Below are 57,671 nucleotides of genomic sequence, written 5' to 3'. Positions count from 1 at the left end.
TCGCTGTCCTTCGAAGATCTGACGCACTTGCTGCGTCAGATCTTCTTGCGTCATGGCACCTCTGCCGAGGTGGCCGACATTCTTGCTCACAACTGTGCAACTGCCCAACGAGACGGGGCCCACAGCCACGGCACATTCCGCATTCCCGGTTACCTTTCCACCCTGGCCAGCGGCTGGGTGGACGGCAAGGCGCGTCCGCAGGTCGAAGACGTTGCCAGTGGTTATGTGGCAGTGGATGCCGCCGGTGGCTTTGCCCAGCCAGCACTGGCCGCGGCGCGCGGGCTGTTGGTGAGCAAGGCACGCGAGGCAGGTATCGCCGTGCTGGCGATCCGCAATTCCCATCACTTTGCTGCGCTCTGGCCAGATGTCGAACCGTTCGCTGCCGAAGGCCTGGTGGCCCTGAGCGTGGTCAACAGCATGACCTGCGTCGTTCCCCATGGAGGCACCAAGCCATTGTTCGGCACCAATCCGATCGCCTTCGCAGCGCCGTGCGCAGGCAAGGATCCGCTGGTCTTCGACATGGCAACCAGCGCACTGGCCCACGGTGATGTGCAGATCGCGGCACGGGCCGGGCATCCCGTGCCTGTCGGTGCCGGTGTCGACAAGCACGGGCAGCCGACGACCGACCCGGCGGCAATTCTCGATGGCGGGGCGCTGCTGCCGTTTGGTGGCCACAAAGGCTCGGCGTTGTCGATGATGGTGGAGCTGCTTTCAGCGGCCCTCACCGGTGGAAATTTTTCCTTCGAGTTCGATTGGACACGTCATCCTGGTGCGCAGACGCCCTGGACCGGGCAGTTGATCATCGTCATCGACCCTGACAAGCGTGCTGGCCAGAACTTTGCCGAACGTAGCCGCGAGCTGGTCGAGCGCATGCATGAAGCCGGGCAATCGCGCCTCTCGGGCGACAGGCGCTATCGCCAGCGCGCACTGGCAAGGACTCAGGGCATTTCGATGCCTGTCGAAGAGTTGGAAAGATTGCGGGCTTTGGCTGGAGAATGATGCAGGAAGGGCCGCTGCGATCGACGGCCCGGAACAACGATGCGAGAACACGGGTGAAATCTGTGGGTGCAGTGCGGACTGATCAGTCGCGACGGCCCAGCAGCAGCCCCAGCAACAGGCCGCAGGTTGCCGAAGCAGCAACGGTCTGCCAAGGATGGCCACCGATGTAGGTTTGCGTGGCTTCGACCACTGGCTTGGCGCGCTCGCGCAGCCCGGCCAGGGAGTACGAAACATGCTCCAGCTTGGAATTGACTTGCGCGCGCAGGCTATTGGCGTCATCACCCACCAGGGAGGCGCCGTCCCTGAGCATTTTTTCCGATTCTTCGATCAACGCCAGCAGCTCGCTGAAAACTTGATCCTTGATTTGATCCTCGGCCGATTCAGCACTTGATCTACGGGCCATTTCACTCACTCCTGGTGTTTATTTAAGGCAGTGCAAGATTGAGTCCCGGCGCCCTGGAAAGTTGCATGCAGCGCTCAGGCGCAGCGTTTGCTCCTACAGGTTTTCATGTCCAGACGTGTAAGATGTCGCCTGTTTTTTCTGCTGGCAGGTACTCGCAATGAGCTTCAATCTCGCTAATCGTTCGCTGGCCGAGCGCGCCATGATCGAGGATGAAAAGGCCCGTCTCTACGAGCTGTGGCAAGCCAACCTGGGCAAGGCCAAGGCCGACGCTGCCCGACTCATCGGGGAAAAGGCCAAACGCAAGGGGCGTTGGGCCGAGTGGGTACGCGCCGAGCTGGACGGCATGTCTCCCCCTGAGTACGCCAACATGGTGCGTGCCGAAGTGAACAAGCTGATGGCTGCGGCACGCTGAGCCAGGGGCTGCCGGATTCGCCTGCACAAGCGTCGGGTTTCAATAGCCCGCTGCAGCCGGCAGGCTCAAGGTACCGCTGTCGCTGAAGCGCACCGTTCCGAACAGTCCGCCGGCAAGCTTGCCATGCAATCGGTAGGGCATGCCGTTCAGGCTCTGGGCGGGATTGAGGCCCATGGCCTGGCGCAACGCCGTGAACGCAGACACGCTCACAGGCACGGCCAGCACTTCCTCCGAATAACGTTCGATACGACCGTGCTGGCTGCTGACGCCACTGGCCAACGGCTGGCCGTTGACGTCCAGGTTCACCGCTATGCCGTCGTAGTCGATGGCGGTTTCGTTGGGGTTCTGCAGCCGCAGCTTGATGGCGAAGCGCAGCTCCAGCTCTTGCGCAGGCAAGGGCTCGATGCCCACCACACTGATGGAAACCGGATCCCTGGAGGGCAACAGCGAACATCCCGCTATGCCGGCCAGGAGTGCCAGGGTCAAGCAACTGCGCAATAAGCGAAACATGAGTGGGTAACTCCCGGACCGAGCACGTCGCTCCCTCAGTGCGACCATGAGTGTGGCTCTGGGTTCGCCATTCTGCGGGATGAGCGAACCAGGATGTGCCTGGCAGAGGCTTGGACTGGCTTGATGTGTGCAGATGTTTCAAAGAAATGGCGTTCCTGTGGGCCCAGCCCTGCGCCGCCTGGGAAGTGCGGGCATCGGTGCGTTGGATCGGGGCAGTCAATCGCGGCAAGCCCCAGACTGGCGCAGCGGTTCGACCATCGAGAGTAGGGCTGCTTTCACTTTCGAGGCGTCAAGTAGCCACTTGGCGCCTATGGTTACCCTTCAGGAACGTTCCTATGCGCACATCCGTCTCCGAGGGCACACCCCATGACCGTTTCGAAACTCAAACCTACGCTGGGCACGCTGCACCTTTGGGGTATCGCCGTTGGCCTGGTGATCTCCGGTGAATACTTTGGCTGGAGCTATGGCTGGGGCAGTGCCGGCACCCTGGGTTTCCTCTGCACCACGCTGATGGTCGCTGTGATGTACACCTGCTTCATCTTCAGCTTCACCGAACTGACCACGGCCATTCCCAATGCGGGTGGTCCATTTGCCTACAGCCTGCGCGCATTCGGCCCTGCAGGCGGCATGATTGCCGGGCTGGCGACCCTGATCGAATTCGTCTTCGCCCCGCCGGCCATCGCCATGGCCATCGGCGCCTACCTCAACGTGCAGTTTCCCGGACTCGATCCCAAATGGGCCGCGGTCGGTGCCTATGCCGTGTTCATGAGCCTCAACATTGTCGGCGTGAGCATTGCGGCCACCTTCGAACTGGTGGTGACCATCCTGGCGGTGTTCGAACTGCTGGTGTTCATGGGCGTGGTGGCGCCGGCGTTCAGTTTCAGCAACTTCGCCCTGGGCGGTTGGGCCGGGTCCGACACGTTCAGCCTCGGTGCATTGAGCGGGATGTTCGCGGCGATTCCTTTCGCCATCTGGTTCTTCCTGGCCATCGAAGGTGCGGCCATGGCCGCCGAGGAAGCCAAGGACCCCAAACGCACCATTCCCCGGGCCTACATCGCCGGGATCCTGACCCTGGTCACCTTGGCCATCAGCGTGATGATCTTCGCCGGCGGCGTCGGCGACTGGCGCGCCCTGGCGAACATCAACGACCCGCTGCCGCAAGCCATGAAAGGCGTGGTGGGCGAGAACTCCAACTGGATGCACATGCTGGTATGGATCGGCCTGTTCGGGCTGGTCGCCAGCTTTCACGGAATCATCCTGGGCTATTCACGGCAGTTCTTCGCGCTGGCACGGGCGGGTTTCCTGCCCAAGGGCCTGGCCAAGCTATCGCGCTTCCACACCCCGCACCGCGCCATCCTCGCCGGTGGGGTGGTGGGCATCGCGGCGATCTTCAGCGATGGGCTGGTCAACCTGCAGGGGCTGAGCCTGACCGCGGCAATGATCACCATGGCTGTGTTCGGTGCCATCGTCATGTACATCATGAGCATGCTCAGCCTGTTCAAGCTGCGCCACAGCGAACCTCAGCTCGAGCGTTCCTTCCGCGCGCCCGGCTATCCGCTGGTGCCGGCCATTGCGCTGGTGCTGGCGCTGGTGTGTCTGGTGGCGATGGTGTGGTTCAATGCGATGATCTGCGGGATCTTCATCGGTCTGATGTGCCTCGGCTCGCTGTTCTGCGTATTCGTGCGCAGCCGCGGCGACAGCCACCCCGTAATGGCCAGCGAGTGAGGAGGGCAGCATGAGTTTCGTGCACAGCATCGCCGGGCAGACCTGGCGCTTCGACAGTCTCCGGCAGTTGATGGCCAAGGCCAGTCCGGCACGCTCGGGGGACTACCTGGCCGAAATTGCTGCCGGCAGCGACGCCGAGCGGGCGGCGGCGCAGATGGCCCTGGCGGACGTGCCGCTCACGCGTTTTCTGCACGAGGCGCTGATCCCCTATGAAGAGGATGAAGTCACCCGCCTGATCGTCGATACCCACGATGCGCAGGCCTTCGCTGCGGTCAGCCATCTGACCGTGGGCGGCTTTCGTGACTGGCTGCTCGGCGACGAGGCCAACGAAGCCAACGAAGCCAGCCTGCGGGCCCTGGCGCCCGGCATCACGCCGGAGATGGCCGCTGCCGTGTCGAAGATCATGCGTGTGCAGGACCTAGTCCTGGTGGCGCAGAAGATTCGCGTGGTCACGCGTTTTCGCAACACGGTAGGGCTGCGTGGGCGGATGTCGACCCGGCTGCAGCCGAACCATCCCACGGACGATCCGGCCGGTATCGCTGCCAGTGTTCTGGATGGCCTGCTGTATGGCAACGGCGATGCCATGATCGGCATCAATCCGGCCAGCGATAGCCTCAGCGCCATCAGCGAGCTGCTGAAGATGCTCGACGGCGTGATCCAGCATTACGGCATACCGACCCAATCCTGCGTGCTGACCCATGTGACCTCTTCGATAGCCGCCATCGAGCGCGGCGTGCCGCTGGATCTGGTGTTCCAGTCCATCGCCGGCACCGAAGCGGCCAACAGCAGCTTCGGTGTCAGCCTGGCGGTGTTGCAGGAAGGCCATGAAGCAGGCCTGAGCCTGAAGCGCGGCACCCAGGGCAACAACCTGATGTACTTCGAAACCGGGCAGGGCAGTGCGTTGTCCGCCAACGCCCACCATGGGGTCGACCAGCAGACCTGCGAGGCGCGGGCCTATGCGGTAGCACGGCGGTTCGACCCATTCCTGGTCAATACCGTGGTCGGCTTCATCGGCCCTGAATACCTGTACAACGGCAAGCAGATCATCCGCGCAGGGCTCGAGGACCATTTCTGCGGCAAGCTGATGGGTGTGCCCATGGGTTGCGACATCTGCTACACCAATCATGCCGAGGCTGACCAGGATGACATGGACATGCTGCTGACCCTGCTGGGCGTGGCCGGTATCAATTTCATCATGGGCATTCCGGGGTCGGACGACGTCATGCTCAATTACCAGACCACCTCTTTTCACGATGCCTTGTATGCGCGCAAGACCCTGGGCCTGCGGCCGGCACCGGAGTTCGAAGATTGGCTGGCGCGCATGGACATACTGCAACAGCAGGACGGCCAGCTGCGGCTGGGTACGGGTGTTCCGCCGTTGTTCGGCACGGCCCTGGCCCGTCTGGGTTGACGGGCCAGGGTTTGGCTGACTCCATCCATCTGCTCGAAGGTGAGCCATGAACGACAACACTCCCACCCGAGGCGACCCCTGGAGCGCGCTGCGTGCACTGACACCTGCGCGCATAGCCCTGGGCCGGGCCGGCACCAGCTTGCCCAGCAGCGCACAGCTGGACTTCCAGTACGCCCATGCGCAAGCCCGCGATGCCGTGCACCTGCCGTTCGACAAGGCAGCGCTCGCCGAGGCTTGTCCCGGTAGTTTGAGCCTGCACAGCGCGGCGACTGACCGGCATGTCTATCTGCAGCGTCCTGACCTGGGTCGGCGCCTGGACGAGGCTTCGCTGCAGCAGCTGCTCACTCACGCCGGCGAGAGTTCGGCAGGGTTCGATCTGGCGGTGGTGATCGCCGACGGTCTTTCCGCGCTGGCTGTGCACCGGCATGCGCTGCCCATGCTGCAACGCATCGAGCAGATCGCGGGTGACGAGGGCTGGAGCCTGGCGCCGGTGTGCCTGGTCGAGCAAGGACGGGTGGCCGTGGCCGACGAGGTAGCGCAGGCACTGGGCGCGCGCATGGTGGTACTGCTGATCGGTGAGCGGCCGGGCCTGAGTTCGCCCGACAGCCTCGGGCTGTATTTCACCTATGCACCGCGAGTGGGGTTGAACGATGCCGCACGCAACTGCATTTCCAATGTGCGCCTGCAGGGCCTGAGCTATGCCACCGCTGCGCACAAGTTGCAGTACCTGATGCGCGAGGCCTGGCAACGCAAGCTGTCGGGCGTCCACCTCAAGGATGAAGCGTTGGTACCGGAAATCGAAAACGACGCCCCGCAGCGACCGGGGAATTTCTTGCTCGACAACCCCCTGTAGCAGCGGCGCAAGCCGCGTCGGCGGTATCCGCTGAGCATCTGGCCCAACGCGGTAAGCCCAGACGCGGCTTGCGCCGCTGCTACAGGGGATGGCGAGCCGCGTCGGCGGTATCCGCGGAGCATCTGGCCCAACGCGGTAAGTCCGGACGCGGCTTGCGCCGCTGCTACAGGGGATGGCGAGCCGCGTCGGCGGTTTCGCGGTTACAGGGGATTGCGCATCTTTTCGATATGAATCCAGAGGTTTTCATCCTCGAAGGATTCGATCACCAGGTTAGCCCCGGCGGACCGCAGGGTCTGCGCCGATTGGCTGGTCGACAGCGCCACGGTGAACAGCCCAGCCGCAACCGCAGCAGTTACTCCAGGTACCGAATCTTCGAAGGCAATGCCTGCCTCGGCGCGTGCGCCCAAGCGTTGCAGGCCGGTCAGGTAGGGCAGGGGATCGGGTTTGGCGCGTGCCAGCTCTTCGGCAACCACCACTGTCGGCAGGCGCTCGGCCAGACCCAGGGCATCGAGCATGTGTTCGGCATTGGCACGCGGTGCGTTGGTCACTACCACCATGCCAAGTTGCGCCTGTTCGGCATAGTCGAGCAAACGCAACAGCCCGGCAATCGGCGCAAGTTGCGGTGCAAGTTCGCGAAAGCGCGCTTCCTTGCGATCGGCGAACGCTTCGTGCTCCGCCACCGAGCGCTCTGGAAACAGGTACTGGCACATGTCGGCATTGGCCCGGCCGCTGGCATGCAACTGGAACTCTTCATGGGTGAATTCGCGACCTTCCTCGGCCAGCAATTGCTGCACGGCGAGAAGGTGCAAGGCGTCGGTTTCAGTCAGTGTGCCATCGAGGTCGAACAGCAGGGCTTCGAGCATGAATCGTCCATTCCATCCCAGGGTTTGCCGCAGTGTAGCAGTGTCGGATGGCAGTTCCGATGCTCGCGGACCGGCTATCGGGCAGATGACGCTTGGCAAGTATTTAGGGTGATGTTATTTTGCCATCAATTGAATTGCCCTCTCTCAAATTGCCCGGTCTCTCGCAGGAAGCTCGAGCCTGACATCTGCAGGAAAGTGTCATGTCCGATCCCGTTCATGCTTCTGCCCAGGCTCTAGTGTCCTGTGACCGGCTGACCCTGTTACCCGACCGGCGACAATTTCTCACCGACCTTGGCCATCTGTTGCTGCAGCATCCGGGAGCGTCCCGCCACCTGGTGCTGATCGATGCCGTGGATACCGCCTGGGCCCATGACATGACGCTGGCCCTGGGCATGGTCCCATTCGAGAACCTGTTGTGCTGCATAGCCCGTCGGCTGCTGCGCCTGCGCGCGGGGCAGGGCCCGGTCTACCACATCGGCCGCAAGCGTTTCGCCTTCGTGCTGGACGCTGAGCAAGCCGATGTCGGCGGCTATCTCGACATGCTGGTGCACGCCTTGCGCTGTCCCACGCAGATAGAAGGCATGCCGGTTAGACCCACCGTGCGCGCTGGCGTCACGCCATTTCTGATCAGCTTCGAAGCGGTCCGCGATGCACTGCGCAAAGCCATGTACGCGGCCGAACTGGCGTTGCTCGGCGGTCAGGCGTGGGCGTGGTACGACCCCGTGCGCGACAACGCCTATCGCAGGTCCTTCCGACTGGCGTCCGATGTGACCCAGGCGCTGCGCGACGGGCAACTGCGATTGGTGTTCCAGCCACGCTTCGCCTTGCCCGAGGGTGATCAGGTCAGTGCCGAAGCGTTGCTGCGCTGGGAGCATCCACGGCTGGGGCCGGTTTCGCCCGCCGAGTTCATTCCGGTGCTGGAAAAGAGTGCGTTGATCCATAGTGTGACGCGCTGGGTCATCGACGCAGCCTTGGCCAAGCTGGCCCAATGGCCTGCAACGGTGCTGACCAAACTGTCGCTGAATCTTTCCGCGCTGGATTTCGACGGCCACGACATCACTCAGGTCATCAGCGCGGCCTGTCGCACCTACGGCATCCACCCCGAGCGCCTCGAGGTCGAGATTACCGAAGGCGAGTGGCTGCGTTCCAACCCACTGGTGCTGACACAGCTGGCCGCCATCCGCGAATTGGGCGTGGATGTAGCGATCGATGATTTCGGCACCGGCTACAGCAATTTCTCCTACCTGCACGAAATACCCGCCAACGTGGTGAAACTCGACAAGTCGATGATCACCGGCATGGAGCACAGCCCGCGGCATCAATTGATCGTCCAGACGGTGCTGGAACTGGCGCGCAAGCTGGGCTACCGCACCGTGGCCGAAGGTGTCGAGACCTTCAAGTGCATGCAGATGATCCGCGCCCTGGGCTGTGATGAAGCCCAGGGCTACTTTTTCGCCCGGCCCATGCCGGAACAGGAATTTCTCGGTTGGAGCGGCGCATCGCGCTTCCCATTGCGCAAATTGCTGGTGGCAACGCCGGCCTGATCGGTACCGTTGGCGCCCTTGGTGGCGAGAACTGAAAATAGACGCTTTACTGTTCATGCATACAGTAGTAAAAATGCAGCCATGAACAGATTACTCCCACTCACCTATTTTCATTCTCCCAGCAACCTGGCCTCGAGGGCAGGGCAGTGATGGGCGCCGTGGTCAGCCTGGAAGGCCTGATCGACCAACGCCGTATCTGGCGCGGACGTCAGGAAACCGCTCCCAGCGGCTTGCAGCCCACCGGTCATGCTGCCCTCGATGCCGTGCTCCCCAACGGTGGGTGGCCTCCGGCGGCACTCAGTGAAATCCTGCTTGCCGCCAACGGCAGTGGCGAATTGCAGTTGCTCTGGCCGACCCTGGCGCGCTTGAGCCAGGCGGGCGAACGAATCGTATTGATAGCACCGCCGTTCATTCCCTATCCCCATGCCTGGATGGCGGCGGGTGTCCGTTTGCAGCATCTTTGCGTGCTCAAGGCCCAAGGCAAGGATGCCTTGTGGGCTGCCGAGCAATGCCTGCGTTCCGGCAGCTGCGCAGCGGTACTCTGCTGGCCGCAGAACCCTGATGACAAGGCCTTGCGACGCCTGCAGGTGGCGGCAGAAACCGGCGAGACCCTGGGCTTTGCCTTGCGCGAACAGCGGGCGGCGCTCAACCCGTCACCGGCAGCGCTGCGGCTGTCGCTGCATGCGCCTGCAGGGCAGGTGCAAGTACTCAAATGTCGCGGCGGGATGCCGCCCGCGATGCCCGTCACCTTCGTCAGTTACGTTTGAGATTGCCATGCTGTGGGCCTGCATTCTGCTGCCGCAACTGGCGCTCGACGCCGTGCTGCGCCAACGCGAAGACCCACAGCAACCGCTTGCCCTGGTCACCGGCCCGCTGCAGCGACGCGTGCTGCAAGCAGTCAATCCGGCGGCACGTGAACTGGGCATGAAACCGGGGCAGTCACTCACCGCCGCCTACATGCTCAGCCGTGATTTCGCCACCGCACCCTACGACCCGGCACAGATCGAACACTGGCAGCGTTTCCTGGCTGCGTGGGCCTATCGGTTCAGTTCCCAGGTCAGCGTGCATTACCCCCGGGTGCTGTTGCTCGAAGTGCAGTCGACCCTTGGACTGTTCGGGCCATGGCCTCAGTTCGAGGCGCGGTTGCGCAGCGAACTCGATGCCCTGGGCTTCCGCCATCGCATCACCCTGGCCCCCAACCCGGCTGCGGCACGCATGCTGGCCAACGCCTATGACGGTCTCAGCGTCGAGGATCAATCGACGCTGGCCGATGTTCTCCAGCGCCTGCCGGTGGAGCGGGTCGGGCTTGCCGCCGCCGATGCCATCGCGCTCAAGCGCATGGGTATGCGCCATCTGGGCCAGGTGTTGGCGCTGCCCAGGGCGCAACTTGCCAGGCGCTTTTCGGCCCAAGTGCTCAGTCATCTGGACACCCTGCTCGGGTACCGGCCCCTGGCCCTGGAATTCTTCATTCCTGCAGATGTATTCGATCAACACATCGAACTCAACTTCGATGTGGAATCCCATCAGGCGCTGCTGTTTCCCCTGCGGCGCCTGATCAACGACCTGGCGGTGTATCTGGCCGGGCGGGATGTTGGGGTGCAACGTTTCACCCTGCATCTCAAGCATGCCGAGGGCGAGGACACCCTGGTCGAAGTCGGCTTGCTCGCTGCCGAGCGCGACGCCGCGCTGTTGTTCGAACTGGCCCGCGGGCGCTTCGAGCATCTGCAGGTGCCCCGGCCTGTGCAGGTAGTACGGTTGAGCGCGCTCGATCTGCCGCGCTTCGTACCTGCCTGCAAGGAGCTGTTCGACCAGCGACCGCAACAGACCCAGCCCTGGGAGCAGTTGCGCGAACGCCTGCGAGCACGCCTCGGCGACGATGCTTTGCAGGATCTGCGCGCCCACGCTGACCATCGCCCCGAGCGGGCCTGGCGCAACGATGGTGCTTGGGTGCCGGCCTCTCCAGACCTGGGCGCAGCCCGTCCAGGCTGGTTGCTCGAACAGGCCGAGCCTTTGCCCGCCCATGGCCTGCGTGTGCTGGCAGGGCCTGAACGCATCGAATCGGGGTGGTGGGACGGTGGCGATGTGCGCCGCGACTACTATCTGGTCGAAACCTCAACAGGGCGAAGGGGGTGGGCCTACCGAGCAGTGGGCGATGACCCTCAGTTGCTGTTGCAGGGTTGGTTCGCATGAGCCAGGGCTACGCCGAGCTGCATTGCCTTTCCAACTTCAGCTTCCAGCGCGGCGCGTCCAGCGCTCAGGAACTGTTCGCCAAGGCTGCGGCGCTGGGCTATCGAGCGTTGGCGATCACCGATGAATGCACCATGGCCGGTATCGTGCGCGCCTGGCAGGCTGCCCAGGCCCATTCGATGACGTTGATCGTCGGCAGTGAAATGCGCATCGAACAAGGCCCCAAGCTGGTGCTGCTGGCGCAGAATCTCCAGGGCTACCAGGCCCTGTGCCGCTTGATCACCCTGGCTCGACGGCGCGCGAGCAAGGGCCAGTACCGGTTGCTGCGTGATGACCTCGACGAGGTCGAACGCGACGGCTTGCTGGCATTGTGGATAGCCGATGAACCCCACGATCTGGCCCACGGCCATTGGCTCAAGGGGCGTTTTGCCGAGCGCCTGTGGGTGGCCGTGCAGTTGCACCGCGGCGCCAATGACCAGCGGCGCCTGCAGAATCTGCTGGGCCTGGCCAAGACCCTGGGCCTGCCGGCCGTGGCCTGCGGCGACGTGCACATGCATGCCCGCGGCAGGCGTGCCCTGCAGGACACCATCACTGCCATACGCCATCACGTGCCGGTGGCCGAAGCGGGGCATGTGCTGTTCGCCAACGGCGAACGCCATCTGCGCGGGCTGTCTCAACTGACCGACATCTACCCCGTCGCGCTGCTGCAGGAAACCTTGAATATAGCCCGGCGTTGCAGCTTCGACCTGGGCCAGCTGCGCTATCAATATCCGTGCGAGCTTGTGCCGCGTGGCTACGACGCCGGTGCCTGGCTGCGCCACCTGAGTGCCCAGGGCGCGCGCTGGCGCTGGCCGTCGGGAGTGGACCCCGAGGTGCAGGCATTGCTCGACAAGGAACTGCAACTGATCATCGAGCTGGGCTATGAAAGCTATTTCCTGACCGTCCACGACATCGTCCGTTTTGCCCGCGAGCGGCACATTCTCTGCCAGGGACGCGGCTCGGCCGCCAACTCGGTGGTGTGTTTCGCCCTGGGCATCACCGAGCTCGACCCGCGTGAAACGCACATGCTGTTCGAGCGCTTCATCTCCAAGGAACGCAACGAGCCACCGGACATCGACGTGGATTTCGAACACGAGCGGCGCGAGGAAGTGCTGCAATACGTGTTCCGTCGCTACGGTCGCGAGCGTGCCGCCCTGACCGCAGTCGCCAGCAGCTATCGAGGGGCGGGCGCGGTGCGTGATGTGGCACGGGCATTGGGCCTGCCAGCAGATCAGATCACCGCCCTGGCCGATTGCTTCGGGCGCTGGAGCGACCACCTGCCACCACTCGAGCGGTTGGTGGAGGCCGGATTCGAAACCCAGAGCCCGGTGCTCAAGCGGGTGATGGCGCTGACCGAGCAGCTGATCGGTTTCCCCCGTCACCTGTCCCAGCATCCGGGGGGCTTCGTCATTTCCGAACACCCGTTGCACACCCTGGTTCCGGTCGAGAACGCCGCCATGGCCGAGCGCACGGTGATCCAGTGGGACAAGGATGACCTGGACGCCGTGGGCCTGTTGAAAGTCGACATTCTGGCTCTGGGCATGCTCAGCGCGATCCGCCGCTGTTTCGATCTGGTACGCGGCTACCGTGGCCGCGAACTGACCCTTTCGACCTTGCCCAAGGAGTGCCCGCAGACTTACGCCATGATCAGCCGCGCCGACACCATCGGCGTGTTCCAGATCGAATCCCGGGCGCAGATGGCAATGCTTCCGCGCCTCAAGCCGAGGACGTTCTACGATCTGGTGATCGAAGTCGCCATCGTCCGGCCGGGGCCGATCGTCGGTGACATGGTTCATCCGTATCTGCGTCGGCGCAACGGCGAGGAAGCCGTGAGCTATCCCTCCGAGGCCCTGAAGAAAGTCTTCGAACGCACGCTGGGTGTGCCGCTGTTTCAGGAACAGGTGATGGAGCTGGCGATCGTCGCCGCTGGCTATACGCCAGGGGAGGCCGACCAGTTGCGCCGTTCGATGGCCGCCTGGAAGCGCCACGGCGGGTTGGAACCGCATCAGCTCCGCCTCACCGAAGGCATGCTCAAGAACGGCTATACCCGTGAGTTCGCCGAACGCATCTTCGAGCAGATCAAGGGCTTCGGCAGCTACGGTTTCCCCGAGTCCCATGCGGCCAGTTTCGCCTTGTTGACCTACGCCAGTTGCTGGCTCAAATGCCATGAGCCGGCAGCCTTTGCCTGCGCCCTGATCAACAGTTGGCCCATGGGCTTCTACAGTCCCGATCAGATCCTCCAGGATGCACGTCGCCATCATTTGCAGATCTTCGCCGTGGACGTGTGCCACAGCGACTGGGACTGCAGCCTGCAGCCCGGCGAAGGTAGGCAACCGGCCATACGCTTGGGGTTGCGGATGGTCAAGGGCCTGCGCGAAGAGGCCGGTCGCGCCGTGCAGCAGGCTCGCCTGGGAGGCCCGTTCCGCGACGTCACCGACCTGGCCCGGCGCTGTGCGCTGGATAATCGCAGCCTGGAACAGCTGGCCGATGCCAATGCCTTGCTCGGCCTGGTGGGGCATCGCCATCAGGCCCGCTGGGATGTCGCCAGCGTCGAGCAACAGTTGCCGTTGTTCGCCCAAGTGCCCGGCCTGCGCGAAGAGCCCGTGGCCTTGCCGGTCCCCAGTGTCGGCGAAGACCTCTACGCCGACTATGCCAGCCTGGGCACCACCCTCGGTCCGCATCCGTTGGCCATGCTGCGCGAGCGTCTGCAAGCATTGCGCTGCCGCAGTTCTCATGACCTGCAAAGCCTGGCCCACGGCCGTCCGGTGACCGTGGCCGGGTTGGTGACGGGCCGGCAACGGCCGTCGACCGCCAGCGGGGTGACCTTCGTCACCCTGGAAGACGAATTCGGCATGATCAACGTGGTGGTCTGGCGAGATCTGGCCGAGCGCCAGCGGCGGGTGCTGGTGGGTTCGCAGATGATGCAGGTCAAGGGCCGGTTCGAGCACAAGGACGGCGTGCGCCACGTCATCGCCGGGCATATGGCCGACGTCAGCGCCATGCTCCATGGGCTGGATGTACGCAGCCGCGATTTCCACTAGCCAGGCTGCGCGGGCAAGGCAAATGCAGTATTGTTGTGTCCATTCGTAAAAGCCTGTGCTGTTCAGGCGATCGCCAAAGGGTAGAGGGTGTCATGGGTCACGAAAGCATCAACTGGGACAAATTGGGTTTCGACTACATCAAGACCGATCTGCGCTACCTGTCGCATTGGCGCGACGGTGAATGGGACCAGGGCAACCTGACCGAAGACAATGTGCTGCACATCAGTGAAGGCTCGACCGCGCTTCATTATGGGCAGCAGTGCTTCGAGGGTCTCAAGGCCTACCGTTGCAAGGATGGTTCGATCAATCTGTTTCGCCCCGACCAGAACGCCCTGCGCATGCAGCGCAGCTGTGGTCGCCTGTTGATGCCACAAGTGCCCACCGACGTGTTCATCGACGCCTGCCGCCAGGTGGTCGCCGCCAACGAGCGCTTCATTCCGCCCTATGGTTCAGGCGGCGCCCTCTACCTGCGTCCGTTCGTGATCGGCGTGGGTGACAACATCGGCGTGCGTACAGCGCCCGAGTTCATTTTCTCGATTTTCTGCATCCCGGTCGGCCCCTACTTCAAAGGCGGCATGAAGCCGCACAATTTCGTCATTTCCGGCTACGACCGCGCCGCGCCCAACGGTACCGGTGCCGCCAAGGTGGGTGGCAACTACGCTGCCAGCCTGATGCCGGGTTCCAATGCGAAGAAGGCCAACTTTGCCGATTGCATCTACCTGGACCCCCAGACCCACACCAAGATCGAAGAAGTGGGTTCGGCGAACTTTTTCGCGATCACCCGCAACGACGAATTCGTGACCCCGAAATCGCCATCGGTGCTGCCTGGCATCTCTCGTCTGTCGTTGATCGAACTGGCGCAATCGCGCCTGGGCTTGAAAGTGATCGAAGGTGATGTGCTGATCGATCAGCTCGACCAGTTCAAGGAGGCCGGCGCCTGCGGCACCGCGGCAGTGATTACCCCGATCGGGGGAATCGAATACCAGGACAAGCTGCACGTGTTCTTCAGCCAGGAAGAAGTGGGCCCATTCACCCAACGCCTCTACAAGGAGTTGACCGGTATCCAGTCCGGAGACGTGGAAGCTCCACAGGGTTGGATCGTCAAGGTCTGATCTTCAGGGCAGGCCGGCACTTGGCGGCCTGCTTGCCCTGCATCCCGTAGCCGCTCGTTCGAGCGGCATCTTCATCAGTGTCGAGCATCGCGCGTCGACTCTGCATGCCTCAGGTCAAACCTTGCGATTTCAGCTCGCCAGCTGCGTCTGAAAAGAAATGCGTTGGAACTGCGTACGCGCATTTTCCATGGCCTGTACTTCTCGTCGCTTGTCTGCCCGTATCAGCCCCACGAAAACGAAGGTCCCGAGTACGGACAGTGCGCACCAGCCCAGCAGAAAGGTAATCATGGGTCTCTCCTGTTGATCGCCCGCGCAGGGATGATCCCCTGCCAATTGCTGTATCGGCCTGATGGCACAATGCTTTATACCGTTCATCGGATCAGGTCAGCGTGGCGCCTTCAGGGAAATCCTCGACGGATGCAACGATAACCCTCCGTCGTACTCATACTGTAGGACACTTTTCGAGGGCAAGTAACGATGACGACGCCGGACAAGGATTACATCCAGTGGCTGGTCGACCAGTCCATGCTGCATACCGCCAAACAGCGCGCCAAGCTGTATGCCGGACAAGCGCGGCTGTGGCAACGACCCTACGCCCAGGCCAGGCCTCGGGATGCATCAGCCATTGCTTCGGTCTGGTTCACGGCCTACCCGGCTTCCATCGTTACACGCGAAGAGGGCTCGGTACTGCAGGCCCTTGGCGATGAGACCCTGTGGCATGCGTTGTCCGAGATCGGCATTCAAGGTATTCACAACGGCCCGCTGAAACTGTCCGGCGGTCTGCGTGGACGTGATCGCACCCCCAGCGTCGACGGCAACTTCGACCGCATGAGCTTCGACATCGACCCCGAGCTGGGTACCGAAGCCGACATGATCCAGCTCAGCCGCATGGCTGCAGCGCACAATGCTGTCGTCATCGACGACGCGATCCCTTCGCACACCGGCAAGGGCGCGGATTTCCGCCTGGCCGAAATGGCCCACGCGGATTATCCAGGCCTCTACCACATGGTCGAGATCAAGGAAGAAGACTGGGGGCTGTTGCCTGAAGTGCCGGCCGGGCGCGACGCGATCAACCTGACCCCGGAAGTCTGCGACATTCTCAAGGACAAGCACTACATCGTTGGTCAATTGCAACGTGTGATCTTCTTCGAGCCCGGCGTCAAGGAAACCGACTGGAGTGCGACCCCAGTGGTGATTGGCGTGGACGGCAAGGCGCGACGCTGGGTCTACCTGCACTACTTCAAGGAAGGCCAGCCATCGCTGAACTGGCTGGACCCGACCTTCGCCGCCCAGCAGATGATCATCGGTGATGCCCTGCATTCCATCGATGTCATGGGTGCGCGCATCCTGCGTCTGGACGCCAACGGTTTCCTCGGCGTCGAGCGTCGTGCCGAAGGCCCGGCCTGGTCGGAAAGCCACCCATTGTCAGTGAACGGCAACCAGCTGTTGGGTGGCGCCATTCGCAAGGCCGGTGGTTTCAGCTTCCAGGAACTGAACCTCACCATTGACGACATTGCCTCGATGTCCCATGGCGGCGCGGACCTGTCCTATGACTTCATCACTCGGCCGGCCTATCAACACGCGTTGCTGCTGGGCAATACCGAGTTCCTGCGCCTCATGCTGCGTCAGGTTCACGCATTCGGTATCGACCCGGCCTCGTTGATCCACGCCTTGCAGAACCACGACGAGCTGACCCTCGAACTGGTGCACTTCTGGACGCTGCACGCCCACGACACCTATCTGTACCAGGGGCAGACTTTTCCCGGCAACATTCTGCGCGAGCATATCCGCGAGGAAATGTACGAGCGCCTGGCCGGCGAGCATGCACCCTACAACCTGAAATTCGTCACCAATGGGGTGTCCTGCACCACCGCCAGTATCATCACGGCGGCACTGGGCATCCGCGATCTGGAGGCGATCACCGATCAGGACATCAAGCAGATCCAGCACATTCATCTGCTCCTGGTGATGTACAACGCCATGCAACCTGGCGTTTTCGCGCTGTCGGGATGGGATCTGGTCGGCGCGCTGACTTTGCCAGCCGAGCAGGTCGCGCACTTGATGGAAGACGGTGACACGCGCTGGATCCACCGCGGCGCCTACGACCTGGTAGGGCTCGATCCCGAGGCTGAATTTTCCGCGGGCAACATGCCGCGTCCGAAGACGCTTTACGGCAACCTGGTAGACCAGTTGCAACGCCCGGACAGCTTCGCTTCGCAGTTGAAGAAGATTCTGGCGGTACGACGTGCGTATGACATCGCCGCCAGCAAGCAAATCCTGATTCCGGATGTTCAGCACCCGGGCCTGTTGCTGATGGTGCACGAGTTGCCCGCCGGCAAGGGTACCCAGATCACCGCCTTGAACTTCAGCAATGAACCGATCGTGGAGACGTTGCATCTGCCGGGTATCGCTGCGGGACCTGTGGTGGACATCATCAACGAGCGGGTTGAGGGTGATTTGACCGAAGCCGGTGAATTCACCATTACCCTGGATCCGTACGAGGGTCTGGCTCTGCGTGTGGTGAGTGCCTCGCCCATCTGACCGGTTGCAGGCCCTGGTGTGTGATACGCGCCAGGGACTGCAAAGCCAGATCGCAGAAAGCACTGAGGGGAGCCTGGGCTCCCCTCAAGGGTTTGTTGCATGCTCTTTTTTATTATTGAGGGGCGACCTGTTGTTGTATTTGTCAGCCGTGGCCCTTGCCGCTTGTTGTGCGACCCCCAGGCGGGGTCAAGAGCAAACGTATTTTTTTGAGCGCTGATCTGCTTTTATCGTCGATCCAACCAGTGGGTAGCTACTGAGCGTAGTTTTGTTGTTCTCTACCTGGCTGCGGGGCTAGCCCCTGAAAAGCATTTCCTCTCCAAAAAAATCTGTTAGCTACGCCTCTGTCGCGTTTGTTCTTGTTATGTCAGAGTCGTTTCATCTTGTTCTTATTGGTTTATCGCGTTGTTGTTATTGTTGTACGTATGACATAGCAGGGCGCGTGCCAACTTTCACAAATCGTTTTAAATCAATAACTTGAATTTACTGACAATGCTGCGTGCGGCAGAGTGACGCAGATCTGTTCCCTTGTTACCCGTATTCGTTCCCGCGTCGGCATCACCGGTAACACTTTGTGTCTGCCGCCGGCATCAATCACGGTGCCCTGAGCTATGGGTTAACCCAGACTTCTACTCGACGGTTCTTGATCCGCCCTTCATCGACCGCGTTGGTCGCCACCGGCAGCTGCGCTCCAAAGCCCTGGATATCGCGGAAGAGCACGTCCGCCCTGGCCAGTTCACGGCGAACCGCCATGGCACGTAGCCGGGACAGCAGTACCGCGCGGGCGGAATCGTCCTTGGCATCACCGAACCCCACCAGTGTGGTCTTGTTCTGCAGCAGGTGATGGCTGCGCAGGTAATCCTGCACCCTCACCACATCGGCCATTGCCTTGTTATCCAGCGTGGCGCTGCCTTCGGCAAAACGGAAACTCACCGACAGACGCCGGCCCTCACGGGCCAACTGCCGGTATCGCATGGGCATGTCGGGCGAGGCGGGGACACTCATGGCTTGCACCGTTTGCGCCACGAAGCCTTGCTGGGCAACGATTGCCTGTCCCGGTTCGCTCTGCGCGAAAGCAATCAATGCGTCGGCCCATGGCGAGGGGCGCATTGGTGGGCTGTACAGGTACAGCCGGCGGCTCAGGGGGTAGTCCTGGGTTGCAATCAGGCTGACCGTAGGCGCCATGAACTGGCTGTCGCCATCTGCGATGGCCAGCGCGCGGGCACCACGTATCGAGGCCAGGCCGATGAAGCCAATGGCGTATCGATCGGCGCTGACCCGATCCGACAGCTGCTCGCTGGACTCCAGCCTGACCGCATGGGCCGTCAGGCGCCCGGCATGTGGGGTCAGTACCTGGTCGCGAAACGTCTCCCATGTGCCCGAGCGGTCATCGCGGGCCAGCACATGGATCGGGCCACGGCCACCTAGTACGTTCCAGTCGTTGATTTCGCCGCTGAATACCTGGGCAAGCTGGCGAGTGGTCAGCTGCCGCAGGGGGTTGTCGGGATGGACGATCACGGCCACGCCGTCGATGCCGATCACGTGTTCGGCGCCGAAGCTGCTCAGGTCGCCCAGGGGTGCCAGTCGGCTGCGCTCTTGGTCACTGATGGGCCTGGAGGAGGCGGCCAGATCCGCTTGCCCGGCCAACAGGCTGTCGAAGCCTGTGCTGGAGCCGTGGGCGCCGACTTCGAAACGCAACGCAGTACCGTTCGGCTCATGGGCGGTGACAAGCAGCTCGCCCGTGGAAGGATCGAGCGTCTGGACAGGGGCCAGGCCTCGGCTTTCGAGCAGGCCGCGTATGAGTGCCGGAACCAGCTCCGTACCCATGGTGTTGGAGCCGTGGATGCGCAAGGTGGCCGAATCGGCGAGCGCGCCCGTACTCAGGCTCAGGATGCACAGAATGAGAAGCAGACGGCGCATGGCGGCTCACCGGGTCGGGAAGCCTCGCAGATTAAGACAGTGATGTTGCAAGGGGATGACGGTGCATTTCAGGTGGATCACCTAGAACCTTTCGCGGCCGATGACCACTCCTACAGCGATTCGCGATGCCCCTGTGGGAGCGGTCATCGGCCGCGAAGGGCACGACGCCTTCTTCGATTGAAGCTCAAACCTTGCGCTTGATCGAGATCGACGACGCCGCGCTGATCACCAGGTCGGCATAGCGTTTGCTGTCGCGTTCCGGTACCCAGCGCGAGCGGGATACCGCAAGGTTCACCGCGCCGATGCCCCGGCCATTGCCATCGACGATGGCCGCGGCCGTGGACACGTCGCCGTAAAAGAACTGGTCTTCGGTATGCGCATAGCGGCGCTGGCGAATCTGCTCGATGCTGGCCCAGATCTGCTCTCGGTCGGTGATGGTCGCCGGCGTGTGCTGGACGAACTGGCTGCGGTCGAAGATATCGTTGACCTCGTCGTCGCTGTAGGTCGCCAGCAGCGCCTGGCCCGGCGCGGTGCACCAGGCCGGCAGGCGAGTGCCGATGATGACGCTGGCGTTGAACACGTGTCGGCTGACGATCCGTTGCACATAGACGATGTCGGTGCCGTCGAGCACCGTCAGGTTGGTTGCCTCTTCGGTGTCCGCGCTCAGCTGCTGCAGGTAGGGCGCGGCACGGGTCACCAGTTCGCTGGACGTCAGGTAGTGGTAGGTGAAGTCCAGCAGCCGCGGCGACAGCTCGTACTTCTTGCTGCTGTCCTTGTTCAGGTAGCCCAGGGTTGCCAGCGTATGAGTGAAGCGCTGTGCGGCGCTGAGGTCCATGCCGGTCAGCCCGGCGATGTCGGACAGCGACAACTGACGCTGGCTGCCGTCGAAGGCCATGAGCACTTTCATGGCCTTGTCGACGGACTGCACGTACAGCGAGGAGGCCGTTGGGTCGGCAGGAGGTTTCTTCGGGGTACTGGCCATGAACGCAACACATTGGTGAAAAAACCGATTATCCGGCAGTTGCCCGGCACTTTCTATCGCTATTCACTAAACCGTTACCGCACAGGCCGCTCGCGGCGCATCGTTCAACCGCGACTGTCCCAGGCTTGGGTGACATCCTTGGGTAACAGGTGCTTCTTGATACGCTCACTGGGCGTCAGCTCGAACTGCTCCACTTGTTGGTAGTAGCGTGGTAACTGGTAGGAGGCGCAGCGCAGCGCGGCCCACTCGAGCATGGCCTGCCACTGCGCAGCAGTGCCGGCCTCCAGTTGTACGAACAGCAGAATCTCCTGCTCGCCCACCGCCGATTCGACGCCCAGCGCCGCGCAGGCTTTCACCGCAGGGTGGGCGCTGAACACCCGCTCCACTTCCCAGGCCGAAACGTTCTCGCCACGCACACGCATGCTGTCGGTGCGGCGTCCGACGAAGAACAAGTCGCCCTCGGCATCCATGCGTGCCATGTCACCGGTGAACAGCCGGCCATCGCGCAGGGCGCTGGCGGTGGCTTCTGGGTTGTCCAGATAGCCGGGCAGGAAAACGCCCTCGACTTCACTGGATAGCACGATTTCCCCCAGTTGCCCCACTTCGACCGGCGTACCGTCGCTATCCAGCAGTTCTACGCTCAGCCAGGGCAAGGCGCGGCCGATCGAGCCTGGCTTGCCGGTACGGTTCAAGGTGGCGAAGCTGGAACACTCGGTCATGCCGTAGCACTCGCGCAGAGGACAACCGAAACGTTGCTCGATCGCTGCCCAATTGGTCAGGCTCACACCCGCACCCCAAAGGGTCCGCAGGCTATGCCGCACAGGCCACTGCTCGGCCGGCTGCTGCATGAGGATATCGATGATCCCGCCCAGGTAATGCAACTGGGTCGCCTGCACTTGCACGCACTGCGCCCAGAATTTGCTGGCGGAAAAGCGCTGCACCACGTTCAGGCTGACTTCGGCCAGAAACGGCATCAACAGCATCTGCGCGCCGCCGATGTGGCACAGGGGCTCCCACAACAGCAGGCGGTCACCTGCCTTGACATCGGCCACCTGCAGAACCGCCTCGCTGGCAATGCGCAGCATGCGGTGGGTGAATACCACACCCTTGGGCGCGCCGGTAGTGCCGGAGGTGTAGATCACGCAGAGCGTGGCATCGGCCGCGCTGTCCTCGAGCCGCAGGTCCGCCGCCGGGTAGGCCAGGGCCTGCTCGTGCAGCACGTCGATGCCGACATAGGTCAACTGCGCGGCGGCGCTGTCCGCCAGACGCTCGGCAAATTCGGCGTCGCCGACCACCAGGTCCGGACGAGCGTGCTCGAACGGGTAGTCCAGGCCAGGGCCGCGCAACTTGGTGTTGATCGGGATCCACACCAGGCCGCTGAGGATCAGCGCGTAGATCAACACGATCTGGTCGTCGCTGTTGCCCAGCATGACGGCTACCCGTTGTCCGGCACGCAGGCCGCGTTCGGCCAGTACCTGCTGCAAGGCGGCGACCCGTTGGCGCAACTCCAGGGTAGCGAGCGATCGGCCCTCGAAGGTGACGCGCACGGCATGGTCGTCGATCAGCAGGCCGGCATGGATCAGCGGCGCGGTGGTGAGCTGATCGTGGCTGATGCGATGCGGGAAGAAGCGAGTGTATGGATGCATCGTTCAGAGCCCTTGACGTTTGGAAGTGGAACGCCGCGATACCCATTGGGCAATGACGGCAAACAACACGATGAACACCAGCAACGTGGTGGAAACCGCAGCCAGGGTTGGGGTGAGCGCCAGCTGGATGCTGTCCCACATCTGCTTGGGCAGCGTGGTATTGATGCCACCGCTGACGAAAATGGCGATGGTCAGGTCGTCGAACGAGGTGATGAAGGCCAGCAGAAACGCGGAGACCAGGCTCGCTGACATGAGCGGCAGGGTCACGGTGCGCAGCCGGGTGAACGCGCCGGCGCCGAGAATCCGCGCGGCATCGTCGAGGCGCCAGTCATACTGCTTGAACGCCGCCGACAGGGTGACCACCACATAGGGCAGGGCCAGTACCGTGTGGCCCAGCACCAGGCCGATGTCCTTGCCCGCCAGGCCAAGCCTGGAAAACAGGTACAACAGGCCCAGGGCAATCACGATGCGCGGCACGATCAGCGGGGCGATGAACAACGCGAACAGGCCTTTGCGCCACCCCGCGCTTACCCGGGTCAAGGCCAGGGTCGCACCGAAGCCCAACACCAGCGCCAGCAGCGCGGTGGCCACACCGACGCCCAGCGAGCGGAACAGGGCGGCCTGCCACACCGCGGAAGTGAAGAATTCCTCGAACCACTTCAAGCTGAACAGCTTGGGCGGGAAGGCAATGAACGGGCTGCTGGTGAATGCCAGCGGAACGACCACCAGCACGGGCAGGATCAGCAGCATGACCAGCAGCACGCTGTAACCGGTCAGCAAGGCGCCATCGCCACTGCGCCGCGGCGCCTTGCCCCGGCCCGAAAAGCAGTGCCCCAGCCAGATCAGAATCTGCAGGCCCATTCCGGACTGACGTTCCTTGGGCGCCTCGCCGCCGAGCGAAGACAGCCCGGCGATGCGGTCGTAGATCACGAACACCACCAGCGAGCAGGCCAACAGCACCACCGAAAGAGCGCCGGCGAAGTTCATGTCGAACAGGTCGAGCACCGAGGAAATCACCAGCTGCGCCACCATCATTTCCCGTGGCGAACCCAGCAGCGCAGGGACGATGAAGAAACCCAGGCTGGTAATGAACACCAGCAGACCCGCCGCGGCGATGCCGGGGGCCGAGAGCGGCAGGAAGATGCTGAAGAAACTCATCGAACCGCTGGCGCCCAGCGTCTGTGCGGCCGGCGCGAGGCGCTGGTCGATGCTGCGCATGATCGGCAGCAGGGTAATCACCGCCAGCGGCAGCATCGAGTGGACCATGCCGATCAGCACCCCCGAAAGTGCGGGCACCAGGCCCGACGGGTTGTCCAGCACGTCGGCGGCAAGCGTGGTCAGCAGGCCTTTGCGTGACAGCAGCAGCATCCAGGCATAGGTCTTGACCAGGTAGCTGGTCCAGAACGGCAGCATGATCCACAGCAGCCAACGTTCGCGACCCATGGGCGAGAGCCGGGTTAGCAAGTAGGCCACTGGGTACGCGAGCAGCACCGACAGCACGGCCGTCAGCGCCGAGATCCAGAAGGTAATGCCCAGAACGCGGGCGTACACCGGGGTCGAGGCGATCCGTTCGAAATTACCCAGGCTCAGCTCGCCGCTGGCGTTCTGGAAACTGCCCATGAGCATTTCCGCCACCGGCAGCAGAAAGAACAGTGCCAGGAAAAGCAGGGCGGGAATGGCCGGAATCAGGCCTTTGCGCCAGTTCATGAGGTGGCCTGCGCGGGCAGCAGGGTGGCCCGTGTGGGATTCCAGGCGATGCCAACCGGATCGCCGACGCGCGGACTGAGCTCGCGGGAACAGCGCACACTGAAGCGGTTGCCCGAAGGCAGGCGGACCAGGGCGCGGGTGTCGCTGCCCAGGAATACGCATTCATCGACGATGCCCTGCAGCAAGCCGGCATTGGGTTCGGTCAGGCGCGCGGCTTCGGGCCGGATGAGCAGGAACGCTTCCGTGCCGGCACTCGGCGCCTGGTGCCCGGCGCAGCCAGCCAGGTCCAGCCGTTGGCCTTCGACCTGCAGGTGGCCGCTGCCGTCGCGCTGGCCTTGGAGCAGATTGGAGTGGCCGATGAACTCGGCGGCGAAGCGTGTTGCCGGGCGATCGTAGAGTTCTTCTGGCGTGGCCAGCTGTTCGATGCGCGCGCGGTTCATCAGGCAGATGCGATCGGACAGGGTCAGCGCCTCTTCCTGGTCGTGGGTGACATAGATGAACGTAGCCCCCAGTTCCTTGTGCATGCGGCGGATTTCCAGCTGCATGTGCTCGCGCAGGTTCTTGTCCAGGGCGCCCAGCGGCTCGTCGAGCAGGATGATTGAAGGACGGTAGGCGAAGCAGCGGGCCAGGGCGATCCGTTGTTGCTGGCCACCGGACAGTTCGTTCGGGTAGCGATGGGCGAAATCCTCCATGCGCACCATGCCCAAAGCGTCGTCGACCGCCTGGTTGACCTCGGCCTTGGGGTATTTGCGCATGCGCAGCCCGTACGCCACGTTGTCACGCACGCTCATGTGCGGGAACAACGCATAGCTCTGGAACACCAGGCCGATGCCGCGCTTTCCGGGGGCGATGTGGGTCGCATCCTGGCCATCGATCAGCAACTGCCCGCTGTCCGGTGGGACCAGCCCGGAAATCATCTGCAGCAAGGTGGTCTTGCCCGAGCCCGAAGGCCCGAGCAGGGTCAGGAACTCGCCTTCGCGCACCTGGATATCGGTGGGTTGCAGGGCGACGAACTGACCATAGGTCTTGCCCAGGCCACGGGTTTCAAGTTTCACACTCATGCATCGACTCCCTTACGACAAGATCCAGGCGTTGAACCGCTCGGTCACGGCGGTGCGGTTCTCTGCCCACCAGGCAGGGCTCGGCAGACGCATGTTTTTCAGGTTCTGCGGGGCGGTCGGCAGCAGCGCCGCGCGCTCAGCCGGGATGAACTCGAAGGATTTGCGATTGGTCGGGCCGTAGGCCAGGGTGTCGGTGAAGTCGGCCTGGCGCTTGGCGTCGGCGCAGAAACGCACGAACTGTTTGGCCATGTCGGCGTGCGGGGTGCCCTTGGGGATGGCCCAGCCTTCGATCGAATAGAGCCCCTGGTTCCAGACGATCTGCACCGGTGCGCCGTTGTCGATGGCGGCCTGGGCGCGGCCGTTCCAGGCTGAGATCATGTCGACCTCGCCGCTCTGGATGGCTTGCATGGCTTGCGCGCCCGAGGTCCACCACAGGTCGATGTGCGGTTTGATCTTGTCCAGGCTCTTGAAGGCGCGGTCGACGTCCATCGGGTACAGCTCGTCGAGGCTGACGCCATCCGCCAGCAGGGCCTGTTCCAGTGTGTCCAGCGGGCTGCGGCGCAGGCAGCGGCGGCCGGGAAATTTCTCGACGTTCCAGAAATCTGCCCAGCTCTGCGGGCCGTTGCCGTCCTTGAAGGTGTCGGTGCGGTAGGCGAGCACCGTGGAGTACACGTCGACACCGAGGAAGTTGGCAGTGATGGCCTCGGGAAGCAGGTCCGGGTATTCGCTCGCCGACAACCCGATCGGTTCCAGAAAGCCCTGGGCTTCGAGGTAGGGGATGTCGGCGGAAATGGTCAGGGTGGTGACGTCCCATACGTAGTTGCGGGTTTTTACCATGGCCGAGAACTGCGCCACCGGCTGGGACTCACGCGCCACGCTGATGACTTTGATGCCGGTGGCTTTTTCGAAGGGGTCGTAGAAAGCCTTGCGGTAGGCCACGGTGTAGGGACCGCCGGGGTCGGAGACGATGATCTGTTTATCGGCGGCGCGGACCACGCTGGGCAGGCCGCAGACCAGTGCGACCGTGGCGCCGGCCTTGAGCAACCGACGGCGTCCGGGGTTGGAAGGTGTGTGCATGACAGTCTCCTACAGAAAACGAATGGATCGTTGGGTAGTCAGGACGTCGGCAGTCAAAGCATTGCAAGAGCCGGGGTAGGTACATGGCCGCCGCCGTGCGTGGTGCGATGAAATCATTTCCCGCGGGAGCGGGCTCTGTGGGAGCGGGTCTCTGCCCGCGAAAAGGGCTCCGCGGTATATCAGTGACTCCGCGTTGCTGCCTTCGCGGGCAGGGCCGCGCTCCCACAATCAACTCACTTTCACAAGGCAGGGCTTTATTTGGCGCGGGCCTTGAAGAAGGCTTCCATCATTCGCTGTGGCTCGCCGGAGTCGTATGCCTCCTTCTGCAGGCGACGGCCGGCTGCAATGCAGTCCTTGAAGCCAGGCTCGCTCATTTCGCGGAAGCGCTGCTTGTCCAGGCGCATGGCGATCGGGGGCTTGGCGGCCAGTTCTTCGGCGATTTCCAGGGCCTTGCTCATCACTTGATCGGCTGGCACCAAATGGTGGATCAAGCCGATCTGCTTGCATTCATCGGCGTCCATCAAACGGCCGGTCAGTGTCAGCTCGATGGTGCGCGACATGCCCAGCATGCTGTTCATGATCCACGGACCGGTAGTGCTGGGGATGCCGGAGTTGATTTCCGGCTGGCCCATGCGCACGCCTGGGTGGCCTACGCGGATGTCGCCCAGCAGTGCGACCTGAAACGCGGAACCAGCAGCTGTGCCATTGAGGGCGATGATCAGTGGTTTGGACAGGCCGCGCAGGGTGGCGTAGTAGCGCTCCCACTCGCCGACCCATTCAACGGCGCGGTCACCGTCGAAATCATGGGCTTCGGAAAGATCCTGGCCTGCCGAAAAAGCGCGGTCGCCAGCGCCGGTCATGATCACGGCCTTGATTTCCGGGTCGGCGTTGTAGCCGTTCAAGGCTTCGATGATTTCGTTACGCATCGGCGTGGTCCAGGCATTCAGCACTGCCGGACGATTGAGGGTGATGACAGCGACAGGCCCTTTGATTTCTAGCACGATGTCTGACATGTTTATCTCAATGCGATAGTTGATGTGGAATAACGATAGAATTATCTCGCAGGATGCGCAACAGGTTTGTTTGGAAACCTAGGGCTTGAGTAAACGGCTGAAAGATTCGCGGCGGGGTGTCAGGTATTGCGCGGGGGTGGTTTCGCGGCCGATGACCGCTCCTACAGGGTTCAAATCGTAGGAGCGGTCCGTGGCCGCGAAGGGCGCGGCGGGGTGTCAGGTATTGCGCGGTGGTGGTTTCGCGGCCGATGACCGCTCCTACAGGGTTCAAATCGTAGGGGCGGTCCGTGGCCGCGAAGGGCGCGGCGGGGGTATAAGCTAATACGCGGTGGGAGTTTCACGGCCGATGACCGCTCCCACCGTACGGGGGCGGGTCAGGTCACGACGCGGTAGCACGGCACATAGGCTGCGCCACCTGGCAGTTTCATGCGGTTCTGCTCGACGAACGCCTGCAGCAGTTTGTCCAGCGGTTCCATGATCGCGGCATCACCGCGAATCTGGTACGGGCCATGCTCTTCGATCAGACGAATGCCCTTGTCCTTCACGTTGCCCGCCACGATCCCGGAAAACGCCCGGCGCAGGTTCGCCGCCAGTTGATGCGGGGGCAGGGCGTGGCTCAGTTCTAGATCGGCCATGTTGGCGTGGGTCGGGTCGAACGGCCGCTGGAAGCTTTCCTCGATCTTCAACAGCCAGTTGAAGTGAAAGGCGTCGTTGCGCTCGCGGCGGAACAGCTTCACCTGCTTCAACGACTCGGTCATCTCCCGCGCCACGTCGGCCGGGTTGTCGATGATGATCTGGTAATGCTGTCGAGCCGATTCGCCCAGGGTCGCCACGACAAACTGGTCCAGCTGCTGCAGATACGCCTGCGCACTCTTGGGGCCGGTCAGGATCACCGGAAACGGCAAGCCCTGGTTGTCCGGATGCATCAGAATGCCCAGCAGGTACAGAAACTCTTCGGCCGTTCCTGCGCCGCCGGGGAAGATGATGATCCCGTGACCGACCCGTACGAACGCTTCCAGACGTTTCTCGATATCCGGAAGAATGACCAGCTCGTTGACGATCGGGTTCGGCGCTTCCGCGGCGATGATGCCCGGCTCGGTCAGGCCCAGGTAACGCCCGCCGCTCATGCGCTGCTTGGCATGCGCAATGGTGGCGCCTTTCATCGGCCCCTTCATCACGCCAGGGCCGCAACCGGTACAGATGTCCAGCCGGCGCAGGCCCAGTTCGTGGCCGACTTTCTTGGTGTATTTGTATTCGTCCGAGTTGATCGAATGCCCACCCCAGCACACCACCATCTTCGGCTCGAGGCCGGCACGCAGGGTGCGGGCGTTGCGCAATAGATGAAAGACGTAGTCGGTGATGCCCTGGGAATCGCTCAGGTCGATGCGCTGGCTGTCCAGCTCGCTTTCGGTATAGACGATGTCGCGCAGTGCGCTGAAGAGCATCTCGCGGGTACTGGCGATCATCTCGCCATCGACGAAGGCGTCCGCCGGGGCGTTCAGCAGCTCCAGGCGCACACCACGGTCCTGCTGATGGATACGCACTTCGAAATCCCGATAGGCGTCGAGGATGGTCTTGGCGTTGTCGACATGGGCGCCGGTATTGAGAATGGCCAGGGCGCACTGGCGAAACAGGGTATAGGTGCTGCCTGAACCGGCGGCACTGAGTTGCTGCACTTCACGCTGGGAGAGGGTTTCCAGGCTGCCCTTGGGGCTCACCGACGCATTGATCACATTTCTTGGGGCCATTCTATATTCCCTTAACGCAACGTAGCGCGGCCACATGGGCCGCGCCATCCGGATAATGAGCGACTTCACCGGCGCCAGGCTGTCTGGCCCGGGCGCTGGGTCTGCTGGTCCTGCGGGTGAAAAACCGGTTCCGCCCCAATCTTGGGGCAGTTGGACACCGGCTTCATCTTACTCCGCGGTGCCGCGCGGCGGTCAACGTCCGTCGCCACAAAAACTTCAATGCAGTGAATCGCTTGGCAGCGCACCGGGTTACCTGTGACACTTACGTTGACCGAGTCGTGAACCTTACACCCACACGCCCGGTCGATAGCTGCGGCCCATTCATTTACTTGTGCCGCTTTCGGGTCAATGCTGTGGATACCTGCCAGCGGTTGTCATGGCCCGTCTACTTCCTGGAGAACACCCCGTGATACTGATCAGACCCTCGGCCACGCTCAAAGCATGGGGCGCCCACGGCTTCACCGCCACAGGCGTGGTGCTGGCCTTTCTTGCCACACTGGCGCTGTTCGACGGCCAGCCGAAAATCTGCCTGCTGTGGCTGGGCCTGGCGCTGGTGGTCGACGGCGTCGACGGTGCACTGGCACGCAAGCTCAATACCCAGTCGTTGCTGCCGCACTTCGATGGCTCGACACTCGATCTGGTCATCGATTACCTGACGTACGTGTTCATTCCGGCACTGTTCATCTATCGCTACATTCCACTGCCCGAATTCACCTTGCTGATCACCGTCAGCATCATTCTGGTGTCGTCGTTGTTCTGCTTCTGCAACGTCAACATGAAGAGCAAGGACAACTACTTCGTCGGCTTTCCTGCGGCGTGGAACGTGGTTGCGCTGTGCATGTACATCATCTCGCCGTCGCCGTGGATCGCGCTGCTCACCGTTGTCGGGCTGGCGCTGCTGACCGTCACCAAGATGAAGTTCCTGCACCCGTTCCGGGTTCGCCGCTTCATGGCGGTCAACATCGCAGTGACGTCGATCTGGTTGCTGTGCACCTTCGTGCTGATCCTCAACCATCCCGCCAGCAACCCAGTGGCCATGGGTCTGTGGAGCTTGATGTCGGCGTACTTCCTGGGTGTGTGCTTCTGGCGCACGGCGGTCGAATGGATCGGCCGCACGCGCACCTAGCAGCCGGTCAAGCAGCAGCCGGTCAAGCGCCCGGCAGGTTCAACATCTCGATCCACAAGGCGCCTTTGCCCGAAGGCGCTTCTGCCGTACGGGTCAGCGCACCCGCTGCGCCCACGGCATAGCTGCCTACCTTGTCGGCCTTTTCCCCGGTCACCAGCAACCAGCGTCCGCTGGGCGAGAAGGCGATGTTGCGCGGCTGCTTCTCCTGCAGCGGGTAGTTGCCCTGGAAGCTCAGCGTGCCGCTGGCGGGATCGGCCTTGAACGCCGAGACCGAACTGGTGGTGCGTTCAGTGATGTAGATCAGCTGACCGTCAGGCGATACGCGAATGTCCGCAGCCCAGATACGTGGCGTCGGATCATCCTTGAGGTCGTTGTTGCCGGCATTGCGAATCTCGCCGTGCACCAGGTTCAGCGACTTGGGCACGCCTTCGACATGGGCGACCTTGGTCAGGGCACCGGTCTGCGCGTCGATGGAAAAGCTGTCGACCGTACCGCTCAGCTCGCCCACCACGTAGAGAAACTTGCCGCCTGGCGCGAACGCGATATGCCGCGGGCCGCTGCCGGCGGTGACCGAGGCATGGCCGTTACCGATGGGTTCCAGGGCGCCGCTGCTGTCGTCCAGCGTGAATTGCAACACCTGGTCCACGCCCAGATTGCCTGCGTAGACGAAACGGTTGCTGGGGTCGCTGCGCACGGAGTGGGCGTAGGGGCCGGTCGGGTAGACCTTGATGTCTTCGCCGGGACGGTGCTCGGCATCTATGGGTTGTACGGTCAGCACATTGCCGCCATAGGAAGCACCCATCAGGTAGCGGCCGGTACGGTCGGTGCTCAGGTAGGCCAGGCTGGCTGCCAGCGGGGCTTCGGCGGCGGCGTCCAGTTGGCCGCTGGCCGGGTCGATGCGATAGGCCATGACGCGGAACGGCTTGACCCGAAGGGCGGCGTACAAGGTCGAACCGTCGGGGCTCAGGGCCATGGGATTAACCTGGTCGCCCGCGTGAGTCTGGTGCACCAGCGTCAGCGATCCGGTGTTTTCGTCCAGGCGGTACTGGGAAATCATGCCGTCCTCGGGGCTCGAGATATAGGCGAAGGTACTGGCCTGGGCCAGGCCGCCGGCGCAGCCGATGGCGGCGGCAAGAAGCAGATGTTTACGCATGGAAGAACCTCGGCTTTGTTGTTGTAGTCAGTCATCCTATGAGTGCGTGGTGACGAAGTAAAGCGCCCCGGCTGGGTACGCTGGGCCGATGGCCAGCGTGCCCAGCCAGGCGCCGCCTACAGGGTGTAGTGGACCAGGTGCGGTGCCAATGGGATGCGCGCGACACCTTCATCCAGCACCAGTGGCTTGCCGTCCAGCAGGCAGCCACGACCACCGTCGTCGCTGCGCTCCACACTGATGTGCACGTGCCCGCCGGGCACGCGAATTTGCACGCTGAACCCTGCCCACCGGGCCGCGATACGAGGGTCGAGCAGCAGCCATTGTCCCTCGCGGCGCACACCGAGAATGCCCTCGATGCCGGCGCGGTACATCCAGCTGGCCGAGCCGGTGTACCAGGTCCAACCGCCACGCCCGACATGGGGCGCAACCGAATAGACATCCGCGGCGATCACGTATGGCTCGACCTTGTAGCGTTGCACGCTGGCGGCGTCCAACGCATGGTTGATGGGGTTGAGCAGGTCGATCAACGCCAGTGCCTCATCACCGCGGTGCTGCCTGGCGAAGGCCAGGATTGCCCACATGGCCGCATGGCTGTATTGCCCGCCGTTTTCGCGCAGGCCGGGTGGGTACGCCATCAAATAGCCGGGATCGTGCGGCGAGTGCTCGAACGGCGGAGTGAACAGCAGCGCGATGCCGTCTGCCGGTCGCACCAGATGCTCATTGACTGCGCTCATGGCCTGCTGGGCTCGTTCGGGCTGCGCGGCGCCGGACAGCACGGCCCAGCTCTGTGCGATCGAGTCGATGCGACATTCCGGATTGCCGTCGGCGCCCAGCCACGTGCCATCGTCGAACGTTGCGCGGCGATACCACTGGCCATCCCAGGCGTGGGTTTCCAGCGCGGTCTGCAACTGCAGGTAGGCTTGCTGCCAGCGCTGTGCCCGCGGGCTGTCGCGCCGGGCGGCCAAGGCGATGAAGCGCTCCAGGCTGGCCAGCAGCATCCAGCCCAGCCAGACACTCTGGCCGCGACCCTGTTCACCCACCCGGTTCATGCCATCGTTCCAGTCGCCGCTGCCGATCAGCGGCAGACCCATGTCGCCCATCTGCTCCAGGCTGCAGTCCAGCGCCAGGGCGCAGTGCTCGTACAGGGAAGCGGATGACGCAGCGGTTTGCGGCAGGAAGAAGCGATCGGTTTCGCCGCTGGCCAGGGGCTCACCTTCAAGGAAAGCGACAGGGGCGTCGAGCACCCCTTCGTCGCCACTGCTGCGAACGTACTCGGCGGTGCAATAAGCCAACCAGGCCCGGTCGTCGCTGATGCGGGTGCGCACCCCCTGACCGGAATGAGGCAGCCACCAGTGCTGCAGGTCTCCTTCGACGAACTGCCGACCTGCAGCGCGCAGCAGATGTTCGCGGGTCAGGTGCGGTGCTGCCAGGCTCAAGGCCAAGCCATCCTGCAACTGATCGCGCAAGCCGTAGGCGCCACTGGCCTGGTAGAACGCCGAGCGTGCCCACAGGCGGCAGACGATGGTCTGATACAGCAACCAGCCGTTGAGCATGATGTCCAGTGCCCGGTCCGGGGTGCGCACCTGTACGGCTTCGAGCTTGTCGGCCCAGCTGTCGCGCACGCGTTGCAGCACACCGTCCAGATGTTCGTGGCGGTACTTGAGCACCAGACGCTGGGCTTGTTCCAGCGACGGCGCCTGGCCGACCAGCCATACCAGTTCGATCTGCTGCCCGGCTGCCAACAGCACTTCATGCTGCTGGGCGGCACAGGGATCGAGCCCGGCGGCGCTGGCGCCGGCCAACGGCGCCGAGGAGGCGAGCGCAGCCGGGGCGGCGTAGCTGCCGTGACGGCCAAGAAACTCGGTGCGGTCGGCCGTCCAGTGGCCGATACCACCGGCCAGGTCGGAAAATGCCACACGTCCGGCAAAGGCGATGGCGCACGGGTTGCGTGCCAGCAGGGCCCCGGTACGAGCATCCACTTCGCTGATGAGCCCCGCGGCGGTGGCCGCGCGCGAGGTACCCAGCACCCATTCCAGGTAGCTGAACACACTGAGCCGGCGCGGTTTGTCGCTGAGGTTGCGCACGCTCAGACGGCTGATCTTGACAGCGTCCTCCAGTGGCACGTATTGCAGCAGGCCCATGTGCAACTGGTTGGCGCTGTGCTCGAAGCGGCTGTAGCCGAACCCGTGCCGCGCGCTGTAGCGCCCTTCGTCACGCACGGGCCACGCACAAGGCCCGGTGATGACGCCATTGGCGTTGTCGCGTACGTACAGGGCCTCGCCGCTGGCGTCGCCCACCGGGTCGTTGCCCCAAGGAGTGAGCTGGTTCTCCCGGCTGTTCAGCGCCCACGTGTACCCGGCGCCCTGGGTCGAGACCTGGAAGCCGAAGTTCTGATTGGCGATGACGTTCAGCCAGGGTGCCGGGGTACACGCGCCCCGGTCGAGTAGGGTGACGTACTCGCGGCCTTCATCGGCGAAACCGCCCAGGCCGTTGAAACACTCCAGCACTTCCTCGGCCGCCTCGGGGGCGCCGGCAGTAGCGGCAGCGCTCGTCGCCCGTTGCGGCCACTGCGCTTTGCGATCAGGTACGCCCTGGCTCGGACGCAGGCCGATCTGCGCATTGATGCATCCGCTGTGGGCGCGCAGCACCAGGCGCGCGGTGGCCAGCAACAGGCTGCGCGCATCGCCCGGCAACAGGTCGGCTCGCAACGTGTACACCGTACCGCGGCTCAATACCGCGCTGGGTCCGGGTCGCGATTGACTGCTGCGCACTGCGGTTTCCACGGCAATCTGCAGGTCCTGCTGATAGCTGGCGTCACGCTCGTTGAGGATCACCAAGTCCACGCTCAGGCGCTTCATTCGCCAGTATTCGTGGGCCAGCAGCAGTTCACGCACTTGCGGCAGATCTTCGATGTCGTCGATCTGCAGCAGTACGACGGGCAGGTCACCCGAGATGCCCATTGGCCACAGGCCGGCCTGGCTGCCTGCACCGCGCAGGATGCTCAGCGCTGGTGCGCGCCATTGAGCGTCAGCGTACAACAGGGACGCGCTCAAGCGCTGGAAGTCGGCTGCCGCCTCGGCGTCGATATCCAGATGGCGCAGTTGCACCTGTGCCTGGGTCCAGGCCAGGGTCTTGGCGCGCTCGTAGGCACTGTGCTCATGGTGCTTGTCGATCAGGCCCAGCAGCGCTTCGCGGCTGTCGGCCACCACGGTCCAGAAGGCGATGTCCACGCTCTGGCCTGGAGCGATGCTGAGGCAGTGACGCAGGGCGAACAGCGGGTCGAGCACCGTGCCGACGCTGTTGGACAGTGTTGCGCCGGACTTCAGGGCGGTGGCCTGCAGCAAGGTGTGCTCGCGGCCGAGAAAGGCGGCGCGGTCGCTTTCGTACTGCACCGGGCCGTCCAGCGGCGTGTCGAGTACTGCGAAGTGAGCGGCCCAGACCTGCGGCTCCTCGCTGCTGCGCGGCCGCCGGGTAGCCACCAACGCGGCATATTCAGGCAGGTACTCGGTAACCACGAACAACTTGGCAAAGGCCGGGTGAGCGCTGTCGGCCGAAGCGGCGCCCAGTACCAGTTCGCTGTAGGTGGTCAGCTCCACGGAGCGGGTCCGCTCGCTGCGATTGGTCAAGGTGAGTGAGCGCACTTCGCTGTCGTCCTCGCCGGACACCAGCACGGTCAATGTACTGGTCAAACCGTCGCGGTGGCTGATGAACTGGGCATGGTCCTCGGCGAACGTGACCTCGCCCAGGCAACCGTGCGCACGGGTGTCGGCAGCGGACCACAGGGTGTCCCGATCCAGATCACGCACGAACACGAACGAGCCCCACGGGTCCAGTACCGGATCTTCGCGCCAGCGCGTCACGGCCAGATCGCGCCAGCGACTGTAGCCAGTACCGAGGCCGGTCAACATCACGCAATAGCGCCCGTTGGAGAGCAGATGGGTGATCGGCGCTGCCACCGGCAGGCCATCGAGGGCGCGCTGGGTGCGACCTTCCAGCGTCTCTGCGGCGACGTTATGGCCGTGTTCGGCAGCGGCTTGCAGGGCTGCGACATTGGCGGGCATGCGCTCCTGCAACAACAGCTCGCTGGCCTGGATCATCGGTTCGCGGTGAAAGCGCTCGCGCATGGCACCGTCGAGCAGCACGTTGGCGATGGCCACCACTGTCATGCCCTGGTGGTGAGCCATGTAGTTGCACACGATTGCCTGCGAAGTGTCCTCGGGCAAGCGTGTCGGGGTGTAGTCGACCGCTTCGTAGAAACCGTACTGGCCGAGCGCGCCCAATGCCCGCAGGGTGGCGAAATTGGCCCAGGCGCCGGGAGCGTCGACCATCGCTGCCAATGCCGTGGCATAGGGTGCGATGACCTGGTCGTCGGCCAGCCCGCGCTTGAGCCCGAGGCCGGGCACGCCGAAGTTGGAGTATTGATAGGTGAATTCCAGATCGCGCGCATTGTAGGCCGATTCGGAAATCCCCCACGGGATGCCCAGCGACTTGCCGTAGGCCTGTTGACGCTCCACCACCAGCCGTTGTGTCTGGGTCAGGAGGCTGCCGGCGGGGGCGCGCATCACCAGGGACGGCATCAGGTACTCGAACATCGACCCGGACCAGGAGATCAGGGCCGAGCCATTGCCCAACGGTGTGGCACTGCGGCCCAGGCGGAACCAGTGCCGCGTGGCGACATCGCCCTTGGCGATGGCGAACAGGCTGGCCAGGCGTGCCTCGGAAGCCAGCATGTCATAGCAGTTGCTGTCCAGTTGCTGCTCGGCGACGCGGTAGCCGATCGACAGCAACTGCCGCTTGCGGTTGAGCAGAAAGCCGAACTCCATGTCCATAGCCATGCGCCGCGCGTTATCGGCCAACGCTCGCAGGCGCGCCGAGGTGTCGCCGTGCAGTTGGCGGTCATCCAGGTGAGCCGCGAACGCCTGTTTCAAGGCTGGCAGCCAAACGCCATTACCAGGGTCGGCCGGGATTTCCCCCAACAGCCTGGCGACTGCCTGTCGACCGAGGTCGAACGGGGTCTGCAGGTGCGCCTGTATCTGGGTCAGCGGTTGGCTGCGACCTTGTTCTTCAATGACCAGCAGCAGAGTGTCGTGCAGCCCGGAGGAGGGGTCCAGCGGACCTTGCTCGGCCCACTGTTCACAGGCATTGGCCAACGCGATCAAATGCCCGGCCAGATTGCCGCTGTCGACCGCCGACACGTACACCGGCGGCAGCGGGCGCAGGTCCTGGGTGTCGTACCAGTTGTAGAAATGCCCGCGAAAGCGTTCCAGCGTCTGCATCACCGCCAGGCTCGCCTCCAGGCGCAGCAAGGTCTGGCGGGTGCCGGCCCAGCCGAAGTCCCGTGCACTGGCGGCCGCCAGCAGGTACAGGCCCATGTTGGTCGGTGAGGTGCGGTGGGCAACCACCGGGTGGGGCTGCTCCTGAAAATTGTCGGGCGGCAGGTGGTTGTCGCCGGCCGTAACGAAAGTTTCGAAGTAGCGCCAGGTGCGTCGGGCAATCAGCCGCAGGTCCTGTGCCTGCGTGGCGTTCACGGGCGCGCAGGGAGTGATCGAACTGCTGCGGCTGACCCATTGTGCGATGAATGGGGCCGTCAGCCACAGCAGGGCAAACGGCACGATCAGCGCGGCATTGCCAGGCGCCTGGGCCAGTGCGACGGCGCAACCGGCCAAGGCCAGCAGCAGCCCCGGCGCCATACGACGAGCGTGTGCGCCAATACCTGGGCGGGGCGCGGCACCGGCCTGGGCGGCAGTGGTCCACTCCAGCAACAGGCGCTTGCTGTGAAAGACCCGGTACAAGCTGCGGAAAATGGCATCGAGCATCAGCCAGGCCTGATCGGGCAGCCACGCCAGGTCGAGCGCGAACTGCCAGCTGGCCAGGCGCAGGTCATGGGTCAGGCGCTGGCCATGGCTGCGCCAGAGTACCGCCGGGCGCTTGCGCGGCGCGGCCAGGAGCAGCGCCAACACGGCGGGCAGGGCGCTGCAGGCAAGCACGGCGAGGGTTGCGGTCCAGGCCGCCGGCCCAGGCAGGCACCAGGCGACCAGCAGGGCGCCCAACGTGGCCGGCGCGACCAGCGAGCGACGCAGGTTGTCGATGATTTTCCAGCGGCCGAGTGCCGGCAGTCGCGACTTCATCAGCCACGGCAGCAACTGCCAGTCGCCCCTCGTCCAGCGGTGCTGCCGGCGCATCGCAACGTCGACCCGCGCCGGAAAGGCTTCGACCACTTCGATCTCGCTGACCAGCCCGGCCCGCGCGTGAATCCCTTCGAACAAGTCATGGCTGAGCATGCTGTCGTCCGGTACACGGCCGTCCAGGGCGGCCTCGAAGGCATCCACATCGTAGATGCCCTTGCCGGTATAGGACCCCTCGCCGAACAGGTCTTGGTAAACGTCCGATACCGCTGCCGCATAGGGATCCACCCCGCCTGGGCTCGAGAACACTCGCTGGTAGAGGGAGCCTTCGGCGTCGAGCGGCAGGCTCGGCGTGACCCGTGGCTGGAGGATGCCGTAGCCGGTGACTACGTTGCGTCCGTCGCGACTCAGACGCGGTCGGTTGAGCGGGTGCGCCAACTTGCCCACCAGCCGCTGCGCCGCGTCGCGGGGCAGGCGGGTGTCGGCGTCCAGGGTGATCACCAGACGCACGTCCGCCGGCACGCTTTGCTCACCGAAACTGGTGTGCGCATCGCCGCGCAGCAGTCGGTTGAGCTCGTGCAGTTTGCCGCGCTTGCGCTCCCAGCCCATCCAGCACCCCTGTGCAGGGTTGTAACGGCGCTCGCGGTGCAGCAGCATGAATCGCGCGCCGGCCTCGCCAGGCCCGTGCCGCCGGTTGAGTGAGGCCACGGCCGCATGGCCGGCCTCGAGCAGGGTCTGATCGCCGGGCCTGTGCTGTTCAGCGGCATCACCGCCATCGACCAGCAAGGCGAAATACAGCTCGCCACAGTTGCCCGACAGGTAGTGCACTTCCAGTTGCTCGATCTCTTCCAGCAGATCTGCCTCGCTGCCCAGCAACGTGGGCACGGCCACCAGGCTGCGCCATGGGCTGGGCACGCCCTCGAGCATGTCCAGCCCCGGCAGGGCGATGGCGCCGAAGGATCGCGTCACCGCGCGGTTGAGCAGGGCGCTGGCCAGCTGTGAGGCGGGCAGGGCGCCCAGCACCACCAATGCCGTCAGCCACAGGGCCGGCGCGGCGGGCAGCAGTGCCACCAGGACGGCCAGCAGCCCGGCGGTCAGTGCCAGCAGCAGGCCGACATAGCCGCCGACGCCCAGCTGCCGTTGCCAGCGCAGCCAGCGCAAGCCGACTGATGGATGGAAATCTATCGCCGCTTCCAACAGCGGTCGGCCTTCGGCGATCAGTACGTGGCCAGGATCGGCTTCGCGTTCCTGCTCGGGCCTGGCGCTGGTCAACTGCAGGGCTTGCTCGGCAATCTGCAGTTCGGAAAAGGTGGAGCCGCGTGCCAACTGTTCGATGGCACTGCGGTAGAGATTGCGTGTGGTGAAATCCATGGCGGCGAAACGGCTGCCCGCACGCAGCCTGGCGTCCACCAGGCTGACGTCTTCGAACCATTGCGCCCAGTCCAGTGACGAAATCTGCCGCAGGCTGGTGATCACATTGCGCACACTGAGGTTGGAGGCACCCTGGCGCTGCTGGGCGTGACTGACGGCCTGGCCGACGCTGCTGTTCTGTTCGTGCAGGCGTTGTGCAAGCCAGGCCAGGGCCGGGGTGGTGATCGGGTCCTTGTCGCGCAGGCGCTTGGCCAGTTGCGCGGCGAACAGTTCCGACAAGGGCTCGGCGCTGCGGCTGCGGATGTCGTCGTCCAGCGCACTTTGCGCACAGCCGGCAGCGAACAGGCGATCGGCCAGAGCTTCGGCATCCAGGCGGGCGAGGTCAGCGGCGGTGATCTGATCGGTCAGCCGTCGCAGATTTTCGATCAGCACGATCCGCAGGGTGATCGCCACCGCCCACAGCTCGCCGATGGTCAGCGGCTGGACTTTTTGATAGGCGTCGATGAAGCGCTGCAGCGTCGCTGGATCGAAGAAGCTGTCGGTATGCGCGACGAACGCCCACGCCAGGCCGAACACCCTTGGGTAGCCGGCGAAGGGCCCGCTCGCCAGCTTGGGCAATTGCCGGTAATAGCCTGCGGGCAGGTCCTCGCGGACACCGCGGACGTGCTCTTCGACCAGAGGGTAGTTGTCCAGCAGCCACTGGGCGGCGGGCACCACGGCGATTCCATCGGCCACCGCCGCCGCGCTGGCCCGGTAGGCCACCAGCAGCACCTGAGCGTTGTCCTTGAGGCGACGTTGCAACGACAACACCCGTGGCGGCCGGGCGCTCACGGTCTGCGCAGCAGCCAGGCTCTGGGCATGCTGTTCGAGGCGTTCGATACCGAACAGTTCTTCACGTACGGGGGCGGTGGCAAGCCAGGGATCGCTGCGCAGGGCAGCCCGGAAGGGGGTATTCAGAAACGCGTTCATGGCGGTTGTCCGTTACCCGAAGGGGCCATGCAGCATGGCACATCCAAGGATGTGCCAGTGGACAGTTCGCCGTCGTTGCGCAGAAAGGAGTTTTACAGGCTGGAACGCAGGGGGATTTCTTCGCGCATGACCTGGTGGCCTTCTTCGGGGTTGCCGATCATTTCATCGTGGGCATTGCCCTGCACCAGAAACAGCTTGATATCGGCGACACCGGACAGCACCTTGCGCGCTTCCTCGACCGAGGCCACGTGCAGGGTCGCACCCTTGGCATCGGCGACCGGCTGCGACAAGCCTTCCAGGATGGCGTGCAGCACGTACGATCCACCTTCCATGGACACCAGGTTCACTTCGCTGACCTCGCCATTGTTGACGTGACTACTCAATTTATCGATGTTCATGCACGACCTCGAAACGGCGTGATGGACCGGAATGGCCATCGCTCTTGCCTCATGCAAGGTTTGAGGCGGCCCACACCGACGGAGTTCAATCCAGTGGCGGTGTGCTGCCCATGGCGGCAACCCAGGTCAGATCTTCCAGCGCCCGGCGGTCTTGGCCAGCAGTTGCTGCAGTCCATCGAGGTTGTTGACCAACTGCAGGGTCAACAGGCGATAGCCGATCAGCTCACCGGGCACCACATTGGGCGCGTCGGCATCGAGGCCGGCATAGTTGCGCTCGAGCCGCTCGGTGGCACCGTCGCGCAGCGCGCGGGCCATGCCCACCAGTTGTCGACGAATATGCCGGTGTTCACCGCTCAGGCACTGCTGCAATTGCGCCATGGCATTGCGGTCGGTGCCGCTGGGGCGCAGGTTGGCGAGGATTTCCAGGGTGCTCAGGCACATGCGGAAGTGGCCCTGGATCGCGTCCAGCTCGGTCATGGAAATCTTCACTTCCTTGGACACCGACGGCAGCAGCGAGCGCAACTGGACCATGTTCGCGTTGAGCTTGGACATCAGCTTCAAGTGCTCGTCGGCCGACACCGGCTGGCCGCTGACGATGCGGCTGTGGATGGTCGCGCAGCCGCGCAGTCCGGTGGCCAGGTTGTAGCGCCACGAATACACCGCATACAGCGGTAGGGCGAACGAGAACGCCAGCGCCAGGGCGATACCGATGAGAATGTCCACGGTGCGCCACAGGCCATCGGTGATTGGGTTATCGCCATGGCCGGCGACGATGAACAAGGTGATGGCCGAGAGCAGCGCGGTATAGCCGCCCTTGCCGATGGCGTGGTAGGCGAAGAAGCCGCACGCCACCGACATCAGCAGGTAGGTCATGATGGGCATTTCGAAGTAGTTCTGCTGGGCCACCACCGCCAGCCCGAGCGCGGCACCGATGAGCGTACCGTAGGCACGTTCGACCGATTTCTTGCCGATGTTGCCGTGATGCTGCAGGCCGCCAATGACGATCAGCAGGGTGACCGAGGCCCATTCGCCGTGGGGCAGGCTGAAACCGCTGGTCAGCAGGATGGACACCAGCAGGGCGGCGACGATGCGCGCCGCGTGGATCAGGCGGGCATGCCGGTAACGGCGGTAGGGATCGAGCAATGGCCGCAGGACGCGACGCAACCAGACGGGTAGGGCGATAGATTTGAATGCATTCATCCGTTAAATGACCATGGGTGCCTGGAATAAGTCCGCCACGCAGTTGTCGACTTTGGGCTGGAACCTAAATTGTGTCATGGCCGCGGCCATTTATCTCGTTCAAGGAATGCTTTCGTCGATGCCTGCCTTTTCCCGCCTCAAGACTTTTCTGGGCCAGGCCCGGCGCGCCCTGCAGTTGGTGTGGGCGACCTCGCCCGGCCTGTTGCTGGGGCTGGTGCTGGCCACGCTGGCTGCGGGCATCCTGCCGGCACTGGCCGCCTGGCTGGGCCAGCGCATCGTCGATGCGGTGGTGGCGGCCATGCAGTTGCACCAGCAAACCGGTGCGGCGCCCCTGTGGCCAGTGCTGCGCTACGTGCTGATGGAAGCCGGCGTGCTGGCATTGCTGGCCGCGGCGCAGCGCGGCCTGTCCGTGCAGCAGGCGCTGCTGCGGGTGCAACTGGGGCAGAAAGTCAATACGCTGATTCTGGAGAAAGCCCAGACCCTGTCGCTGATGCAATTCGAGGATTCGGAGTTCTACGATAAACTGGTACGGGTGCGCCGCGAAGCGTCCACGCGACCGCTGGCGTTGGTGAGCAAGTCGCTGGGGCTGGTGCAGAATCTGATCTCGCTGGTCAGCTTCGGCGTCTTGCTGGTGCACTTTTCGCCCTGGGCATTGGCGATTCTGGTGGTCGGCGCGTTGCCGGTGTTCTTTGCCGAAGCGCATTTTTCCGGGGATGCCTTCCGCCTGTTCAGTCGTCGCGCACCGGAGACGCGTCGGCAGAACTACATCGAAACCTTGCTTTCCCACGAAGGCTATATCAAGGAGGTGAAGCTGTTCGGTTTTGCGCCGTTGTTGCTGCAGCGCTACCGCGATACCTTCACCAAACTGTATAGCGAAGACCGCCGGCTGACCTTGCGCCGTGACGGCTGGGGCTTCGTGCTGGGTCTGCTGGGTACGGCGGCGTTCTACCTGGCCTACGCTTGGATCGTCATCGATACGGTGAACGGCCATATCACCCTGGGCCAGATGACCATGTACCTGGTGTTGTTCAAGCAGGGCCAGAGCGCGGTGAGCAGCAGCCTCACGGCGATCGGCGGCTTGTATGAGGACGGCCTCTACCTGGCTGACCTGTATGACTACCTGGCCTACCCGGTGCAGCCTGCGCAAGGCGATATCACCCAGGGCGTGAAGCCCGGCGATGGCCTGCGCTGCGAAGGGCTGGGTTTCAGCTATCCCGGCGCGAGCCGCGCGACGTTGCAAGGCATCGACCTGCATCTGGTACCTGGCAAGAGCCTGGCGCTGGTGGGCGAAAACGGGTCGGGCAAGACCACCTTGATCAAGCTGCTGACGCGTCTGTACCGTCCGGACCAGGGGCGCATCCTGCTCGACGGCAGCGACCTGCAGGAATGGCAGGAAGACGCGCTGCGTCAGCGTATCGGCGTGATTTTCCAGGATTTCATCCGCTATCAGTTCAGTGTCGGGGAAAACCTGGGGGTCGGTGATACGCGCGCGTTCGACGACACGCAGCGCTGGCGCGAGGCAGCGGTGCAGGGCACGGCCGAGCCGTTCATCGAAGGTCTGGAGCACGGCTATGCCACGCAGTTGGGACGCTGGTTCGCGGGCGGCCAGGAGCTGTCCGGCGGGCAATGGCAGAAGTTGGCCCTGTCCCGCGCCTACATGCGCCGCGATGCCGACATCCTGATACTCGATGAGCCCACCGCAGCGCTGGATGCCAGCGCGGAAGCGGCAGTGTTCGAGCATTTTCGCGAGTACGCCCAGGGCCGCATGACGCTGCTGATTTCCCATCGCTTTTCAAGCGTGCGCAACGCCGATCATATCGTGGTGCTGGAACAGGGCAGGGTGCTGGAGCGCGGCGATCATGAACAATTGATGGCCCAGCGCGGACGCTACGCGCAACTGTTCGACCTGCAGGCGCGGGGTTATCGCTGACAGGCCTACCGCATAACGCCCTTCGCGGCCGATGACCGCTCCTACAGGGGAAGCGCAATCCCTTGTAGGAGCGGTCTGTGGCCGCGAAGGGTGCGCTGCGGTTTTACCGGTTCACCGCGTGCCATTCTTCGCGGGCAGAGCCCGCTCCCACAGAGGGCTGTGATTCGTAGGCGAGAGCGGCCGTCTATGGCTTGATCCCATGATGCGAGTAGCCCGATGCAAGCGCTTTTGGTTGAGATACTGGATGCCGTCCGCCCCCTGATCGGACAAGGCAAGGTTGCCGATTACATCCCGGCACTGGCCGATGTGCCTGCCGCGCAGCTGGGCATCGCCGTGTATGGCAACGACGGCGAGGTGTTCAGCGCAGGCGATGCGCATACCCCGTTTTCCATTCAGAGCATCTCCAAGGTGTTCAGTCTGGTCCAGGCGATTGGCCACTCGGGCGAAGACATCTGGCAGCGCCTGGGCCACGAGCCCTCCGGACAACCCTTCAATTCCCTGGTGCAGCTGGAGTTCGAGCGCGGTCGGCCGCGTAACCCGTTCATCAACGCCGGTGCACTGGTGATCTGCGATATCAACCAGTCGCGCTTTGCCGCACCGGCGCTGTCCATGCGTGACCTGGCCCGACGACTGTCGGGCAACCCCCAGGTGATCGTCGACGGTCGGGTGGCGGAGTCGGAGTACCAGCACCGCGCGCGCAACGCTGCCATGGCCTACCTGATGAAGTCGTTCGACAATTTTCACAACGATGTCGAGGCCGTGCTGCGCAGCTATTTCAGCCACTGCGCACTGCGCATGGACTGCGTCGACCTGGCTCGCGCGTTCTGCTTCCTGGCCAATGATGGCTACTGCAAGCACAGTGGCGAGCAGGTGTTGAGTCGGCGCCAAACCCAGCAGGTCAACTCGATCATGGCCACCAGCGGTTTGTATGACGAGGCCGGCAACTTCGCCTACCGCGTCGGCTTGCCTGGCAAGAGCGGCGTGGGTGGCGGCATCGTCGCAGTGGTACCGGGGCAGTTCACCGTCTGCGTCTGGTCGCCGGAGCTCAATCCTGCCGGAAATTCCCTGGCCGGCATGGCGGCCCTCGAACTGCTCAGCGAACGGATCGGCTGGTCGGTCTTTTAGAAGTGCGGCGAGTCACGTTACCTCCGTAGGAACGGTCATCGGCCGCGAAGGGCGTGACGCGGTATGCCTGAATGACCGCGCTGCCCTTTTCGCGGCCACGGACCGCTCCTACGTGGAATCCCGGCACCTCCGTAGGAGCGGTCATCGGCCGCGAAGGGCGTGACGCGGTATGCCTGAATGACCGCGCTGCCCTTTTCGCGGCCACGGACCGCTCCTACGTGGAATCTCGGTACATGCATAGGACCGATCATCGGCCGCGATTAAACAAAATGTGACAGGTTGCGGTGCCCAAGCGTAGCGTTGGCCTTTAAACTGCGGCCCTCTCCAGAGGGCACAATGGCATGAACGATTTTCCGACCCGCCGTCGAGTACTCGCCGGCATGGGCATCCTCGGTCTCGGCGCGCTGGCCGGATGTGGCGACAGCAACAAGCTGTCGTTCAAGCACGGCAAAGACCTGAGCAACGAGATCCTCGGCCGCACCTTCCGGCTCAAGGATCCGCAAGGCAACGAGAAGACCCTGTCCAGCTTCCGCGGCATGATGCCCATGGTCTTCTTCGGCTTCACCCAGTGCCCGGCCGTCTGCCCGACCACGCTTGCGCGGGCGGTCCAGGCCAAGAAGCTGATGGGCCGTGACGGCGACCGCCTGCAGGTGATCTTCATCACCCTGGACCCCGAGCGCGACACCCCCGAAGTGCTCGACGCCTACGTCAAGCTTTTCGACCCCACCTTCGTGGCCCTGCGCGGCACCCTGGAACAAACCGCCGATGTCGCCAAGGAGTTCAAGGTGTTCTACGAAAAGGTCCCGATCGGCGACACCTACACCATCTCCCACACCTCGACCAGTTACGTCTTCGACTCCCGCGGCGTGCTGCGCCTGGGGTTGTCCCATTCCCTCACCGCACAAGAGTGCGCCGAGGATCTGCTCACCGTAATGGAAGTCTGCTGATGAAACCCGTTGCCAAGAAGAACACCGTCCGTCAACTCGCCACGCTCCTGGCAGCCCTGAGCCTGACCGGCTACGCCATGGCCCAGACCACGGTCGAAGATGCCTGGGCGCGCGCCACTGTGCCGGGGCAACCCGCTACAGGTGCGTTCATGACCCTCACAGCGGACTCCGACAGCACCCTGATCAGCGTCCAGTCACCCGTCGCCAAAGACACGCAAATCCACCAGTCGACCATTAACGGCGATGTCATGAGCATGCTCCCGGTCGACGAAGTCAGCCTGCCTGCGGGCGAGCCCGTGGTATTCGATGCCAATGGCTATCACGTGATGCTGATGGGTTTGATAACGCAAGTGAAGGAGGGCGACGCGGTGCCATTGACCTTGAAGATCAAGAACGCACAAGGGGAGGAGGAAACTCTGGAAGTTGAAGCCTTGGCCAGGGCACTGAATGCCCCCGACCACGCTCATGCTCACTGATGCAATGACGCAGGACTGATGCCAGCGTCAAACACCCACCACAGCCATTACTTGCCGACGGTCTGACCCAGGAACCAGGCACGTTCTTCGGCCTGGTCGATCCACTCTTCCAGCAGGCTGGTAGTGGACAGGTCGTTGGCTTCGTCGGTGACGCCGTGGGTGGTACGCATGTAGGCAGCCAGCGACTGGTTGTCGTCATGCAGTTCGGTCAGCATGTCTTCTGGCGACAGGTCAGCCACTTCACTGCTGGCCAGGCGCTTGAGTTGCACCATCTGCTCCAGCGAACGTACGGTCGGCTCGCCGATCTTGCGGGCGCGCTCGGCAATCACATCGGTGATGGCGTAGATCTGGGTCGCTTGCTCTTCCAGCAGCAAATGATAGTCGCGGAAGTGCGAACCTTTCATGTGCCAGTGGTAGTTCTTGGTCTTGATGTACAGCGCGAACACGTCAGACAGCAATACTGCCAGTTCCTGACCGACCTGGGCCTGGTTCTGCAAGCTGGCGCCTTCGCCTTTCTCGGCCTTGGCCTTCACGGACGACACGGTCTTGAGTTCCTGTTTCACATTGGCAACGGCCATTTGAAATCTCCTGGTACGGGTTTGCGGGATTGGGTCTGTAACCACTATGGAAATCGACCGCAGGCAAACCGGTATTGCTCAGAGATATTTTCTATCCAGCCGATGAAGTGTCGCTATGACCCTGCGTTTCACGACTCCAAAGCGCCTTTATCGGGAAAACTCAAAGTGAAGCTGGTCACGCCTTCAGCGCTGTGGACACTCACGCTGCCGCCCACCAGAACCATGATCGACTGCACGATTGCCAGGCCCAGGCCACCCGAGTCTCCCGGTTCCGTGCGCGACGGGTCGACGCGGAAGAAACGATCGAACAATCGCGCCAGATGCTCGGGTGCAATGGTGTCGCCTTCGTTACGCACCGTCAGACCAACGAACCCAGCCTCGTCGTGGCGGCTGAGCAGCACCGTGGTGCCGGGGCGGGCATGGCGGACCGCGTTGGCGAGCAGGTTGCCCAGAGCCCGCTGCAGCAATTGCAGGTCGGTCTGCAGGGTGCCGTGCAGCGCGTGCTGCAGGGCGGCGCCGCGCTCGTCGGCGAGCAGCTGGAAATAATCACAGAGTTCTTCGCCCAGGTGGGTGAGGTCAATGGCCTGCAAGTGCACCGGCCGCTGCCCGTGGTCGGCACGTGCCAGAAACAGCAGGTTTTCCACCATGCGGTTCAGCCGCTCGTACTCTTCGATGTTAGAGCCGAGCAGTTCCCGGTATTCGTCCACGCTACGAGGCTGGTTGAGTGCCTGGCCGGTGCTGCCCAACAGGTTATGCAGCGGCGTGCGGATTTCATGGGCGAGGTCTGCGGAGAACTGCGACAGCCGTTCGAAGCCCTGTTCAAGCCGCACCAACATGCCGTTGAGCGCCTGGATCGGCGCCTGCAGCTCCACCGGCGCGGCGGTATCGGCCAGTCGCCGGTGCAGATTGCGCAGATCGATCAACGCCAGCGCGTCGGCCATTTCGCGCAACGGCGTCAGGGCGCGACGCACCAGCAACAGGCCGATGACCCAGGCCAGCAGCGCCCCGGCAGCCACTGCCAGGTACAGGCGCAGTCGGTAGCTGGCCAGGATCGCCTCGCGCTCGTGCAGGCGTTTGCCGACCATCACCGTCAAGGCTTCGCCGGCCGGGCCGACAGCGTCGCCGGCCAGCAACGAGGCGCCGTGGTCCAGGCGAATGTCGGCCCGGCTCGGCCGCCGAGCCAGGCCGATGCGTGGTGGATCGCCCAAGGTTTCGCCGTGGGGGTTGATCTCGAACACCACACTGCCATCGGCGCGACGCACGCGCAGCACGCTTTCCTGATTGCCGAGCATGTTCTGATACAGCTGCGGACGCTGCTGCAGTGCGCCCAGACTGTCGCTGTCGTGCAGCAGGGTACGCACCTGCTCGAGCCGTCCGAGCAGCGCGATGTCGTCGCGGTAGGCGATCTCGGCCGCCAGCGAACGGTAGAGAAACACCGCGACCACGCTCATCACCAGTGAGCAGACCACCGCCACGGCCAGCGCCAGGCGCCAGGCCAGGGAGTGGCGGCGTTCACTCATCCAGGTGCTCCAGCCGGTAGCCCACGCCGCGCACGGTGTGAATCAGCTTGGGCATGAACGGGTCGTCGACCTTGGCCCGCAAGCGTCGGACCGCCACTTCCACCATGTTGGTGTCGCTGTCGAAATTCAGGTTCCACACCTGAGAGGCGATCAGCGTGCGCGACAGCGCCTCGCCGGGCCGGCCGATCAGCATGTGCAGCAGGGCGAATTCCTTGTTGGTCAGGTTGATGCGCTGTCCACCGCGGCTGACCCGGCGGCGCAGTACGTCCACCTCCAGGTCTGCCACCTGATAATGCTCGACCTCGCGCACCGCGCCCCGGCGCAGCAGCGTTCGCACGCGTGCCAGCAGTTCGGCGAAGGCGAACGGCTTCACCAGGTAGTCGTCGGCGCCCAGCTCCAGCCCACGCACTCGGTCTTCGATGGCGTCCTTGGCGGTCAGGAACAACACCGGTGTCGCGCCTTGCTGACGAATCAGCTTGAGCAACTGCCAGCCGTTCAGGCCGGGCAGCATGACGTCCAGGATCACCAGGTCATAGGGCTGCTGCTCGATCAGGTAGCGCCCATCCAGCCCATTGAGCGCCACGTCCACGGCAAAGCCGGACTCACCCAGGCCCTTGGCGAGAAAATTCGCCGTTTTCGCTTCGTCTTCAACCAGCAACACACGCATCGTTCAGCTCCTGTACCCGCGCATAGGCTAGGCCCCCGGCGGCCGATTGCCTATTACAAAGTTGTAATCGCTCCGACGGGGTTCTGTCGTGACCGGATTGCTAAGGTGCCAGCCACTGATCACGGAGATGCTCGATGAAAGCCCTTTGCATGACATTCACCCTGGCTTGTCTGCTCACCACCCAGGCCCACGCCGCCCTGGCCCAGCACCCTGACCTGGACCTGGCGACCGCGCAGCGGCTGGCCAGTGGCAGCGGTTGCGTGGCCGCCGTGGCGGTGCTGGACCGTGGCGGCAACGTCATCGTCCAGCAACGCGGCGACGGCGTTGGCCCGCACAACACCGAGGCCGCGCGGTTGAAAGCCTATACCGCGCTGTCGACCAAGACGCCGACGCGGCTGTTCGCCGAGCGTGCCCGCAACAACCCTGAAGCCGCCAATCTGACCTCGTTGGGGCAATTGCTGCTGCTGGGCGGCGGCGTGCCGGTCTACGAAGGCAAGCAGTTGGTCGGTGCGATCGGCATCGCCGGTGCCGGCGGCGCCGAGCAGGACGAAGCCTGCGCAATCAAGGCCACCGAATCCGTCGGTCTGGCCATTCATTCTTGAAGGAGCAATACACCATGTTGAAGAAAATTATCCTGGCCGCCAGCCTGGCCTCCCTGTCCAGCCTCGCGATGGCCGCCAACCCCCTGAGCGTGCACGTACTGAACCTGGAAACGGGTGTGCCTTCGGCCGGTATCGAAGTGACCCTGGAGCAGCATTCGGGTAACCAGTGGCAACCGTTGGGGCAGGGTGTGACCAACGAGCAAGGCCGGATCGCCGGCCTCTACCCGGAACAGCGCACTTTTGCGCCGGGTGAATACCGGGTGGTGTTCAAGACCGGCGACTACTACCGCAAGGTCGGGCACGAAACCTTCTTCCCGGAAATCCCGGTGATTTTCGAGGTAAAGAACACCGAGCAGCACTATCACATTCCCTTGCTGCTCAGCCCCTACGGCTTCAGCACCTATCGCGGGTCCTAGTCGCAAGCCCCTGCCGTCATCCTTTCACGGTCTGCGGAAAACTATTGCCCTGTACGTGCGGTCTGTTGCACCAGAGCGAGCGTCGCAGGGCAGGGCGCCGGCACATTGCGCAGGATGATGGCGGGTATCAATAGATGAAGCAGCTTGATCTGCAGGTCATACAGCAGGCCCGGACCTGGCTCGGCCAGGGCCGGGGCGTATGGCTGTGCACGGTATTGTCGACCTACGGTTCGGCCCCACGCGGGCCGGGGGCGATGCTGGTCGCGCTGGACAATGGCGAACATTGCGGATCGCTGTCCGGTGGTTGTGTGGAAGACGACTTTCTGGAGCGTGTCGCTGCCGGTTATTTCACACCGGTCAATCAGGTCGTGCGCTACGGCGACGGCGGCCTGGCGCCGACCATGGCGCTGCCTTGCGGCGGCGTTCTCGACGTGTTGGTCGAATACCTCGCGCCGGATGCAGCCACGCTGGAGCATCTGGCGCACATCGAACAGGCTTTCGCCGGCGGCCAACTGTTGGCGCGGCAGGTGGTGCCTGGCAGCGATCGGCGCAGCATCCGTGCAGGCCACATGGGCGATGCACGGGTGCGGGTCAGCGACGAAGAAATCTGCATTCGCATCGGCGCGGTACAGCGCCTGATCCTCGCCGGCCTGTCGCCGGTCGCCGAATTCTGCGCGGGGTTCGCCCTGACCCTTGGCTATGAAGTGATCCTCTGCGAGCCGCGTCCCGAAGTGCTGGCTCGTTTCGACCTGCCCGGCGTGCACGTGCACGAAGTCTTGCCTGCGGTGTTCATCGCCGACGGCGGCTGTCATTCGGCGACCGCCGTGGTGGCGTTGACCCACGACCCTCGACTCGATGACCTGACCCTGCTCGAGGCGGTGCGCACACCGGCTTTCTATATCGGTGCAATGGGCTCGATGCGCACCAGCGAAAAGCGCTTCGAGCGTCTCGAGCGCATCGGTGGGCTGGACGCGACCACCCAGCAGCGTATCCACGCACCGATCGGCCTGAACCTGGGCAGCAAGACGCCCGCCGAGATAGCCTTGGCCGTCATGGCGGATATCCTGCGCGTGGCCAACGGAATCGACCGGCAGCGTCTATGATCGCCTGGCAGGTGCCTGAAAGCCCTTGAGCCGCAGGGCGTTGGCCAGTACGAACAGCGATGAAAGTGCCATGGCTCCCGCCGCGACCTGCGGCGACAGGGTCAGCCCGCTGACCGGGTACAGCAGCCCCGCGGCTACTGGAATCAGGGCCGCGTTGTAGGCGAAGGCCCAGAACAGGTTCTGGCGGATGTTGTTCAGGGTTGCCGTAGACAAGGCGATGGCCGTGGCCACCGCGCCGAGGTTGTCCGACATCAGCACCACATCCGCGGCTTCGATGGCGATGTCCGTGCCACTGCCCACTGCAATGCCGACGTCGGCCTGGGCCAGCGCCGGTGCATCGTTGATGCCGTCACCCACGTAGACCGTGAGGCCATACTCGCGCTGCAACGCCTGGACGGCGGCCACCTTGCCTTCTGGCAGAACCTGCGCCACCACATGATCGATACCCAACTGGGTGGCGATGGCCTGGGCGGTTCGGCGATCATCCCCGGATATCATCGCCACTTTCAGGCCGAGCCGGTGCAAGGTCTGGATAGCCGCCGGGGTAGTCGACTTGAGCGGATCTGCCACGGCGATCATCGCCGCCAGTTGGCCGTCGACCGCCGCATACAAGGGGCTCTTGCCCTGTTCGGCCAGCGTCTGTGCAGCGCTGGCGAACGGGCTCGTGTCCACGCCGAGTTGCGTCATGTAGCGTTCTGCACCGATGGCCACGTCCTGCGCGCCGACCCGTGCGCGCACGCCATGGCCGGTGTGCGCCTGAAAATCCCGGGCCTCGGGCCAGTCGAGCCGAGCGTCCTGCGCCGCTGTCACAATGGCCCGTGCCAACGGGTGTTCGGACAACGCTTCCACGGCTGCGAGCAAAGGCAATAGCTGCTCGCGGGTGAAGTTGGGCAGCAGCTGCAGGTCGGTCAGGCGCGGTTGGCCTTCGGTGAGCGTGCCGGTCTTGTCCAGTGCCACGACTCGCGCGCGGCTCAGTTGCTGCAATGCTTCGCCCTTGCGCAACAGAATGCCCAACTCGGCGCCACGGCCGGTGCCGACCATGATCGAGGTGGGCGTCGCCAAGCCCATCGCACACGGACAGGCGATGATCAGCACGGCCACCGCGTGCACCAGGGCCATGCCCAGGGCTGGCGTCGGGCCAAGCCAGTACCAACCGATGAACGTGGCCAGTGCCAGTGCCATGACCACCGGCACGAACCACAATGTCACCCGGTCCACCAGCGCCTGGATCGGCAACTTGCTGCCTTGGGCCCGTTCGACCATGGCGACGATCCGCGCCAGCATGCTGGCGCTGCCCAAGGCGGTGGCTCGAAGCTGCAACGTGCCGTTCTGGTTGAGGGTGCCGCCGACCACTTGGTCGCCGGGCTGCTTGCGCACCGGCATGGGCTCGCCGGTGAGCATCGACTCGTCGACGAAGCTGTCGCCGGCGAGCACCGTGCCGTCCACGGCAATCCGCTCGCCGGGGCGAACCTGCACCACGTCGCCCTGTATCAGCTGCTCCAGCGGGATTTCGATCAAGCCCGCCTGGCGTTGCACATAGGCAGTCTGTGGCTGGAGCCTGAGCAGGCGCTTGATGGCTTGGGACGTGCGGCCCCTAGCGCGTGCTTCGAGCGTGCGGCCCAGCAGGATCAGGCAGATGATCACGCACACCGCTTCGTAATACACGGTGGCCGTAGCGCTGGGTAGCAGCTGCGGGGCGAACGTGGACACCAGGGAAAAACCGTAGGCGGCAAGGATGCCCACCGCCACCAGCGAATTCATGTCTGGCGCGCCGCGCAGCAGCGCCACGGTGCCTTTGAGGTAGAAGCGCCTGGCGCAGGTGATCAGCACCAACGTGGTCAGGGCGAACTGCAGCAGCCAGTTATCCTGCTGGCTCAGGTGCAGTTGGATCCAGGCGTGGAAGCCCGGTATCAGGTGCGCACCCATTTCCACTATCACCACGGGCAGCGAGAGCATCACCGACCAGCCCAGGTCGCGCCGCAGGCGCGCGGCGTCCTGTTGGCTTTCCTGATTGGCCTGGGCCATGGCGTCTGGAGTGTGCTCAAGCGGCCTGGCGCTGTAGCCGGCCTTGTCGACGGCGGCGATCAGGGCCTGGGCGTCCACGCCGCGGCCTTCCACGCGAGCGCGCTCGGTGGCCAGGTTGACCGCCGCTGCCGTCACACCTGGCACCTTGAGCAGGGTTCGCTCGACCCGCCCCACGCACGACGCGCAGGTCATGCCGTGGATACCCAGCTCGACGACACCTTCGTTTGCTGCCATGACGTTTTCCTCCTTCCGTCCCATGCCTGGACTGTGACCCTTGCCACCATGGGAAGGTCAAGCCCGCACTCCCATGTGGGAGCGGGCTCTGCCCGCGAAGGCCACACCGCGTTCCATCAGGCACACCGCGCCAAGCCCTTCGCGGCCGATGACCGCTCCTACGACCCATGTAGGAGCAGTCTGTGGCAGCGAAGAGGGCATTTGCCGATCCTGTAGGAGCGGTCCGTGGCCGCGAAAAGGGCACCGCGGTGCATCAGGCACTCCGCGCAGAGCCTTTCGCGGCCGATGACCGCTCCTACGACCCATGTAGGAGCGGTCCGTGGCCGCGAAAAGGGCACCGCGGTGCATCAGGCACTCCGCGCCAAGCCCTTCGCGGCCGATGACCGCTCCTATGCGTGACGGCAGTCGCGCGGAGGTGGTGAAAATGGCAGCATGGGCGCACAAGAACTGGAGAACTGCCATGAAGATCGTCATCGCCCCTGACTCATTCAAAGACAGCCTGAGCGCCGCCGACGTTGCTTCAGCCATCGCCCGGGGCCTGCGCCAGGCCCTGCCCGAGGCGCAGCTCGTCGAGCGGCCGATGGCCGATGGCGGCGAAGGCACCATGCAAGCCATCATGGCGGCTTGCCAGGGCGAGCTGCGCAGCCTCGTCGTCGACGGCCCCCTGGGCGAGCCCACCCAGGCCCATTGGGGCTGGCTGCCCGACGAGCGCACCGCCGTCATCGAAATGGCCGAAGCCAGCGGGCTGCAACTGCTCCAGCGCCAGCAACGCGACGCCTGCAACAGCAGCACCTATGGCACTGGCCAACTGATCGCAGCAGCCGTGGAGGCCGGTGCACGACGCATCATCCTCGCCATCGGCGGCAGTGCCACCAATGATGCCGGCACTGGCATGCTCTGCGCGCTCGGTCTGCGCCTGACCGATTCTCAGGGCAGTGAATTGCCCCGTGGCGGCCTGGCGCTGGCACAAGTAGCCAAGGTCGACGCCAGTGGCCTCGACCCACGTCTGGCCGATGTACAGTTCGAAGTCGCCGCAGACGTCGACAACCCGCTGTGCGGTCCCCACGGCGCCTCGCACATTTTCGGCCCGCAGAAGGGCGCTACACACGAACAGGTGCTGGCCCTGGACAAGGCTTTGGACCACTTCGCCGATCACTGCGTAGCGGTGCTGGGCCAGGACTGCCGTGACGCGCCTGGTTGCGGCGCAGCAGGCGGCATGGGCTTCGCGGCCAAGGCCTTTCTCGGTGCCTCGTTCCGCCCAGGGGTCGAAGTGGTAGCGCAACTGGTGGGCCTGGCCGATGCCGTCATCGGCGCCGACCTGGTGATCACCGGCGAAGGGCGCTTCGATGCCCAGACCCTGCGCGGCAAGACGCCCTTCGGCGTGGCCCGCGTTGCGCGCGCTGCGGGTGTCCCGGTGGTGGTGCTGGCCGGCACGCTGGGCGAAAGCTACCAGGACCTGTACGCCCATGGCATCGATGCCGCTTTTTCCCTTGCGTCCGGCCCGATGACCCTGGAGCAGGCGTGCGCCGAGGCCAGTGCGCTGCTCAGCGATCGCGCCCGCGATATCGCCCTGCTTTGGCAGCTGCGCGGTTAGGACGCAAGTGCGCCGTGGGTCAGTCGCGCTCGCGCATGAAGAAGCCCGCCACGTACTTGCGGAAGGTCTCCAGGCTCTTGAAGTCGGCCAGGCGCTTGAAGGTTTCGGAACTGGGCTCCGGACCCAGCGGCTCTTTCATCAGCGAAACCGAGAGGACCCGGTCCAGGTCCGAGCTGAGCACCAGTTCGTCCATCACCATGGCGCCGATCACCGGTCGGCGCATCACGACCTTGACGCCTTTGCTGGCCATCCAGTCGATCAGCGACACCAGCATCTTCAACGCCTCGCGTTCCTCGTCGCGGAACACCGGGAACAGATGCCCGCGGGTCAGCACCGGCACCGTCGCCACATGCACCATTTCGTAGAATTGGCTGCCGGCGGTTGCCGGTGAATACAGGGCCAGGGCCAGCAGCGGCCCACTGCTGCGCGCGCCACCCCACAACAGATGATGTCCCTGAAAGTCGAAGCCGGCGGTGCTGCGCTCGGTCATCACCTTGCGCCCGACTACGTCGGACACGCAGTCGAGCAGCAGCCCATAGCGGCGCTGCCCAATGAAGGCGGTGGAATCCTTCAGGCGTGCCTTGAGCATCATCATGTGCTTCATGTCGATGCGGGTTTCCAGATAATTGCTCGCCGGCACCCGGTCGATCAGCGGATAGCGTGTGGCCACTTCGCGCAGGTCGGCGAACTGGCGGGTCAGATCCTTCTTCAGGTGCGTGGCGTACACATTGAGCCCAGAGGCTTCGATGAGCGTCAGCAGCAGTGAGAGCAACCGGTGCTGCTCCCGTCGCTGACTTGCCACCACGGCGGTGCCAGGCGTGCCGGGCATGGCCGGGGCGCGGAAATCGCCAATCAGCTTCAGCGGCACATCGGGGGGCAACCAGGCGGCCGGCAGTGGCCCTTCATCCTCGCGCCCAGGCGTACTGTCACGCTCGTCATGGATGAAGGGGCAACCCTCGGCATGCTCGGCCGTGCCGGGATTGTTCTTCAAAAACAGCGTGCCGGTACTGCTGTTGAGCGTCACGTTCATCACCGGCAGCGTACCGGGCCGGCAATCGCACGCCAGCCACTGGCCCTGGGTGCGGACCTTCATGAGCCACTGGTTGGCCTGCAGGAGCTTCGGGCCTTCACTGCGGCCTTCGACGAATTCGGTGACCAACTGCTGTTCGGCAGGGGTCAGGGCGCGTACTGGCGCGCCGGTCTTTTCGATGATTCTCATGACGCTGCAAACGCCCCTTCAATGAACGGATCCAGGCCGGGCTGGCCTCCATGGGACAACGTTTGCGCAGCATGTATCCATTGCTGGTGCCGCGCCCGCGCCCACTGCGAGGGCATGATCGCCCCAGCTGGATCGGCCGCATAACGAATGCACTAACGGCTTGCCGCGCACTCGAACGACCGCTACCGTTGTAGCCTCAGCCCACCGACAGGAGCCATGACATGGCAAGCACGCAAGCGAGCATCGACATTCCGGCATCGGCCGATCAGGTCTGGAATCTGGTGGCCGGGTTCAACTCTCTGGCCGACTGGCTGCCCATGATCCAGCACAGCGAAGCCCAGGAAAACGGCCGGCTGCGCCACCTGACCACGGTGGACGGTACCGTCATCGTCGAGCGTCTGGAGACTTACGACAACGCCGCGCGCACCTACAGCTACTCCATCATCGAAGGTCCCTTTCCGGTGAGCGATTACCTGGCGACGCTCAAGGTCATCGAGGTGGACGCCGGCAACAGCCGAGTGGAGTGGGGCGGTCGCTTCAACCCGGTCGGCATGAGTGATGCCGAGGCGGTGGAAATTTTCGACGGTGTCTATCAAGGTGGCCTGCAGGCGCTGCGCGGCAACTTCTGATCGAACCGGCCGGGTAACGGCGGACGGGTCAGGCACCGACGCGGATGCTAGAATGGCGGGCGTCCACCCTGGCACTCAAGGATCCCCCGGTTTGTCTGATCTGCAGAACCCTCTGTTGCAATATCTCGCGCGGCTGATGCCGTCCAGCCGCACGACCATGCAATACGTATTGCAGGATGCCGCGGACCGGCTGGGCTTCGAGGACGTCGACATTCGCGAGGTGCCCTGGCACCGTCTCGAACCCGGGCACGTTACCTCGCTGGTGGCCGCCCTGCGCGAAGATGGCTACGCCCCCAATACCACTTCGCTTTACGTCAACGCCGTACGCGGGGTCATGAACGAGGCGTGGCGGCTGAGCCTGATCGACCAGGATCACCTGCTGAAGATTCGCTCGGTCAAGCCCATGCAGGGCACCCGCCTGGGCAACGGCCGCAACCTCAAGCGCAGCCTGATCCGCGACCTGATGGAGGTCTGCGCCAACGATCCGCGGCCGCAGGGCCTGCGCGACGCCGCCGTCATCGCCATCCTGTATGGTTCTGGCATGCGCAAGTCGGAGTCGGTCAACCTCGACCTGGCCCAGGTCGACTTCAGCGAGCGCAGCCTGCGCGTGACCGGCAAGGGCAACAAGGAGTTGATCAAGTACGCGCCAGGCTGGGCTTTTGCCCATCTGCAGACATGGCTGGCGTTTCGCCGCAGCCAGCTTCCCGCAGGCCAGGCCGATGACGACTTTCTTTTCAATCGCATCCGCCGCGGCGCGCACATCACCCGCGAGCGTATCACCAAGCACGCCATCTACTACATCGCCCGACAACGCGGCACCCAGGTCGGCGTGAAGATCATGCCCCATGATTTCCGCCGTTCGTTCATCACCCGAGTGATCGAAGAGCACGACCTGTCGATTGCCCAGAAGCTGGCGCACCACACCAATATCCAGACCACTGCGGCCTACGACATGCGCGACGACAACGAGCGTCGCCGCGCCGTGGACCGCTTCGATCTTTGAGCCTGCAGGCCCTTGTCGCAGGCTCGGGCCAGCTCAGTGACGAGCCACTGGCCCGGCTGGCAAAAACCAGTTCAGCAGCAGCGCGCAGATACCGCCAGTGGCTACACCCGACTCCAGCACATTGCGCAATGCGCCCGGCACGTGCGCGAGGAACTCCGGCACCTGAGCCACACCCAGGCCGAGGGCGAGCGATACGGCGATGATCAGCAGCGCCCTACGATCGAGGTCGACGCTGGCAAGGATATTGATGCCCGAGGCGGCCACCGCGCCGAACATTACCATGGCAGCTCCACCCAGTACCGGTTCCGGCACCGCCTGGATCACCCCGGCAACCGTCGGGAACAGACCGAGCAGAACCAGCATCCCGGCGATCCACACGCCGATGTGGCGGCTGGCAATGCCGGTGAGCTGAATGACCCCGTTGTTCTGCGCGAAGATGGAGCTGGGGAAGGTATTGAAGACACCGGCCA

General features: G+C 63.8%; 44 protein-coding genes (2 of these 44 only partly in view). 22 read left to right on the top strand and 22 right to left on the bottom strand.

All coding sequences use genetic code 11. The features are described 5' to 3' along the window. Window positions 1-999, top strand: the 3' portion of a protein-coding gene (locus IFU31_RS01475) for an Ldh family oxidoreductase (protein ID WP_192102077.1). The gene continues 27 nt to the left of window position 1, outside the view; 999 of the gene's 1,026 nt are visible here — the last part of the coding sequence; its start codon lies beyond the left edge, outside the window; its stop codon occupies window positions 997-999. 82 nt (window positions 1,000-1,081) lie between these two features. On the opposite strand, the gene IFU31_RS01470 is transcribed toward IFU31_RS01475, so the two are convergent. Further along, window positions 1,082-1,402 (bottom strand): DUF883 family protein, encoded by a 321-nt coding sequence (locus tag IFU31_RS01470; RefSeq protein WP_122476944.1) that lies wholly within the window; start codon window positions 1,400-1,402, stop codon window positions 1,082-1,084. Window positions 1,403-1,559: 157 nt separating this feature from the next. On the opposite strand from IFU31_RS01470, the gene IFU31_RS01465 reads away from it, so the two are divergent. Next, window positions 1,560-1,814 carry a hypothetical protein gene (locus tag IFU31_RS01465; RefSeq protein ID WP_122476946.1) on the top strand — a complete coding sequence of 85 codons (255 nt, stop codon included), beginning with the start codon at window positions 1,560-1,562 and terminating at the stop codon, window positions 1,812-1,814. 39 nt (window positions 1,815-1,853) lie between these two features. Here IFU31_RS01465 and IFU31_RS01460 read toward each other — a convergent pair whose 3' ends face one another. After that, a complete protein-coding gene (locus IFU31_RS01460) occupies window positions 1,854-2,324 on the bottom strand; it encodes an LEA type 2 family protein (protein ID WP_192102076.1) in 471 nt (156 codons plus the stop codon). 366 nt (window positions 2,325-2,690) lie between these two features. Here IFU31_RS01460 and eat point away from each other — a divergent pair, with 366 nt between their 5' ends. From eat to eutC, 3 genes are read left to right on the top strand one after another with little or no spacing between them, the layout of a single operon-like run. Continuing rightward, the gene (gene eat, locus IFU31_RS01455) at window positions 2,691-4,049 is read left to right on the top strand and encodes an ethanolamine permease (protein ID WP_192102075.1); all 1,359 of its coding nucleotides are present in this window, start codon (window positions 2,691-2,693) and stop codon (window positions 4,047-4,049) included. 10 nt (window positions 4,050-4,059) lie between these two features. Next, window positions 4,060-5,460: an ethanolamine ammonia-lyase subunit EutB gene (locus IFU31_RS01450; RefSeq protein WP_192102074.1), complete on the top strand. Its 1,401-nt coding sequence runs from the start codon at window positions 4,060-4,062 to the stop codon at window positions 5,458-5,460. A 46-nt stretch (window positions 5,461-5,506) separates the two neighbouring features. Continuing rightward, window positions 5,507-6,313 carry an ethanolamine ammonia-lyase subunit EutC gene (eutC, locus tag IFU31_RS01445; RefSeq protein ID WP_192102073.1) on the top strand — a complete coding sequence of 269 codons (807 nt, stop codon included), beginning with the start codon at window positions 5,507-5,509 and terminating at the stop codon, window positions 6,311-6,313. A 200-nt stretch (window positions 6,314-6,513) separates the two neighbouring features. Here eutC and IFU31_RS01440 read toward each other — a convergent pair whose 3' ends face one another. Continuing rightward, a complete protein-coding gene (locus IFU31_RS01440) occupies window positions 6,514-7,176 on the bottom strand; it encodes an HAD family hydrolase (RefSeq protein WP_185793438.1) in 663 nt (220 codons plus the stop codon). A 200-nt stretch (window positions 7,177-7,376) separates the two neighbouring features. Here IFU31_RS01440 and IFU31_RS01435 point away from each other — a divergent pair, with 200 nt between their 5' ends. The 5 genes from IFU31_RS01435 to IFU31_RS01415 all read left to right on the top strand — a co-directional run bounded on the left by IFU31_RS01435 (window position 7,377) and on the right by IFU31_RS01415 (window position 15,099). Continuing rightward, window positions 7,377-8,720 (top strand): putative bifunctional diguanylate cyclase/phosphodiesterase, encoded by a 1,344-nt coding sequence (locus tag IFU31_RS01435; protein WP_192102072.1) that lies wholly within the window; start codon window positions 7,377-7,379, stop codon window positions 8,718-8,720. A 149-nt stretch (window positions 8,721-8,869) separates the two neighbouring features. Continuing rightward, the gene (gene imuA, locus IFU31_RS01430; protein WP_192102071.1) at window positions 8,870-9,487 is read left to right on the top strand and encodes a translesion DNA synthesis-associated protein ImuA; all 618 of its coding nucleotides are present in this window, start codon (window positions 8,870-8,872) and stop codon (window positions 9,485-9,487) included. Window positions 9,488-9,494: 7 nt separating this feature from the next. Further along, entirely contained in the window at window positions 9,495-10,910 is a 1,416-nt protein-coding gene (locus IFU31_RS01425) for a Y-family DNA polymerase (protein WP_192102070.1), read from the top strand. Further along, window positions 10,907-13,987: an error-prone DNA polymerase gene (locus IFU31_RS01420; protein WP_192102069.1), complete on the top strand. Its 3,081-nt coding sequence runs from the start codon at window positions 10,907-10,909 to the stop codon at window positions 13,985-13,987. The genes IFU31_RS01425 and IFU31_RS01420 overlap by 4 nt, the downstream gene beginning before the upstream one ends. A 92-nt stretch (window positions 13,988-14,079) precedes the next feature. Beyond that, window positions 14,080-15,099: a branched-chain amino acid aminotransferase gene (locus tag IFU31_RS01415; RefSeq protein WP_192102068.1), complete on the top strand. Its 1,020-nt coding sequence runs from the start codon at window positions 14,080-14,082 to the stop codon at window positions 15,097-15,099. Between the two features lie 129 nt (window positions 15,100-15,228). Here IFU31_RS01415 and IFU31_RS01410 read toward each other — a convergent pair whose 3' ends face one another. Further along, window positions 15,229-15,387, bottom strand: a complete 159-nt coding sequence (locus IFU31_RS01410; protein WP_163007479.1) for a hypothetical protein — start codon at window positions 15,385-15,387, stop codon at window positions 15,229-15,231. Window positions 15,388-15,576: 189 nt separating this feature from the next. Between IFU31_RS01410 and treS the strand changes: the two genes are divergently transcribed. Continuing rightward, window positions 15,577-17,640: a maltose alpha-D-glucosyltransferase gene (gene treS / locus IFU31_RS01405; protein ID WP_192057160.1), complete on the top strand. Its 2,064-nt coding sequence runs from the start codon at window positions 15,577-15,579 to the stop codon at window positions 17,638-17,640. 606 nt (window positions 17,641-18,246) lie between these two features. Here the strand turns inward: treS and IFU31_RS01400 are convergent. From IFU31_RS01400 to ppnN, 8 genes are all read right to left on the bottom strand, one after another. Next, window positions 18,247-19,557 carry a substrate-binding domain-containing protein gene (locus IFU31_RS01400; protein WP_192102067.1) on the bottom strand — a complete coding sequence of 437 codons (1,311 nt, stop codon included), beginning with the start codon at window positions 19,555-19,557 and terminating at the stop codon, window positions 18,247-18,249. A gap of 184 nt (window positions 19,558-19,741) precedes the next feature. Then, window positions 19,742-20,539 (bottom strand): IclR family transcriptional regulator, encoded by a 798-nt coding sequence (locus IFU31_RS01395; protein WP_197979549.1) that lies wholly within the window; start codon window positions 20,537-20,539, stop codon window positions 19,742-19,744. A 104-nt stretch (window positions 20,540-20,643) separates the two neighbouring features. Then, complete coding sequence (locus IFU31_RS01390; protein WP_192102066.1) at window positions 20,644-22,185, bottom strand: AMP-binding protein; 1,542 nt, start codon at window positions 22,183-22,185, stop codon at window positions 20,644-20,646. 3 nt (window positions 22,186-22,188) lie between these two features. Next, complete coding sequence (locus IFU31_RS01385) at window positions 22,189-23,892, bottom strand: ABC transporter permease subunit (RefSeq protein ID WP_192047159.1); 1,704 nt, start codon at window positions 23,890-23,892, stop codon at window positions 22,189-22,191. Beyond that, on the bottom strand, window positions 23,889-24,953 hold the full coding sequence (locus IFU31_RS01380) for an ABC transporter ATP-binding protein (RefSeq protein ID WP_192102065.1): 1,065 nt from the start codon (window positions 24,951-24,953) through the stop codon (window positions 23,889-23,891). Before IFU31_RS01380 ends, IFU31_RS01385 begins: the two co-directional genes overlap by 4 nt. A gap of 12 nt (window positions 24,954-24,965) precedes the next feature. Then, window positions 24,966-26,030 (bottom strand): ABC transporter substrate-binding protein, encoded by a 1,065-nt coding sequence (locus IFU31_RS01375; protein WP_122476971.1) that lies wholly within the window; start codon window positions 26,028-26,030, stop codon window positions 24,966-24,968. Between the two features lie 254 nt (window positions 26,031-26,284). Then, the gene (locus IFU31_RS01370) at window positions 26,285-27,043 is read right to left on the bottom strand and encodes an enoyl-CoA hydratase/isomerase family protein (RefSeq protein ID WP_192057155.1); all 759 of its coding nucleotides are present in this window, start codon (window positions 27,041-27,043) and stop codon (window positions 26,285-26,287) included. 374 nt (window positions 27,044-27,417) lie between these two features. Further along, window positions 27,418-28,791 (bottom strand): nucleotide 5'-monophosphate nucleosidase PpnN, encoded by a 1,374-nt coding sequence (gene ppnN / locus IFU31_RS01365; protein WP_192102064.1) that lies wholly within the window; start codon window positions 28,789-28,791, stop codon window positions 27,418-27,420. 406 nt (window positions 28,792-29,197) lie between these two features. On the opposite strand from ppnN, the gene pcsA reads away from it, so the two are divergent. Continuing rightward, on the top strand, window positions 29,198-29,917 hold the full coding sequence (pcsA, locus tag IFU31_RS01360) for a phosphatidylcholine synthase (protein ID WP_240998720.1): 720 nt from the start codon (window positions 29,198-29,200) through the stop codon (window positions 29,915-29,917). Between the two features lie 22 nt (window positions 29,918-29,939). Here the strand turns inward: pcsA and IFU31_RS01355 are convergent, their stop codons facing one another. The 4 genes from IFU31_RS01355 to IFU31_RS01340 all read right to left on the bottom strand — a co-directional run bounded on the left by IFU31_RS01355 (window position 29,940) and on the right by IFU31_RS01340 (window position 41,133). Next, the gene (locus IFU31_RS01355; RefSeq protein ID WP_192102063.1) at window positions 29,940-31,070 is read right to left on the bottom strand and encodes a lactonase family protein; all 1,131 of its coding nucleotides are present in this window, start codon (window positions 31,068-31,070) and stop codon (window positions 29,940-29,942) included. Between the two features lie 116 nt (window positions 31,071-31,186). After that, complete coding sequence (locus IFU31_RS01350) at window positions 31,187-39,535, bottom strand: GH36-type glycosyl hydrolase domain-containing protein (RefSeq protein ID WP_192102062.1); 8,349 nt, start codon at window positions 39,533-39,535, stop codon at window positions 31,187-31,189. Window positions 39,536-39,627: 92 nt separating this feature from the next. After that, entirely contained in the window at window positions 39,628-39,933 is a 306-nt protein-coding gene (locus IFU31_RS01345; RefSeq protein ID WP_192102061.1) for a DUF6482 family protein, read from the bottom strand. A gap of 126 nt (window positions 39,934-40,059) precedes the next feature. Next, window positions 40,060-41,133 carry an FUSC family protein gene (locus tag IFU31_RS01340; RefSeq protein WP_192102060.1) on the bottom strand — a complete coding sequence of 358 codons (1,074 nt, stop codon included), beginning with the start codon at window positions 41,131-41,133 and terminating at the stop codon, window positions 40,060-40,062. 118 nt (window positions 41,134-41,251) lie between these two features. Between IFU31_RS01340 and IFU31_RS01335 the strand changes: the two genes are divergently transcribed. The 4 genes from IFU31_RS01335 (at window position 41,252) to IFU31_RS01320 (ending at window position 45,611) form a co-directional block, all read left to right on the top strand. Next, complete coding sequence (locus tag IFU31_RS01335) at window positions 41,252-43,063, top strand: ABC transporter ATP-binding protein (protein WP_192102059.1); 1,812 nt, start codon at window positions 41,252-41,254, stop codon at window positions 43,061-43,063. A gap of 216 nt (window positions 43,064-43,279) precedes the next feature. After that, a complete protein-coding gene (glsB, locus tag IFU31_RS01330; protein WP_122476984.1) occupies window positions 43,280-44,188 on the top strand; it encodes a glutaminase B in 909 nt (302 codons plus the stop codon). A 341-nt stretch (window positions 44,189-44,529) separates the two neighbouring features. After that, complete coding sequence (locus tag IFU31_RS01325; protein ID WP_122476986.1) at window positions 44,530-45,135, top strand: SCO family protein; 606 nt, start codon at window positions 44,530-44,532, stop codon at window positions 45,133-45,135. Continuing rightward, entirely contained in the window at window positions 45,135-45,611 is a 477-nt protein-coding gene (locus tag IFU31_RS01320) for a copper chaperone PCu(A)C (protein WP_192102058.1), read from the top strand. The genes IFU31_RS01325 and IFU31_RS01320 overlap by 1 nt, the downstream gene beginning before the upstream one ends. Window positions 45,612-45,658: 47 nt before the next feature. Here IFU31_RS01320 and IFU31_RS01315 read toward each other — a convergent pair whose 3' ends face one another. The 3 genes from IFU31_RS01315 to IFU31_RS01305 all read right to left on the bottom strand — a co-directional run bounded on the left by IFU31_RS01315 (window position 45,659) and on the right by IFU31_RS01305 (window position 48,376). Continuing rightward, on the bottom strand, window positions 45,659-46,189 hold the full coding sequence (locus IFU31_RS01315; protein ID WP_122476990.1) for a Dps family protein: 531 nt from the start codon (window positions 46,187-46,189) through the stop codon (window positions 45,659-45,661). Window positions 46,190-46,317: 128 nt separating this feature from the next. Continuing rightward, entirely contained in the window at window positions 46,318-47,709 is a 1,392-nt protein-coding gene (locus IFU31_RS01310; RefSeq protein ID WP_122476991.1) for a heavy metal sensor histidine kinase, read from the bottom strand. Next, a complete protein-coding gene (locus tag IFU31_RS01305; RefSeq protein ID WP_122476993.1) occupies window positions 47,702-48,376 on the bottom strand; it encodes a heavy metal response regulator transcription factor in 675 nt (224 codons plus the stop codon). The genes IFU31_RS01310 and IFU31_RS01305 overlap by 8 nt, the downstream gene beginning before the upstream one ends. A 134-nt stretch (window positions 48,377-48,510) precedes the next feature. Between IFU31_RS01305 and IFU31_RS01300 the strand changes: the two genes are divergently transcribed. The 3 genes from IFU31_RS01300 (at window position 48,511) to IFU31_RS01290 (ending at window position 50,497) form a co-directional block, all read left to right on the top strand. Next, a complete protein-coding gene (locus IFU31_RS01300) occupies window positions 48,511-48,978 on the top strand; it encodes a heme-binding protein (protein ID WP_192102057.1) in 468 nt (155 codons plus the stop codon). Window positions 48,979-48,992: 14 nt separating this feature from the next. Continuing rightward, complete coding sequence (uraH, locus tag IFU31_RS01295) at window positions 48,993-49,394, top strand: hydroxyisourate hydrolase (RefSeq protein WP_185793421.1); 402 nt, start codon at window positions 48,993-48,995, stop codon at window positions 49,392-49,394. A 134-nt stretch (window positions 49,395-49,528) separates the two neighbouring features. Next, window positions 49,529-50,497: an XdhC family protein gene (locus tag IFU31_RS01290; RefSeq protein WP_192102056.1), complete on the top strand. Its 969-nt coding sequence runs from the start codon at window positions 49,529-49,531 to the stop codon at window positions 50,495-50,497. Here IFU31_RS01290 and IFU31_RS01285 read toward each other — a convergent pair. After that, a complete protein-coding gene (locus IFU31_RS01285) occupies window positions 50,492-52,756 on the bottom strand; it encodes a heavy metal translocating P-type ATPase (protein WP_192102055.1) in 2,265 nt (754 codons plus the stop codon). The genes IFU31_RS01290 and IFU31_RS01285 overlap by 6 nt on opposite strands. Before the next feature lie 460 nt (window positions 52,757-53,216). Between IFU31_RS01285 and IFU31_RS01280 the strand changes: the two genes are divergently transcribed. Next, complete coding sequence (locus IFU31_RS01280; RefSeq protein WP_192057142.1) at window positions 53,217-54,350, top strand: glycerate kinase; 1,134 nt, start codon at window positions 53,217-53,219, stop codon at window positions 54,348-54,350. Window positions 54,351-54,369: 19 nt separating this feature from the next. Here IFU31_RS01280 and IFU31_RS01275 read toward each other — a convergent pair whose 3' ends face one another. Next, window positions 54,370-55,569, bottom strand: a complete 1,200-nt coding sequence (locus IFU31_RS01275) for a hypothetical protein (RefSeq protein ID WP_192102054.1) — start codon at window positions 55,567-55,569, stop codon at window positions 54,370-54,372. Between the two features lie 221 nt (window positions 55,570-55,790). Between IFU31_RS01275 and IFU31_RS01270 the strand changes: the two genes are divergently transcribed. Then, window positions 55,791-56,198: an SRPBCC family protein gene (locus tag IFU31_RS01270; protein ID WP_122477005.1), complete on the top strand. Its 408-nt coding sequence runs from the start codon at window positions 55,791-55,793 to the stop codon at window positions 56,196-56,198. Between the two features lie 52 nt (window positions 56,199-56,250). Then, window positions 56,251-57,201, top strand: coding sequence for a site-specific integrase (locus IFU31_RS01265; protein ID WP_192102053.1), 951 nt, complete (start codon window positions 56,251-56,253; stop codon window positions 57,199-57,201). A 33-nt stretch (window positions 57,202-57,234) separates the two neighbouring features. On the opposite strand, the gene IFU31_RS01260 is transcribed toward IFU31_RS01265, so the two are convergent. After that, window positions 57,235-57,671: the 3' end of a nucleobase:cation symporter-2 family protein gene (locus IFU31_RS01260; protein ID WP_192102052.1), read on the bottom strand. It continues 928 nt past the right edge of the window; 437 of the gene's 1,365 nt are visible here — the last part of the coding sequence; its start codon lies off the right edge, out of view; it ends in the stop codon at window positions 57,235-57,237.

It is taken from the genome of Pseudomonas sp. CFBP 13602 (assembly GCF_014842725.1).
Lineage (GTDB): Bacteria > Pseudomonadota > Gammaproteobacteria > Pseudomonadales > Pseudomonadaceae > Aquipseudomonas > Aquipseudomonas baltica.
Note: the sequence above shows the minus strand (reverse complement) of the source record. Positions and strands in the feature narration are given on the sequence as shown.

Coding starts and splice junctions, on each gene's coding strand:
- IFU31_RS01275 (WP_192102054.1), bottom strand. CDS start 55,569: ATGAGAATCATCGAAAAGACCGGCGCGCCAGTACGCGCCCTGACCCCT.
- IFU31_RS01265 (WP_192102053.1), top strand. CDS start 56,251: ATGGCGGGCGTCCACCCTGGCACTCAAGGATCCCCCGGTTTGTCTGAT.
- ppnN (WP_192102064.1), bottom strand. CDS start 28,791: ATGGCCCCAAGAAATGTGATCAATGCGTCGGTGAGCCCCAAGGGCAGC.
- IFU31_RS01320 (WP_192102058.1), top strand. CDS start 45,135: ATGAAACCCGTTGCCAAGAAGAACACCGTCCGTCAACTCGCCACGCTC.
- IFU31_RS01410 (WP_163007479.1), bottom strand. CDS start 15,387: ATGATTACCTTTCTGCTGGGCTGGTGCGCACTGTCCGTACTCGGGACC.
- IFU31_RS01270 (WP_122477005.1), top strand. CDS start 55,791: ATGGCAAGCACGCAAGCGAGCATCGACATTCCGGCATCGGCCGATCAG.
- IFU31_RS01400 (WP_192102067.1), bottom strand. CDS start 19,557: ATGCGCCGTCTGCTTCTCATTCTGTGCATCCTGAGCCTGAGTACGGGC.
- IFU31_RS01435 (WP_192102072.1), top strand. CDS start 7,377: ATGTCCGATCCCGTTCATGCTTCTGCCCAGGCTCTAGTGTCCTGTGAC.
- IFU31_RS01425 (WP_192102070.1), top strand. CDS start 9,495: ATGCTGTGGGCCTGCATTCTGCTGCCGCAACTGGCGCTCGACGCCGTG.
- IFU31_RS01305 (WP_122476993.1), bottom strand. CDS start 48,376: ATGCGTGTGTTGCTGGTTGAAGACGAAGCGAAAACGGCGAATTTTCTC.
- IFU31_RS01460 (WP_192102076.1), bottom strand. CDS start 2,324: ATGTTTCGCTTATTGCGCAGTTGCTTGACCCTGGCACTCCTGGCCGGC.
- IFU31_RS01440 (WP_185793438.1), bottom strand. CDS start 7,176: ATGCTCGAAGCCCTGCTGTTCGACCTCGATGGCACACTGACTGAAACC.
- IFU31_RS01390 (WP_192102066.1), bottom strand. CDS start 22,185: ATGCATCCATACACTCGCTTCTTCCCGCATCGCATCAGCCACGATCAG.
- IFU31_RS01465 (WP_122476946.1), top strand. CDS start 1,560: ATGAGCTTCAATCTCGCTAATCGTTCGCTGGCCGAGCGCGCCATGATC.
- treS (WP_192057160.1), top strand. CDS start 15,577: ATGACGACGCCGGACAAGGATTACATCCAGTGGCTGGTCGACCAGTCC.
- IFU31_RS01285 (WP_192102055.1), bottom strand. CDS start 52,756: ATGGCAGCAAACGAAGGTGTCGTCGAGCTGGGTATCCACGGCATGACC.
- IFU31_RS01310 (WP_122476991.1), bottom strand. CDS start 47,709: ATGAGTGAACGCCGCCACTCCCTGGCCTGGCGCCTGGCGCTGGCCGTG.
- eutC (WP_192102073.1), top strand. CDS start 5,507: ATGAACGACAACACTCCCACCCGAGGCGACCCCTGGAGCGCGCTGCGT.
- glsB (WP_122476984.1), top strand. CDS start 43,280: ATGCAAGCGCTTTTGGTTGAGATACTGGATGCCGTCCGCCCCCTGATC.
- IFU31_RS01335 (WP_192102059.1), top strand. CDS start 41,252: ATGCCTGCCTTTTCCCGCCTCAAGACTTTTCTGGGCCAGGCCCGGCGC.
- IFU31_RS01345 (WP_192102061.1), bottom strand. CDS start 39,933: ATGAACATCGATAAATTGAGTAGTCACGTCAACAATGGCGAGGTCAGC.
- IFU31_RS01450 (WP_192102074.1), top strand. CDS start 4,060: ATGAGTTTCGTGCACAGCATCGCCGGGCAGACCTGGCGCTTCGACAGT.
- IFU31_RS01315 (WP_122476990.1), bottom strand. CDS start 46,189: ATGGCCGTTGCCAATGTGAAACAGGAACTCAAGACCGTGTCGTCCGTG.
- IFU31_RS01385 (WP_192047159.1), bottom strand. CDS start 23,892: ATGAACTGGCGCAAAGGCCTGATTCCGGCCATTCCCGCCCTGCTTTTC.
- IFU31_RS01415 (WP_192102068.1), top strand. CDS start 14,080: ATGGGTCACGAAAGCATCAACTGGGACAAATTGGGTTTCGACTACATC.
- IFU31_RS01395 (WP_197979549.1), bottom strand. CDS start 20,539: ATGGCCAGTACCCCGAAGAAACCTCCTGCCGACCCAACGGCCTCCTCG.
- IFU31_RS01340 (WP_192102060.1), bottom strand. CDS start 41,133: ATGAATGCATTCAAATCTATCGCCCTACCCGTCTGGTTGCGTCGCGTC.
- eat (WP_192102075.1), top strand. CDS start 2,691: ATGACCGTTTCGAAACTCAAACCTACGCTGGGCACGCTGCACCTTTGG.
- IFU31_RS01350 (WP_192102062.1), bottom strand. CDS start 39,535: ATGAACGCGTTTCTGAATACCCCCTTCCGGGCTGCCCTGCGCAGCGAT.
- IFU31_RS01375 (WP_122476971.1), bottom strand. CDS start 26,030: ATGCACACACCTTCCAACCCCGGACGCCGTCGGTTGCTCAAGGCCGGC.
- uraH (WP_185793421.1), top strand. CDS start 48,993: ATGTTGAAGAAAATTATCCTGGCCGCCAGCCTGGCCTCCCTGTCCAGC.
- IFU31_RS01355 (WP_192102063.1), bottom strand. CDS start 31,070: ATGCGTAAACATCTGCTTCTTGCCGCCGCCATCGGCTGCGCCGGCGGC.
- IFU31_RS01470 (WP_122476944.1), bottom strand. CDS start 1,402: ATGGCCCGTAGATCAAGTGCTGAATCGGCCGAGGATCAAATCAAGGAT.
- IFU31_RS01300 (WP_192102057.1), top strand. CDS start 48,511: ATGAAAGCCCTTTGCATGACATTCACCCTGGCTTGTCTGCTCACCACC.
- IFU31_RS01280 (WP_192057142.1), top strand. CDS start 53,217: ATGAAGATCGTCATCGCCCCTGACTCATTCAAAGACAGCCTGAGCGCC.
- IFU31_RS01325 (WP_122476986.1), top strand. CDS start 44,530: ATGAACGATTTTCCGACCCGCCGTCGAGTACTCGCCGGCATGGGCATC.
- imuA (WP_192102071.1), top strand. CDS start 8,870: ATGGGCGCCGTGGTCAGCCTGGAAGGCCTGATCGACCAACGCCGTATC.
- IFU31_RS01290 (WP_192102056.1), top strand. CDS start 49,529: ATGAAGCAGCTTGATCTGCAGGTCATACAGCAGGCCCGGACCTGGCTC.
- IFU31_RS01370 (WP_192057155.1), bottom strand. CDS start 27,043: ATGTCAGACATCGTGCTAGAAATCAAAGGGCCTGTCGCTGTCATCACC.
- IFU31_RS01420 (WP_192102069.1), top strand. CDS start 10,907: ATGAGCCAGGGCTACGCCGAGCTGCATTGCCTTTCCAACTTCAGCTTC.
- IFU31_RS01380 (WP_192102065.1), bottom strand. CDS start 24,953: ATGAGTGTGAAACTTGAAACCCGTGGCCTGGGCAAGACCTATGGTCAG.